Source organism: Corynebacterium sp. UBA4397 (genome assembly GCF_002390965.1).
GTDB classification, from domain to species: Bacteria; Actinomycetota; Actinomycetes; order Mycobacteriales; family Mycobacteriaceae; genus Corynebacterium; species Corynebacterium flavescens.
Genome location: NZ_DGRD01000008.1, coordinates 1 through 57,671 on the forward strand (window position 1 = coordinate 1; position 57,671 = coordinate 57,671).

52 protein-coding genes, 1 tRNA gene, 1 pseudogene and 1 riboswitch (1 of these 55 running past the window's edge) are annotated in these 57,671 nt (G+C 59.4%); of the genes and pseudogenes, 33 read left to right on the forward strand and 21 right to left on the reverse strand.

Going from position 1 to position 57,671, the window contains the following annotated elements; genetic code table 11:
- Positions 1-323: 323 nt before the first annotated feature.
- From B2696_RS01975 to B2696_RS02055, 17 genes are all read left to right on the forward strand, one after another.
- Entirely contained in the window at positions 324-1,367 is a 1,044-nt protein-coding gene (locus tag B2696_RS01975) for a tetratricopeptide repeat protein (protein ID WP_286953689.1), read from the forward strand.
- Position 1,368: 1 nt separating this feature from the next.
- Entirely contained in the window at positions 1,369-2,352 is a 984-nt protein-coding gene (locus B2696_RS01980; RefSeq protein WP_286953690.1) for an HAD hydrolase-like protein, read from the forward strand.
- Positions 2,343-2,504, forward strand: coding sequence for a hypothetical protein (locus B2696_RS01985; RefSeq protein ID WP_286953691.1), 162 nt, complete (start codon positions 2,343-2,345; stop codon positions 2,502-2,504). Before B2696_RS01980 ends, B2696_RS01985 begins: the two co-directional genes overlap by 10 nt.
- Positions 2,505-2,510: 6 nt before the next feature.
- Positions 2,511-3,320: a TlyA family RNA methyltransferase gene (locus B2696_RS01990; protein WP_286953692.1), complete on the forward strand. Its 810-nt coding sequence runs from the start codon at positions 2,511-2,513 to the stop codon at positions 3,318-3,320.
- The gene (locus B2696_RS01995; RefSeq protein WP_075729759.1) at positions 3,317-4,198 is read left to right on the forward strand and encodes an NAD kinase; all 882 of its coding nucleotides are present in this window, start codon (positions 3,317-3,319) and stop codon (positions 4,196-4,198) included. Before B2696_RS01990 ends, B2696_RS01995 begins: the two co-directional genes overlap by 4 nt.
- Positions 4,199-4,269: 71 nt before the next feature.
- Positions 4,270-5,937: a DNA repair protein RecN gene (recN, locus tag B2696_RS02000; protein ID WP_075729760.1), complete on the forward strand. Its 1,668-nt coding sequence runs from the start codon at positions 4,270-4,272 to the stop codon at positions 5,935-5,937.
- Between the two features lie 61 nt (positions 5,938-5,998).
- A complete protein-coding gene (gene steA, locus B2696_RS02005) occupies positions 5,999-7,183 on the forward strand; it encodes a putative cytokinetic ring protein SteA (RefSeq protein WP_286953693.1) in 1,185 nt (394 codons plus the stop codon).
- Positions 7,184-8,116: a copper transporter gene (locus B2696_RS02010; protein WP_286953694.1), complete on the forward strand. Its 933-nt coding sequence runs from the start codon at positions 7,184-7,186 to the stop codon at positions 8,114-8,116.
- Between the two features lies 1 nt (position 8,117).
- Positions 8,118-8,756 carry an NUDIX domain-containing protein gene (locus tag B2696_RS02015; RefSeq protein WP_286953695.1) on the forward strand — a complete coding sequence of 213 codons (639 nt, stop codon included), beginning with the start codon at positions 8,118-8,120 and terminating at the stop codon, positions 8,754-8,756.
- Positions 8,757-8,806: 50 nt separating this feature from the next.
- Positions 8,807-9,688: a site-specific tyrosine recombinase XerD gene (gene xerD / locus B2696_RS02020; protein WP_075731099.1), complete on the forward strand. Its 882-nt coding sequence runs from the start codon at positions 8,807-8,809 to the stop codon at positions 9,686-9,688.
- 212 nt (positions 9,689-9,900) lie between these two features.
- On the forward strand, positions 9,901-10,773 hold the full coding sequence (locus tag B2696_RS02025; RefSeq protein ID WP_075731101.1) for a ParA family protein: 873 nt from the start codon (positions 9,901-9,903) through the stop codon (positions 10,771-10,773).
- Positions 10,774-10,782: 9 nt separating this feature from the next.
- Positions 10,783-11,589, forward strand: coding sequence for a segregation and condensation protein A (locus B2696_RS02030; protein ID WP_286953696.1), 807 nt, complete (start codon positions 10,783-10,785; stop codon positions 11,587-11,589).
- 40 nt (positions 11,590-11,629) lie between these two features.
- Entirely contained in the window at positions 11,630-12,184 is a 555-nt protein-coding gene (gene scpB / locus B2696_RS02035) for an SMC-Scp complex subunit ScpB (protein ID WP_075729765.1), read from the forward strand.
- 114 nt (positions 12,185-12,298) lie between these two features.
- Positions 12,299-13,225 (forward strand): pseudouridine synthase, encoded by a 927-nt coding sequence (locus B2696_RS02040; protein ID WP_075729766.1) that lies wholly within the window; start codon positions 12,299-12,301, stop codon positions 13,223-13,225.
- A complete protein-coding gene (gene cmk, locus B2696_RS02045; RefSeq protein ID WP_075729767.1) occupies positions 13,225-13,926 on the forward strand; it encodes a (d)CMP kinase in 702 nt (233 codons plus the stop codon). Before B2696_RS02040 ends, cmk begins: the two co-directional genes overlap by 1 nt.
- Positions 13,913-15,583, forward strand: a complete 1,671-nt coding sequence (der, locus tag B2696_RS02050; RefSeq protein ID WP_286953697.1) for a ribosome biogenesis GTPase Der — start codon at positions 13,913-13,915, stop codon at positions 15,581-15,583. The genes cmk and der overlap by 14 nt, the downstream gene beginning before the upstream one ends.
- A 185-nt stretch (positions 15,584-15,768) precedes the next feature.
- Complete coding sequence (locus B2696_RS02055) at positions 15,769-17,154, forward strand: anaerobic C4-dicarboxylate transporter (RefSeq protein ID WP_276622150.1); 1,386 nt, start codon at positions 15,769-15,771, stop codon at positions 17,152-17,154.
- A 33-nt stretch (positions 17,155-17,187) separates the two neighbouring features.
- On the opposite strand, the gene B2696_RS02060 is transcribed toward B2696_RS02055, so the two are convergent.
- Positions 17,188-17,991 (reverse strand): class I SAM-dependent methyltransferase, encoded by an 804-nt coding sequence (locus tag B2696_RS02060; RefSeq protein ID WP_286953698.1) that lies wholly within the window; start codon positions 17,989-17,991, stop codon positions 17,188-17,190.
- 37 nt (positions 17,992-18,028) lie between these two features.
- Between B2696_RS02060 and B2696_RS02065 the strand changes: the two genes are divergently transcribed.
- From B2696_RS02065 to B2696_RS02075, 3 genes are read left to right on the forward strand one after another with little or no spacing between them, the layout of a single operon-like run.
- Positions 18,029-19,462 (forward strand): ABC transporter transmembrane domain-containing protein, encoded by a 1,434-nt coding sequence (locus B2696_RS02065; protein WP_286953699.1) that lies wholly within the window; start codon positions 18,029-18,031, stop codon positions 19,460-19,462.
- Positions 19,463-21,226 carry an ABC transporter ATP-binding protein gene (locus tag B2696_RS02070; RefSeq protein WP_286953700.1) on the forward strand — a complete coding sequence of 588 codons (1,764 nt, stop codon included), beginning with the start codon at positions 19,463-19,465 and terminating at the stop codon, positions 21,224-21,226.
- 23 nt (positions 21,227-21,249) lie between these two features.
- Positions 21,250-22,212, forward strand: a complete 963-nt coding sequence (locus B2696_RS02075; RefSeq protein ID WP_141255883.1) for an alpha/beta hydrolase family esterase — start codon at positions 21,250-21,252, stop codon at positions 22,210-22,212.
- Here B2696_RS02075 and B2696_RS02080 read toward each other — a convergent pair.
- Positions 22,209-23,531, reverse strand: coding sequence for a site-specific DNA-methyltransferase (locus B2696_RS02080; RefSeq protein ID WP_286953703.1), 1,323 nt, complete (start codon positions 23,529-23,531; stop codon positions 22,209-22,211). The genes B2696_RS02075 and B2696_RS02080 overlap by 4 nt on opposite strands.
- A gap of 177 nt (positions 23,532-23,708) precedes the next feature.
- Between B2696_RS02080 and B2696_RS02085 the strand changes: the two genes are divergently transcribed.
- Entirely contained in the window at positions 23,709-23,888 is a 180-nt protein-coding gene (locus B2696_RS02085; RefSeq protein WP_286953704.1) for an antitoxin, read from the forward strand.
- 222 nt (positions 23,889-24,110) lie between these two features.
- Here the strand turns inward: B2696_RS02085 and B2696_RS02090 are convergent.
- From B2696_RS02090 to B2696_RS02100, 3 genes are all read right to left on the reverse strand, one after another.
- Positions 24,111-24,184: transfer RNA gene (locus B2696_RS02090), tRNA-Pro, on the reverse strand.
- 101 nt (positions 24,185-24,285) lie between these two features.
- The gene (locus B2696_RS02095; protein ID WP_075729774.1) at positions 24,286-24,690 is read right to left on the reverse strand and encodes a YchJ family protein; all 405 of its coding nucleotides are present in this window, start codon (positions 24,688-24,690) and stop codon (positions 24,286-24,288) included.
- Positions 24,687-25,841: an alpha/beta fold hydrolase gene (locus B2696_RS02100; RefSeq protein WP_286953705.1), complete on the reverse strand. Its 1,155-nt coding sequence runs from the start codon at positions 25,839-25,841 to the stop codon at positions 24,687-24,689. The genes B2696_RS02095 and B2696_RS02100 overlap by 4 nt, the downstream gene beginning before the upstream one ends.
- Before the next feature lie 88 nt (positions 25,842-25,929).
- On the opposite strand from B2696_RS02100, the gene secA2 reads away from it, so the two are divergent.
- From secA2 to B2696_RS02125, 5 genes are all read left to right on the forward strand, one after another.
- Positions 25,930-28,221 (forward strand): accessory Sec system translocase SecA2, encoded by a 2,292-nt coding sequence (gene secA2 / locus B2696_RS02105; RefSeq protein ID WP_286953706.1) that lies wholly within the window; start codon positions 25,930-25,932, stop codon positions 28,219-28,221.
- 100 nt (positions 28,222-28,321) lie between these two features.
- The gene (gene odhI / locus B2696_RS02110) at positions 28,322-28,759 is read left to right on the forward strand and encodes an oxoglutarate dehydrogenase inhibitor Odhl (RefSeq protein WP_075729777.1); all 438 of its coding nucleotides are present in this window, start codon (positions 28,322-28,324) and stop codon (positions 28,757-28,759) included.
- A 192-nt stretch (positions 28,760-28,951) separates the two neighbouring features.
- Positions 28,952-29,629 carry a MerR family transcriptional regulator gene (locus B2696_RS02115; protein ID WP_084559258.1) on the forward strand — a complete coding sequence of 226 codons (678 nt, stop codon included), beginning with the start codon at positions 28,952-28,954 and terminating at the stop codon, positions 29,627-29,629.
- Positions 29,630-29,670: 41 nt separating this feature from the next.
- Positions 29,671-30,309, forward strand: coding sequence for a bifunctional nuclease family protein (locus B2696_RS02120; protein ID WP_286953707.1), 639 nt, complete (start codon positions 29,671-29,673; stop codon positions 30,307-30,309).
- A 105-nt stretch (positions 30,310-30,414) separates the two neighbouring features.
- The gene (locus B2696_RS02125; RefSeq protein ID WP_075729780.1) at positions 30,415-30,972 is read left to right on the forward strand and encodes a MerR family transcriptional regulator; all 558 of its coding nucleotides are present in this window, start codon (positions 30,415-30,417) and stop codon (positions 30,970-30,972) included.
- A gap of 80 nt (positions 30,973-31,052) precedes the next feature.
- On the opposite strand, the gene B2696_RS02130 is transcribed toward B2696_RS02125, so the two are convergent.
- From B2696_RS02130 to gndA, 4 genes are all read right to left on the reverse strand, one after another.
- Positions 31,053-31,871 carry a vWA domain-containing protein gene (locus B2696_RS02130; protein ID WP_286953708.1) on the reverse strand — a complete coding sequence of 273 codons (819 nt, stop codon included), beginning with the start codon at positions 31,869-31,871 and terminating at the stop codon, positions 31,053-31,055.
- 156 nt (positions 31,872-32,027) lie between these two features.
- The gene (locus B2696_RS02135; RefSeq protein WP_376778852.1) at positions 32,028-32,894 is read right to left on the reverse strand and encodes a 3-methyladenine DNA glycosylase; all 867 of its coding nucleotides are present in this window, start codon (positions 32,892-32,894) and stop codon (positions 32,028-32,030) included.
- Between the two features lie 62 nt (positions 32,895-32,956).
- Positions 32,957-34,396, reverse strand: coding sequence for a DEAD/DEAH box helicase (locus B2696_RS02140; protein WP_286953709.1), 1,440 nt, complete (start codon positions 34,394-34,396; stop codon positions 32,957-32,959).
- A 75-nt stretch (positions 34,397-34,471) separates the two neighbouring features.
- Positions 34,472-35,926: an NADP-dependent phosphogluconate dehydrogenase gene (gene gndA, locus B2696_RS02145; protein ID WP_075729783.1), complete on the reverse strand. Its 1,455-nt coding sequence runs from the start codon at positions 35,924-35,926 to the stop codon at positions 34,472-34,474.
- Positions 35,927-35,969: 43 nt separating this feature from the next.
- On the opposite strand from gndA, the gene B2696_RS02150 reads away from it, so the two are divergent.
- The gene (locus B2696_RS02150; protein ID WP_276622121.1) at positions 35,970-36,416 is read left to right on the forward strand and encodes a PaaI family thioesterase; all 447 of its coding nucleotides are present in this window, start codon (positions 35,970-35,972) and stop codon (positions 36,414-36,416) included.
- Positions 36,417-36,419: 3 nt separating this feature from the next.
- Here B2696_RS02150 and corA read toward each other — a convergent pair whose 3' ends face one another.
- Positions 36,420-37,490 carry a magnesium/cobalt transporter CorA gene (gene corA, locus B2696_RS02155; protein ID WP_075729785.1) on the reverse strand — a complete coding sequence of 357 codons (1,071 nt, stop codon included), beginning with the start codon at positions 37,488-37,490 and terminating at the stop codon, positions 36,420-36,422.
- A gap of 92 nt (positions 37,491-37,582) precedes the next feature.
- Here corA and B2696_RS02160 point away from each other — a divergent pair, with 92 nt between their 5' ends.
- Positions 37,583-38,185 (forward strand): class I SAM-dependent DNA methyltransferase, encoded by a 603-nt coding sequence (locus B2696_RS02160; protein ID WP_286953711.1) that lies wholly within the window; start codon positions 37,583-37,585, stop codon positions 38,183-38,185.
- Here B2696_RS02160 and B2696_RS02165 read toward each other — a convergent pair.
- The 3 genes and pseudogenes from B2696_RS02165 to B2696_RS02180 all read right to left on the reverse strand — a co-directional run bounded on the left by B2696_RS02165 (position 38,182) and on the right by B2696_RS02180 (position 42,954).
- Positions 38,182-40,417, reverse strand: a pseudogene (locus B2696_RS02165) (bifunctional hydroxymethylpyrimidine kinase/phosphomethylpyrimidine kinase). The gene B2696_RS02160 and the pseudogene B2696_RS02165 sit on opposite strands and share 4 nt — an antisense overlap.
- A gap of 38 nt (positions 40,418-40,455) precedes the next feature.
- Positions 40,456-41,271 (reverse strand): hydroxyethylthiazole kinase, encoded by an 816-nt coding sequence (thiM, locus tag B2696_RS02175; RefSeq protein ID WP_286953715.1) that lies wholly within the window; start codon positions 41,269-41,271, stop codon positions 40,456-40,458.
- A riboswitch (TPP riboswitch) is annotated at positions 41,259-41,354 on the reverse strand. Its footprint overlaps the gene before it by 13 nt.
- 253 nt (positions 41,355-41,607) lie before the next feature.
- The gene (locus B2696_RS02180) at positions 41,608-42,954 is read right to left on the reverse strand and encodes an NAD(P)/FAD-dependent oxidoreductase (RefSeq protein WP_276622108.1); all 1,347 of its coding nucleotides are present in this window, start codon (positions 42,952-42,954) and stop codon (positions 41,608-41,610) included.
- A 232-nt stretch (positions 42,955-43,186) separates the two neighbouring features.
- Between B2696_RS02180 and B2696_RS02185 the strand changes: the two genes are divergently transcribed.
- Entirely contained in the window at positions 43,187-44,506 is a 1,320-nt protein-coding gene (locus B2696_RS02185; protein ID WP_286953716.1) for a class I SAM-dependent methyltransferase, read from the forward strand.
- Positions 44,507-44,551: 45 nt separating this feature from the next.
- Here B2696_RS02185 and B2696_RS02190 read toward each other — a convergent pair whose 3' ends face one another.
- A complete protein-coding gene (locus B2696_RS02190; protein ID WP_286953718.1) occupies positions 44,552-47,473 on the reverse strand; it encodes an FAD-binding and (Fe-S)-binding domain-containing protein in 2,922 nt (973 codons plus the stop codon).
- A 421-nt stretch (positions 47,474-47,894) separates the two neighbouring features.
- On the opposite strand from B2696_RS02190, the gene B2696_RS02195 reads away from it, so the two are divergent.
- A complete protein-coding gene (locus B2696_RS02195) occupies positions 47,895-48,905 on the forward strand; it encodes a bile acid:sodium symporter family protein (protein ID WP_312714643.1) in 1,011 nt (336 codons plus the stop codon).
- A 102-nt stretch (positions 48,906-49,007) separates the two neighbouring features.
- Entirely contained in the window at positions 49,008-49,556 is a 549-nt protein-coding gene (locus B2696_RS02200; protein WP_286953720.1) for a toxin-antitoxin system toxin subunit, read from the forward strand.
- 187 nt (positions 49,557-49,743) lie between these two features.
- Here the strand turns inward: B2696_RS02200 and B2696_RS02205 are convergent, their stop codons facing one another.
- From B2696_RS02205 to B2696_RS02220, 4 genes are all read right to left on the reverse strand, one after another.
- Positions 49,744-51,120, reverse strand: coding sequence for an MFS transporter (locus tag B2696_RS02205; protein WP_286953722.1), 1,377 nt, complete (start codon positions 51,118-51,120; stop codon positions 49,744-49,746).
- An 823-nt stretch (positions 51,121-51,943) separates the two neighbouring features.
- A complete protein-coding gene (locus tag B2696_RS02210) occupies positions 51,944-52,105 on the reverse strand; it encodes a hypothetical protein (protein WP_170216818.1) in 162 nt (53 codons plus the stop codon).
- Positions 52,106-52,198: 93 nt separating this feature from the next.
- Positions 52,199-52,900: a YceI family protein gene (locus tag B2696_RS02215; RefSeq protein ID WP_075729795.1), complete on the reverse strand. Its 702-nt coding sequence runs from the start codon at positions 52,898-52,900 to the stop codon at positions 52,199-52,201.
- Between the two features lie 6 nt (positions 52,901-52,906).
- A complete protein-coding gene (locus B2696_RS02220; RefSeq protein ID WP_075731110.1) occupies positions 52,907-53,245 on the reverse strand; it encodes a hypothetical protein in 339 nt (112 codons plus the stop codon).
- 127 nt (positions 53,246-53,372) lie between these two features.
- Between B2696_RS02220 and B2696_RS02225 the strand changes: the two genes are divergently transcribed.
- A complete protein-coding gene (locus tag B2696_RS02225) occupies positions 53,373-53,747 on the forward strand; it encodes an RNA polymerase-binding protein RbpA (protein WP_276622096.1) in 375 nt (124 codons plus the stop codon).
- Between the two features lie 106 nt (positions 53,748-53,853).
- Here B2696_RS02225 and B2696_RS02230 read toward each other — a convergent pair whose 3' ends face one another.
- The 3 genes from B2696_RS02230 to B2696_RS02240 are packed head-to-tail and all read right to left on the reverse strand — an operon-like array spanning position 53,854 to position 56,936.
- Entirely contained in the window at positions 53,854-54,750 is an 897-nt protein-coding gene (locus B2696_RS02230) for a polyprenol monophosphomannose synthase (protein WP_276622094.1), read from the reverse strand.
- Positions 54,747-56,282, reverse strand: a complete 1,536-nt coding sequence (gene lnt, locus B2696_RS02235) for an apolipoprotein N-acyltransferase (RefSeq protein ID WP_286953723.1) — start codon at positions 56,280-56,282, stop codon at positions 54,747-54,749. Before lnt ends, B2696_RS02230 begins: the two co-directional genes overlap by 4 nt.
- Positions 56,283-56,936 (reverse strand): FxsA family protein, encoded by a 654-nt coding sequence (locus tag B2696_RS02240; protein ID WP_286953724.1) that lies wholly within the window; start codon positions 56,934-56,936, stop codon positions 56,283-56,285. It abuts the gene before it with no gap.
- Positions 56,937-57,030: 94 nt separating this feature from the next.
- On the opposite strand from B2696_RS02240, the gene B2696_RS02245 reads away from it, so the two are divergent.
- A protein-coding gene (locus tag B2696_RS02245; RefSeq protein ID WP_286953726.1) for a cobalamin biosynthesis protein crosses the window boundary here: on the forward strand, positions 57,031-57,671 show its 5' portion. The gene runs 196 nt beyond the window's last position; the window shows 641 of its 837 coding nt (coding positions 1-641); it begins with the start codon at positions 57,031-57,033; its stop codon lies beyond the right edge, outside the window.

The following is a 57,671-nucleotide window of genomic DNA, read 5'->3' on the forward strand; positions in this document are numbered from 1 at the left end:
GCATGTGCGCAGCCGGAGACTGTATGCGCCCTAGGGCATGGTCGGGGATACCCATCCCGGGTTGACGGGGTGTTGACAGTGCATAGAGGCAGGTTGAGGCCCCTTAAACCGCCACTATTTACCGCCAACACAACCCCACACCCACAACACACACCGAAACACACCCGATAACACAGCTCACGCCAATCGGTGCGACGAGATTTCCACGAGTAGGCTCGCTTGAGCAGAGGTTGCTGGTCTATGGGGGTTTCAGGGTTTCCCTGTTTTACCTGTAGACTTAGCCGGTACAACGCAACAGTTCAACTGAGAAAGATTAAGGCTTAATGTCTGAACGCAATAATGACTCTCGCCGCGAAGGCGGGCGTCAAGGCGGCGAAGGCCGCGGCTCCCACGGGCACTCCGGTCACGGCCGTGACTTCGAAGGCAAGCGTGGACCACGTGGTGGTCGCGATGAGCGCGGCTCTCGCGATGACCGTCGAGGCGGAGAACGCGGAGACTCTCGTCCAGACCGTCGCGGGGGGCGCGATGATGACCGGAGAGGCGGAGGCCGCGGAGGGCGCGGTGATGATCGGCGCGGGGGGCGTCGTGATGACCGGCGTGACAATCGTCGCGGTGACAAGCGTGATGACCGCAGGCAGGAAGAGGAGAAGGCACGCTCGCATTCTCCGCAGCGTTCGGGTTACCGCGAGGAGCGGATTAACCGGCGCATTGCCGATCCGGACCTGCCTGATGATATTGACATCGAGGATCTCGATCCCTCGGTTTTGCAGGACCTGAGGTCGCTGTCGAAGGATAATGGGGAGGCCGTCGCCAAGCATATGATCATGGCCGCCACGTGGATGGATGATGACCCTAAGCTGGCGTTGCGCCATGCTCGCGCTGCTAAAGACCGTGCAGGGCGTGTGTCTATTGCCCGCGAGGTCAATGGCATTGCTGCTTATCGTGCAGGTGAATGGAAGGAAGCCTTGTCTGAGTTGCGTGCGGCACGCCGTATTTCCGGCGGTCCGGGCATGCTTGCCGTCATGGCGGATTGCGAGCGCGGGCTTGGGCGTCCTGAGAAGGCCGTCGAGCTTGGCCGCAGCGAGGATGCATCACTTCTTGACCGTGAGTCCGCCATTGAGCTGGCCATCGTCGTTGCAGGCGCCCGCCTGGACATGGGCCAGGCTGAATCGGCAGTGATTACTATCCAGCGCGCGCAGCCGAGCCGTGATGATCGTGGTATGAGTGCGTGTCGCCTCAGTTATGCCTACGCCAATGCTCTGGCTGAGGCCGGCCGCGTCGACGAGGCTAAAGAGTGGTTTGAGCACACCGTCGCTATTGATGAAGGAGATTGGACTGACGCCTCAGAGCGTTTGGCGGAACTTTAAGATGAGTATTCTCTCCCAACATGATTCATTGCTGCTCGATCTCGACGGGACTGTCTGGGAAGGCGGGCGTCCGCTTCAGCGCGTCGTCGACGTCATTAGTTCCTGCGGCGTGCCTGCCATATATGTGACGAATAATGCCTCGCGCAGTCCAGCTGCTGTTGCGGATATGCTGGAGAAAATCGGCATTGGAACCGATGTGGAGCACATCGTTACTTCCGCGCAGGCGGTTCTCACTCTGGCTGCGCAACAGCTTCCTGCGGGTGCGAAGGTTCTCGTTGTTGGAGCAGAGTCTTTTCGGGCGCTGGCGCGTGACGCGGGGTTTAACGTAGTAGCAAGCGCGGATGACAAGCCTGTGGCCGTGTTCCAAGGGATGTCTCCGGAAATCGGGTGGAAACAGCTATCCGAGGCTGCTTTAGCTATCAATGCGGGCGCACGCTACTTTGCCTCCAATATGGACACTTCTCTTCCCACCAAGCGTGGGCTCGCGGTGGGCAATGGCTCGATGGTCGCTGCTGTAGTCTCGGCTACCGGAGTGGACCCGGTTTCGGCCGGAAAACCTGAGCCCGCAATGTTCAAGCTGGCGGCCGCTAAGGTTGGCTCCAAGAAGCCCTTGGCTGTTGGAGATCGCCTCGATACCGATATAGCTGGCGGAAACGCCGCCGCCATGAATACTTTTCACGTCCTTACGGGTGTTTCAGGAGAGCTCGATCTGATTGAGGCCCCGGCACCCCTGCGTCCGAATTTCATCGGTGCTGGATTCCACGAACTTTCCTTGCCCTGCTCCGTGGCTAAACCGGGTGCCCAGGGCGGTTTCACCGCGCGTTTCGATGGTCTCGACATTTTATTGCAGGGTGGCGAGGACAATTCCACCTCGATTCAAGCGCTGCGCACGGTACTCGAGGTGGCGTGGGCCATGCCGAAGCCTCCTCGTTACGTCCAGCCGCGCAGCGAATTCGCCGAGAAGGCCGTAACCCAATGGCGATAAAGCCTCATGATCCCCGCAAAGTCGGGGATCCGGAGACGGTTGGCGCGGAGATCGAGGCCATCTTGGCCGAGCCCGCCGCGGACCTTAATGAAGAACTAGAACAGCTGTCGCGAGCGCACGGCGTGCTGCGTGAAGCCCTGCAGGAGAATTAGTAGTTTATGGCCCCCCAACGTCGCCGCCTTGACGCGGAACTCGTGCGCCGCAAGATCGCTCGCTCGCGGGAGCAAGCAGTAGAGATGATCAAGGGCGGAAGGGTGACCGTCGGCGGCTTCCAAGCCCTCAAGCCGGCGACCATCGTCGAGCCAGAGGTTTCCATCAAGGTCGAAAGCAACCCTGAGGATGAGTGGGCATCGCGCGGTGCTCATAAGCTGCTCGGGGCGCTGGATTCCTTCGGTGTCTCGCCCCAAGGGCTGCGTGTACTCGATGCGGGAGCCTCCACTGGCGGTTTCAGCGATGTCTGCCTCAAGCGAGGGGCCTCGGAGGTCATCGCAGTTGACGTGGGTTATGGCCAGCTGCTGTGGCGCCTCCAAAACGATGAGAGGGTCACGGTCTTAGATCGTACGAATATTCGCAACCTCACCGTCGACATGTGTGGGGGCTACTGCGACGCCATGGTAGGAGATCTCTCCTTTATTTCTTTAAAGCTGGTGCTGCCCGCCATCATCGAGTGTCTCAAGCCGGGTGCATGGTTGCTGCCCATGGTCAAGCCGCAGTTCGAGGTGGGGAAGGATCGTCTCGGCAGCGGCGGAGTGGTCCGTTCCCCGCAGCTTCGCGCGGAGGTAACGGCTGAGATCGCAGCATTCGCTCAGACCCTCGGCACGGGTGTGAAGTCCGTGGTGGCCTCACCGTTGCCCGGTCCGAGTGGCAACGTAGAGTATTTCCTATGGCTCGAAAAGGGAGCCCCGCCTGTAGATGCTGAAACGCTGCAGGCTTTGGTGGAAAAGGCAGTAGAGGAAGGTCCGCGATGATGCGCGAGATTTTATTGGTTCCGCACTCTGGGCGAGCAGATAACCTGGATGCGGCCAAGCGCGCGGCAGAGCTTCTGCTGGCTGCTGGGATCACAGTGCGCGTGTGTGCAAAGGCGGATGTTCTTCCTGAGCTCACTCACGTGGAGCACTCGCCGGATGCAGCCGCAGGATGTGAACTTGTCCTAGTGCTAGGCGGGGATGGCACTTTCCTGAGGGCGGCGGACCTCGCCCGCGCGGTAGATGTCCCTGTGCTAGGCATTAATCTCGGTCACGTCGGCTTCCTTGCCGAGTGGGACGCTGAATCCCTCGATAGGGCGCTGGTCAGGGTCATTGACCGTAACTATGGCGTGGAAGATCGCCTCACCATCGATGTATCCGTATTTGATGCAGACGGTAACCTACTCAAGCGTGGCTGGGCTCTCAATGAAGCTTCGATTGAAAACCTCGACCGTTCCGGGGTCTTGGATGCAATTTTGGAGATTGATGGCAGGCCGGTATCAGCATTCGGCTGCGACGGAGTGCTTATTTCTACGCCAACGGGCTCCACAGCCTACGCCTTCTCTGCCGGAGGCCCAGTGCTGTGGCCTTCGCTAGACGCCATCTTGGTCGTGCCCAACAATGCGCATGCGCTCTTTACAAAGCCGCTGGTAGTCTCCCCGGATTCCCAGGTTGCGGTAGAATCCGCTTCTGATACCAGCGCCGCCATGGTGGTCATGGATGGCTTCCGCCGCATCAACATGCCCCCGGGGGCGAGGGTGGAGGCTGTGCGTGGAGCACACCCGGTGCGCTGGGTGCGCCTTGATGATCAGCCCTTCACTGACCGCCTCGTCCGGAAATTGCGTTTGCCCATCGAAGGCTGGAGGGGCCGGCAGAGTTAGGCTCGGCTTTTGGATCTGCAAATCGCCCCGTCACACAATTTGACCATCACACAAGGAGGAGTGGGCAGCACGTGCTATTGGAGATTACGATCGAAGATCTCGGTGTCATTTCTCGCTCCACCGCCGAACTCACCTCTGGGCTTACCGTGCTCACCGGAGAGACGGGTGCGGGAAAAACCATGGTGGTTACCGGGCTGCGCTTGTTGGCGGGCTCTCGAGCCGATGCCTCCCGGGTCAGGGATGGAGCCAAGAAGGCTGCTGTTGAGGGAAGATTTAGCAGCGGGGTCCCAGCAGTCAAAGAACTAGTGGAGTCCGTCGGTGGAGAAGCCGACGAGAATGGCGAGTACTTGGTCTCCCGCACGGTTTCGGCTGCGGGCCGATCGAAGGCCTACCTGGGCGGCAGGGCGGTACCGGCTGCAAAACTCTCCGAGTTTGCCGCCGCGATGATTACCGTACATGGCCAAAATGATCAGTTGCGTTTGCTCGCTCCGGAGCAGCAGCTAGAGGCGGTTGATCGCTTTGATCCCGCGACGGCCCAGGTGCGCGAGGCTTATACTGAAGCCTTCTTGAGGTGGCGCCGCTTAGCCAAGGACTACCAGTCCCGCACCCAGTCTCGCCGAGAGATGGCGCAGGAAGCAGATCGCCTCAAGTTCGCGTTGCATGAGATAGAGGAGGTTGCACCACGACCGGGGGAGGACAGCGAACTCGTCTCCCAGATCCGCAGGCTGCAGGACGTAGATGCTCTGCGAGAATCCGCCAGCAGCGCTCTCGCGGCTATCGACGGCGCGGAGGAATTCTCCGGCGCCAGCGAGTCGGGCGCCTCCACAGTGCTGGGCAGGGCGGAGGCTGCGCTTTCTGGATCGAGCGATGAGCTGCTGCGGCAATTAGGCGAGCACCTAGGCGACATCAACGCGCAGCTTTCAGATATTTCCTCCGAGCTCGGCGGCTACCTTGAGAACTTGCCCGCTGACCCGAATCTGCTGGAGGTCTCACTCCAGCGGCAGCAGGACTTGAAATCCTTAACGCGCAAGTACGCGGGCGATATCGACGGCGTCATTGCGTGGAGGGACCAGGCGGCACGCCAGCTCGAGAGTCTCGATACCTCAACTGAAGCCCTGGGTGAGCTCAAAGCACAGGTCGCGGAGGCTGAGTCCGAGATGATTAAGGCTGCGAAGAAACTGAGTAAGGCGCGCACTGCGGCGGCTGAGGCACTCGGGGAAAGGGTCACCGCAGAACTGCATGGCCTGGCCATGCAGAACTCCACTCTGACCGTGGCGTTGCGGCGCTCCAAGTACTCTCGCTCGGGGGCGGATGAGGCGGAGTTTCTACTCAACGATAAGCCCCTGGCTTCCGCTGCCTCTGGTGGTGAGCTCTCTCGCGTCATGCTGGCACTTGAGGTCGTGATGAGCGGTGAGGGAGAGGAAACCCTGGTCTTCGATGAGATTGATGCCGGTGTGGGTGGACGTGCTGCGGTGGAAATCGGACGTCGTCTAGCGCGCCTTGCAGTCCATAACCAGGTCATCGTGGTCACCCACCTGCCACAGGTGGCGGCGTATGCGGATAGTCATCTGCACGTGGCCAAAGAGGATGCGACCTCGGAGCTCTCTCCCCTCAGCCGGGCTGAGCGGGTAGAGGAGCTGGCGCGCATGTTGGCGGGTCTCGATGATACTGAGACTGGCCGCGCCCACGCCGCTGAGCTTTTTGAGCGCGCCCAGTCTGAGGTTGAGAAGCTGAAGTAGCAGTCTGCCTCCTCCGCGCGCCTTCCACAGTTTGCCGCGTGTGGAGTTCACAATAGAGGCCATGAGTCTGTTTTCCCGAAACTCCGATCTCTCCGGCACGCAGGGTACGCTGCGTGATTGCACGCCGGGCGGAAAGGGCCTGAAGAAGTTCTCCGCTGGTGACTTCGCCGTCATTAACGCCGCAAATATCTCCCGCCAGGAGGCGCAGACGCTGGTCGATCTGCAGCCGGCAGCTGTCATTAACGTGGCGGAGTTTAGCACCGGATCCATTCCCAATTATGGGCCCCACATGCTCCTCGATGCGGACGTACTTCTCGTGGAAAACGTCGGCGAGGACTTCGTAAGCAGCTTTAAAGACGGCAAGAAGGCCCGTCTCAGCGACGAGGGTGGCGTGTTTCTCGGGGAGAAAGAAATTGCATCCGGCGCCGTGGTCGATAGGGAGGCGGCGGAGTCGCGTTTCACCTCCGCGCAGCGTGAGCTCATGGACCACATGGAGGCCTACTTTGGCAATGCCACAGAGTTCATTCAGTCGGAGGGGCCGCTGCTTATCGACGGCCTCGGGGTACCGGAATCCGGCGTCGAGATGGCCGGGCGCAAGGTGGTACTGGTGTCTCCGAGCCCAGATCACCGCCACAAGATAGCTCTGCTGCGCAACTTCATCCGCGAGTACGAGCCCATCATCATCGCGGTAGACGAGGCCGCGGATACTCTCATGGAGGTAGGCTATAAGCCTGACTTCATCGTGGGTGATCCCGCGAAGGTGAGTGCGGAGACGCTGCGCTGCGGAGCAAGAGTCATTCTCCCCGCGGATCCGGACGGAACCGCCGAAGGCCTAGAGCGGATCCAAGACCTTGGAATCGGCGCCATGACCTTCCCCGCCGCCACGGATTCCGCCACCGACCTTGCTTTGTTGCTCGCCGATTATCATGGGGCTTTGATGATCGTCCAGGCGGGCGCAGCAGTGGACTTGGATGATATCTTCGCGAACAAGGAAGGCGCCACCCCAGCGGCGATGCTCTCGCGGCTTAAGGCGGGAACGCGCCTGGTGGATGCAGACACCGTAATCAACCTCTATTCGGCACCGGCTAGCGGAAAGATCGCCTGGCTGTGGGCGCTGCTGAGCATCCTGGTTGCCATCGCAGTCATCATTGTCATTGTCGGTCTAGGTGGCAGCGAAGGCTTTGCCCAAAACCTCATTGATACCTGGAATAACTTGGCGCTGACGGTGCAAGGGTGGTTCAAGTAAATGGCTAAGAGCAAGTCTGTCGCAGCCTTTGTTGTTGCTGGCCTAGGGCTTGGAACTGCTTTGGGGGTTGCGCTCGGGGTATTCGCCATCTCGCCCACCGTTAGCGCCGGTGGAGCCGGCGGAGAATCCTCCATCCGGGAGGAACACCGTAGGGCACTGCAAGAAAACCAGATTTACCAGAATCAAAACGGTGCGAGCGACTCCGTTATCAATGAGCTTTCCCCCAAGATCGTGGACGGATCGCTAGCGCAGCGTCCCGTACTGGTTCTTAGTACAGCCGAAGCCGTCGACGGAGATGTCGACGCGGTCAAGAACCTGTTGCGTGCTGCTGATGCGCAGGAGGCGGGCTCTATCCGCCTGACGGAGGACTTCTTCCGTCAAGAGAACTCGGATAAAATCCTTTCTTTGGTTTCTTCGACCCTGCCCGCAGGCGCCCAGCTGAGCACGGATTCGCGCGATGCGGGAACCCACGCCGGCGAGGCATTGGGGGCGGGACTGTTTATGGATCCCAAAACCACCGAGCCGCTGGCAACATCCAAGGAGCGCGCCACCTTGCTGCAGGCTCTGCGCGAGGCGGGATACATTGATTACGAGGACGAAACCATCCTCCCAGCGCAGGCAATAGTCATCGTCACAGGCAGGGGATCGGACGGCTATTATACCGATACCCTAGCCAAGCTAGCTACGCAGTTAGAGAATACCGCCGGTTCCACGGTGGTGGCCGGGCGCGTGGAGCAGGCCGGCGAGGAACGGGTCATCGGAAAGCTCCGCGCTGGGGGGACCAAGGTCTCCACGGTGGACTCCATTGATCGCGCCTCCTCCCGCCTGGCTACGGTACTTGCGGTGAAGGAACAACTAGATGGATCTTCCGGAGCCTATGGCTCCGCGCCTTCTGCAAACTCAGCTACCCCTGCGTTCCCGAAGGACGCCTAATATGTCTCATAATTTCGAGGTGGTAGATTCCACGCTTTTGGTCGACGCCCCCGTCATCGCGCTGCGCCGCGACGAGGTGCTCATGCCGGGAGGGCGCGTGGCGTCCCGCGAAGTCGTGGAAAATCTGGGCGCCGTGGCTGTTGTGGCGGTCGATGAAAATGAGCGCGTGGCGATGGTCTATCAGTACCGCCGCCCATTGGGTACGCGCCTGTGGGAGCTGCCCGCGGGGCTCCTCGATATCAAAGGCGAGGACGAGCTCACCGGTGCTAAACGCGAGCTGCAGGAAGAGGCCGGACTGCAGGCTAAGCGCTGGGAGGTGCTCTCAGATATCGCTACCTCGCCCGGTTTTAGCGAAGAAGCGGTGAGGATCTTCCTCGCCCGCGATCTAAGTATAGTGGACAAGCTCCATGACACCGGTGACGAAGAACAGGATATGACCTTCGCCTGGGTTGACCTCGACGAGGCAGTCAACCGCGTGCTGGCGGGGGAAATAGTCAATTCCATTGCCTGTGTGGGCATTCTAGCCACTTATGCAGTACTGCGCGGCGGTCGCGCAACCCGTAGCACTGATGTGCCCTTTCCTTTGCGTCCAACCTCGATGGCAAAGCGGCGTCCCGGGCCTGACCTTAAAAAGAAGTGACGCGGCACGACAGCGGCGGGGGCGACTCCCGCGCGAGCGCAGCGGGGCACATCGCCACGACGTGGCTTAACCACCTTGTCGTGGAAAAGGGGGCCTCGCCCAATACGGTGAGCAATTACCGGCGTGACGTGCGCCGCTACCTGGACTGGCTGGCCGATGCAGGGATAGAAGATTTGTCAGCAGTGGGGCGCGAGCACGTCGAGGCTTATCTGGCGCACTTGCGCTCCCATTTGGCCGCATCGTCGGCCAGCCGGGCGCTTATCGTCGCCCGCGGTCTCCATAAGTTTGCCCTTGCCGAGGGCGTCATCGTGCGTGACGTGGCCGCGGACGTCGCGCCACCCAGCCCTGCCCAGCACCTGCCTGAGACCTTGAGCATCGCCGAAGTTGCCGCGCTTATCGAAGCCACGCCTAGCGGCGACGCCGCCACCGCGGTGGATGTGCGCGATAGGGCTCTGCTGGAAGTGCTGTATGGCACGGGCGCGCGGATTTCTGAGGCCACGGATCTCACGGTCGACGATGTTAGCGATAACGATGGAATCCTTCGGCTAACAGGCAAGGGGAACAAGGAACGCATCGTTCCCATCGGCTCCAAGGCCCAAGCGGCGATTTCTCACTACCTCGTGCGCGCGCGGCCCGTTCTAAGCCGTGGCAAGACGCCTGCCCTGTTTCTCAATACCCGTGGCGGGCCGCTTTCTCGCCAAAGTGCATGGGTAGTACTCAAGCGCGCCGCCCAGCGCGCGGGCTTGGGTAAGTCTATTTCGCCGCACACACTTCGTCACTCCTTTGCCACTCATCTTCTGGAGGGCGGTGCGGATGTGCGTACTGTCCAGGAGCTCCTGGGACACTCCTCAGTGACCACGACTCAGATTTATACGCATGTTTCCGCCGATTCACTGCGTGAGGTCTGGCATACCGCACATCCGCGGGCCTAGAGTGCAGGTTGGGTTGTTCACGGAGAAGTGTTTAGGTAAAGGACTATGCCTTGATCCCCGAATAGGATCGATCTGCAGGTAGGGTAGAGGGTAGTCTAAAATAACAACGTTGTAAGCTGGGTTTATTGAGGCTTTTAACTAGCGCTGTTTAGGGCTATCTAGGGGCGGCTAGGCGCAGCGAAGAACCAATGGTCAAGGAAGCAGGTATGACTGTGAATGATGAGGGACTTTTTTCGGCCGCAGACACGCAGGTAGGGCTAACTGGTCGCCCCATCCGCGAACTGCCGGAACCTGCCCCGCTGGCGCAGCATGGCCCCGCCACCATCATCTCCATGTGTAACCAAAAAGGCGGCGTTGGCAAAACCACCTCCACCATCAACATGGGTGCTTGCTTGGCGGAGATGGGGCGCAAAGTCCTCCTCGTTGACCTCGATCCGCAAGGTGCGCTCTCGGCCGGACTGGGCCTCGCGCATGATGAAATCGAGGACACTATCTATGACGTCATGCTCGATAGTCAGACCTCTATCCATTCGGCGATCAAGCACACCTCTGTGCCTGACTTGGATCTCGTTCCGGCCAATATCGATCTTTCGGCCGCAGAGATCCAGCTCGTCAACGAGGTAGGCCGTGAGCATACGCTGGCGCGCGCTCTGCGTCCGGTTCGTCGAGACTATGACTTCATCATCATTGATTGCCAGCCCTCCCTTGGACTGTTGACCGTCAATGCCTTGGCCTGCTCGCAAGGAGTCATCATCCCAATGGAGTGCGAGTTCTTTTCGCTCCGTGGACTCGCTCTGCTCACGGACACGGTGGAGAAGGTCTCGGAGCGCATCAACTTCGACTTGGAGATCATGGGCATCCTCGTCACGATGTTTGATCGCCGCACCAAGCACGCGCGCGAGGTCATGTCCCGCGTCGTAGAGTACTTCGGGGATCGAGTGTTCGACACCGTTATCACCCGCACGGTGCGTTTCCCAGAGACCTCCGTGGCCGGCGAACCCATCACCACATGGGCGCCGCATTCGCAGGCAGCGCAGCAGTACCGTAACCTCGCTAAAGAAGTCATCGAGCGTGCCGGTGCCTAAGGTACCGCGGTGTCAGAGGTAGTCCAGCCGGAGATCACGGGCTTTCGCATTGCGCTGCGCAACTTCGAAGGCCCCTTCGATCTGCTGCTCCAGCTTATTCAATCGAGGCGCCTCGATATCACTGATGTTGCCCTGTCGGAAGTGACCGATGAGTTCGTGTCCTATACCCGCCAGTTGGGGACTGCCGCGAATTTGGACGAGGTCACGGAGTTTTTGCTCGTCGCCGCAACCCTGCTCGATCTCAAGGCGGCACGCCTTCTGCCGCGTGGCGAGGTCGATGACTTGGGGGATCTCGAGCTCCTAGAATCTCGTGATCTGCTTTTCGCGCGCTTGCTCCAGTACCGAGCCTACAAGCAGGTTGCGGATCTCTTCGCGCAGTGGCAACGGGAAGCGCGCCACGCCTATCCGCGGGCGGTGGGAATAGAGAAAGAGTTCGCGGATCTTCTCCCGCCGGTTAGTCTCGGACACACGCCGGGCTCCTTCGCTGAGCTTGCCGCGGCGGCATTTCGGCCGCGGCCCCCGGAGGAAGTGGGAGTAGGTCACATTCACCAGGTAGAAGTATCGGTTCCCGAGCAGGCGGGAAAGCTGCTGAGCGCCCTGCGCATTCTCGGAAGGGGAGTGTGGCAGGACTTCTCCGAGCTCAATGCGGACTGCACGCGTTCGATGGAAGTGGTGGGGCGCTTCCTAGCACTCCTCGAGCTCTACAAGGCCAAGGCCGTGGAAGCCAGGCAGGCCGAGTCCCTAGGCCCACTGGAACTGAGCTGGACCGGCTTAGTGGTTGATCCGGCGGTGGTAGCCGCCGCCAATTGGGATTAGACGGGGGCGCTTGCCCGAACGCGAGGTAGAGTATCTAGCTATGGAATTGCCGCTCATCTCTCAGCAACGCTCGCGCTTGGAGTCTGTTCTCCTTGTCATCGATTCCCCTGCCTCTGTCGAAGAACTTGCTCGCGCGCTGGATATATCGACTGGGGAAGTCAGTGACTTGCTTCGCTCGACTCGGCGTGAGTTGGAGGAACGCGGCTCCGGAATTGACCTGCGCGAAACCGCCGAGGGTTGGCGCTTTTATACCCGCAAGGACAATGCAGATGCCGTCGAAGCATTCCTGCTCGATGGCACGCAGACTAAGCTTTCCCGCGCCGCTTTAGAGTCCTTGGCCATTGTGGCTTACCGGCAGCCGGTGACCCGCGCGCAGGTAGCCGCCGTCCGCGGAGTCAACGTCGATGGGGTCATGCGCACCCTTACTTTGCGCGGGCTTATTCGCGAGCTCCCGCAAGAAGAGCATTCTGGCTCCGCCCACCGTTATGAGACAACTGAGCTCTTTCTGGAGCTCTTGGGAATCGATTCCCTCGACCGGCTGCCAGAACTAGCGCCTCTGCTTCCTGACATCGACGCCATCGAGGAAGAGTTCTAAGCCGGAGGCTGCGGCGAGTACTCAGCCGGGGGGCTTCAGTGATGCAGGAAAATCACGCTGAAGTGCTATCATTTCCCGAGTAACTGCATATTTTCAAGTGAAAAGGACACTCTTGTGACCCCACCCGCTCGCCGCGACGGCACACCGGAAAAGAAGAAGCGTGATAGTGACATGCTTCTTTCTAATGCCAAGCCGGCACGTCATCAACATGTCAAACAAAATAAGCGCTCCGCCGGAAGCGCAACCGCAGACTCCGTAGCCCGGGACTTGGGTGCGGACTGGCTGGTAGAGGACAAAGGCGCCTCCGCTAAGGGCGAACGCCTGCAGAAGGTGCTGGCCAAGGCAGGAGTAGCCTCCCGCCGCCACGCTGAGATCCTCATCGATGCTGGCCGCGTCGAAGTCAATGGCCAGATAGTGGTCAAGCAAGGTGTGCGCGTCGATCCGAACAAGGACGTCATTCGCGTTGACGGCGTTCGCATCAACGTAAACGAAAACCACCAGTACTTCATCCTCAACAAGCCACGGGGGATGCAATCCACCATGGATGATGAGATGGGCCGCCCCTGTGTGGGCGACGTTGTCGCTGACAAGGTGGCCGCCGGCCAGCGACTCTTTCACGTCGGGCGCCTTGACGCGGATACCGAAGGCTTGTTGCTGCTCACCAACGATGGGGAGCTGGCGAACCGCCTGATGCACCCTAAGTACGAGATCAAAAAGACCTATCTGGCCACCGTCTTGGGAGAGGCCAACAAGAAGTTGGTCCGCGAGCTCAAGGAAGGCATCGAGCTCGAGGATGGCCCCGCGAAAGCGGACTTCGTCCAGATCATCGATAAGAACCAAGGCTTTTCTCTGGTGAGGATCGAACTGCACGAGGGCCGAAAGCACATCGTGCGCCGGATGCTCAAGGAGGCTGGCTACCCTGTGCAGCGCCTCGTGCGTACCAAGCTGCATACCGTCCAGCTGGGGGATATGAAGCCCGGTGGCATGCGTGCGCTTAACTCCAACGAGCTGACCAGCCTGTACAAGGAGGTGGGGATGTAATGTATTCCAACATGCCCAATGGCGGGCTCATCCTTGCCGTCGACGGGCCTTCTGGAACCGGAAAGTCCACCACTTGCCGTGCTCTGGCGAAGCAACTGGATGCCAAGTATGTCGACACCGGCGCCATGTACAGGGTGGCTACACTAGCCGTCTTGCGTGCAGGCGTGGACCCGAGCGACGTCGCCCGCGTCATCGAAGCCACAGCGGATCTCCCCCTTGAGGTCTCCGAGGATCCGGATTCCACGTCGGTCTTGCTTGCTGGCGAAGACGTCTCGCGGGTCATCCGCGAAGACGAGGTCACCCGTAACGTCTCGGCCGTCTCCGCCATCCCGGAGGTCCGTGAGAACCTAGTCAACCTGCAGCGCAAGCTGGCCCATGAAGCCCACCGTGCCGTGGTAGAAGGGCGCGACATTGGTACTGTCGTGCTCCCTCAAGCCCCCGCCAAGGCTTATATGACCGCCTCCGCCGAGGTGCGTGCGCAGCGTCGCTACGATCAAAACGTGGCCGCCGGTATTCCTGCTGACTTTGACACCGTCTTGCGCGATGTCATCCGGCGCGACGAGGCTGATTCCACGCGCGAAACCTCACCGCTGCGCCCTGCAGAAGACGCAGTCATCGTAGATACCTCCTCCATGAGCCCCGCCGAGGTTCTCAACGCCCTCATCGATATTGTTAAGGAGTCCGTACATGTCCAATCATGACGCACACGGCGCTGAACAGCCCACACCGGAGACCTCCCGTCCACATGCGGAGGAAAAAGAGACCGAGTTTCACTACCCAGTAGGAAAGCTCGATGAGGAAGTAGTAGAGACCTCCAGCGGTCGCTGGGCGGCTTCTGATTTCGATGCCACTGAATTTGACTTCGACGAATCGGATTTCGACGAGTCCGAATTCGGAGAGCCCGAGTTCGGCGATGATTTTGATGAAGACTACGCCGATGAAGACGGCAACGAGCCCCCAGAGGCTCTAACTGAGGAAGAGTGGGAGCGCCTCTCTGAAACCCTTGGCTTCGAAGGTGACAACCATACCGAGGAGCACCTTGCCACGGTGGCTATTGTTGGCCGCCCGAACGTGGGCAAGTCCTCCCTGGTTAACCGTTTCCTGGGCCGACGCGAGGCCGTTGTCGAGGACCATCCAGGAGTCACCCGTGACCGCATCTCATATGTGGGCGAGTGGAACGGTCAGCGCTTCTTGGTTCAAGACACCGGTGGCTGGGATCCCAACGTCAAGGGCATTCACCGCGCCATTGCGCGTCAGGCTGAGGTCGCCATGGAGACCGCGGACGTCATCGTCATGGTGGTTGATACCAAGGTCGGAATCACGGAGACGGATGCGGTCATGGCTCGTCGCCTTCACAAGTCCTCGGTTCCGGTCATCCTCGTGGCCAATAAGTTTGACTCGGATAGCCAGTATGCGGATGTTGCCGAGTTCTACGCGCTCGGCCTGGGGGATCCATGGCCGGTTTCGGCACAGCACGGTCGCGGTGGCGCGGACGTGCTCGATGAGGTGCTGCGGAGCTTCCCAGAAGAGCCGCGCTCGCCGTCTATTACGTCCGGCCCGCGCCGCGTGGCCTTGGTGGGCAAGCCCAATGTGGGCAAGTCTTCGCTACTGAATAAGTTCACCGGCGAGGAACGATCCGTGGTGGACAACGTTGCGGGCACCACTGTGGACCCAGTCGATTCGCTCGTGCAGCTGGATAAGCAGCTGTGGAGGTTCGTTGATACCGCGGGCTTGCGCAAGAAGGTCAACAATGCGCAAGGCCACGAGTACTACGCATCTCTGCGCACGCGCGGAGTTATTGACGCGGCTGAGGTGTGCATCATGCTTATCGACGCCTCTCAGGAAATCTCCGAGCAGGACCAGCGGGTGCTCAACATGGTGCTCGAGGCTGGCAAGGCTCTCGTCATCGCCTTTAACAAGTGGGACCTCATGGATGAGGACCGCCGCTATTACTTGGACCGCGAGATCGACGAACAGCTTACCCACCTGCCATGGGTCTCTCGCGTCAATATCTCGGCCGAGACTGGTCGCGCCCTCCAGCGCCTGGAACCCGCAATGATCGAGGCTCTAGAGAGCTGGGATCAGCGTGTTTCTACTGGCCAGTTGAATAACTGGATGCGCGAGGCGATTGCTGCGAATCCTCCGCCGATGAAGAATAACCGTCTGCCGCGCGTTCTTTTTGCCACGCAGGCTTCCACCCAGCCACCGACAATCGTCTTGTTCACCACAGGATTCCTCGATGCGGGCTATCGGCGCTACCTTGAGCGCAAATTCCGCGAGCGCTTTGGCTTCCATGGTTCACCCGTACGCATTGCCGTGCGCGTGCGCGAGCGCCGCAATAAGAAGGGGCGGCGCTAAGGCAGTAGCGTTAAGCACATGCGCTAACAGTACGTGCGTTATGCAGGCATAATAGCAAAACCCGGGTCTTAATTCGCTGGTTCAAACCTGTGATTATTAACACGGGTTTTCGCTCGTGTGCAATGCTTTTGGATAGCTAATCTTGAGAAGTCAGCCATAGTGCTATCAATCTAGAAAGGCTTCTCATGTTAGCCTCGCTCCTCGATCCAACCTCCGGCGTTGCGATCGTCTTGCAGATCATCATTATCCTCGGAGCCCTGCTCTTGGGCACGAGGTACGGCGGGCTTGGCCTTGGTCTTATCTCCGGCATCGGCCTGCTCATCATGGTATTCGTCTTTGGGCTGCCGCCCGGCAAACCACCCGTCGACGTCATGCTCACCATCATCGCGGTCATCGGCTGTGCGGCTACGCTCCAACAGGCCCGCGGACTTGACGTGATGATGCAGTTCGCGGAAAGAATACTGCGTGCACACCCGGAGAGGATCACTATCCTCGCCCCACTGACCACCTGGTTCCTTACCGTGCTTTGTGGAACTGGCCACGTGGTCTACACCATGTTTCCCATCATCGAGGATATTGCCTTGAAGAAGGGCATTCGCCCCGAGCGCCCCATGGCGGTGGCCTCGACCTCCGCGCAGATGGGTATTACTGCCTCGCCGGTCTCGGTGGCTACGGTCTCCCTCGCCTCCATCATCGCCGAGGACGCAGGGGTCACCCACGTCTCCTATTCGATTCCGCAGATTCTCATGGTGGCCATTCCGGCCTCCCTTTCAGGCGTCATCTTGGCCGCATTGTGGTCTTTGCGTCGTGGCAAAGACTTGGACAAGGATCCTGCTTTCCAGGAACGGATGAAGGACCCAGAGTTTGCCTCCCACATTGCGGAGTCGGGCGAGTCTTTGCTGGGTAAGGTCTTTCCGCCCGCTGCCAAGCGAGCGGTAGTAGTATTCCTCACCGCGATTGCAGTCGTGGTCATTCTCGGAGCCTTTGACGCCTTGCGCCCATCCTTCCCGGACGCGGATGGAGAGATGAAGCGCCTGTCCATGAACTTGGTCATCCAGATGGTCATGCTGGTAGCCGGCGCCGTGATCCTCATCTTCTGCCAGGTAGATAATAAGAAGATTGCTTCCACCCCGGTGTTCAAGGCCGGCATGACCGCAGTATTCTCCGTGTTCGGTGTGGCGTGGATGGCTGATACCTTCTTCGAGGCGCACATCGACGCCCTCGAGTCCAGCCTGGGAGGCATTGTGCAGGCGGCGCCTTGGGCCTACGCAATCGTCCTACTCATCGTGTCCAAACTGGTTAACTCTCAGGCTGCTGCGCTCGTTGCCATTGCCCCCATTGGCTTGTCTCTCGGCATTGACCCAGCGGTCATCGTCGGCTTCTACGGTGCGGCCTACGGCTACTTCATTCTGCCGACTTATCCCTCGGACCTGGCTTGTATCGGCTTCGACCGGACAGGAACCACGCGGATTGGCAAGTTCGTTATCAACCACTCCTTCATCATCCCGGGAGCGATCTCGGTATTCACCTCTTGCGTTGTGGGTTCCATCTTGGCGCAGGTATTGCTTTAAGTTCTTCCGCCGGCCGCGCACCAGTGCGCTGCCTTATTCTTCCCGTACCAAGACGAAAGCATCCGTCCGGTACGGGATGTGCAGTTTTTCTTCCTCACTAAAACCCATGTGCTCGTAGAGGTACCAATTGAGGTTATTCGTCATGCGTTCGCGGATGCGCGCAGAGTTGCGCAGCCAATAAGAGCGGGTATGCATGAGTGCATGCAGCTGGGCTGGGCTTAAGAGGTGGTCCCATTTTAGACGCAGGGTGTTATCTATGCGCCAGGGCTTGGACACCTCTGGCAAGAAGCCGGGGCGCTGAATATCGCCGGAGTGCATGATGCGGGCCAAGCGCAAGATCCAGGGATCATCCTCTACCGCCAAAGTATTCCAAGCTAAAAGGATCACACCGCCGGGGCGGAGAATTCGGTCGAATTCGGTGCTGGCGGCAGCGACATCGACCCAATGCCACGTCTGCGCGCAGGCCACGGCGTCGAGGGAATCTGGGGCCAGCGCGGTTGCTTCTGCGGTGGCCCTCCACAGCGGGTAGTTAAGGCGCTGGCGGAATACACGCGCCATGTCTCCAGAAGGCTCGCAAGCAAAGACCCGCTCATTACGCAGCGTGGCCGTGAACTTTCCCGTTCCGGCACCTACATCGAGCACAGTTCTAGCACCGATGATGAGTTCTGCGACTTCCTGCGGATAGCCGGGGCGAACGTCATCGTAGGTATCCGCGCCAGCGCGAAATGCTTGCGCAGAGCGCTGGCGCAGGCTGGGATCGCCAAAGCTCGGGCCCTCTTTCTCCGAGGGTTTTCGGTAGCTGGGGAAGTGGGCAGTATTGGGCACGTGAGTCGACATACGCGTTATAACTTAGCGTGAAATACAATGGTCTACCATGCCGACACTTCCTGCACCCGACGATCCCCGCTGGCTTCTCAAAACCGTGTTCTCGCGTCGGTCGTGGACCATTCCAGCGGCTGTCCTCATGTCGATCTCTTTTCTCTGCAACGGAGTAACGCCAGTGATCGTGGGGCGCGCCATCGATGATGCTATTGCGCGTGGAGAGGTCAGTTCTCTAGTAAAATGGCTGCTAATTTTGGTGGCCGTATTCGCCGTCAATGCCTTGGCAGCCTGGTGGGGACGCGGTTTCTTCAGCAGGGCCATGCTGGTCATCGGACATGACCTGCGCATGGAGGTCACTGATCGCATCCAAGACCCCCGCGGCATGGCGGGACAGCGCCGGACAGCGGGGGAGCTATTGTCCATCGCCTCCTCGGATACGCAACGCGTTGCAGATGCCGTTTTGATGACAGTGTTTCCCGTCGCGGAAGTGTGTGCGATTGTCTATGTCGCTGTCATGACTGCTCGTATCAATATCTGGCTGGGCATAGCGATTTTCCTCGGGGGACCGCTGGTGGTGTGGATTTCACTGCGGGCGGCAAAACCCTTGCGTAAACGCTCCACTCGCAGGCAGGCTGCCCTGGCACGGGCCTCTGCCATGGCCACTGATGTGGTCCAAGGCCTGCGCATCCTGAAGGGCTTGGGAGCCATCGATACGGTCCGTGGTCGCTACCAGAGCGTTTCTGATGAGGCCTATGAGAAAACGGTGGAGGCCAACGGCGCGCGTGCCCGCCTCAACGCCACCACCGATGCCACCGGTTCCATCTACGTCATTGCCGTGGCCCTAGCCGCTGGCGCGCTAGCCCTAAGCTCGCGCATGAGCGTGGGTGAACTCATCACTGTTGTTGGCTTGACACAGTTCGTCATCACGCCGATGACCATGATGGGCAAGAACATCGCCTCGCGGTGGGCGGCGGCGCAGGCCAGCGCGAGGCGGATCACGGATGTGCTTCTTAGCCCTCCCGTTAGCCATGGGCAGCCTTCCGAACCGGCATTAGATTCAGGAATCACGGTCATCAAGGACCACGTTCCGGAAAATCTCATCTATCTCCCGCGCGAGCGCTTCATCGTCTCCCCGCACTCGGCCGACCTTTTTGAAGGCAGCATCCAAGACAATATTCACCCCGAGTATGACGTGGCCCAGCGCGCACTGTATGCGGCAGCGGCGGAAGATATTCCAGGAGGTTTGGAGCGCCAGGTAGGGGAGAACGGAGGAAGCCTGTCAGGTGGCCAGCGCCAACGCGTGGCTCTGGCACGGGCAGTAGCCGCGGACCCGGAAGTGCTTATCCTGCAGGATCCGACCACCGCCGTCGATTCCGTCACGGAGCAGACCATTGCTGCGCGTGTTAGTGCGGCCCGGGCAGACAAGTCCACCATTGTCTACACCTCGGCTCCGGCCTGGTGTGCTGTTGCGAAAGGAGCCATGTAGATGCGTTTTCCCACCGCCCAATGGTCACAGGTGTGGCGCGTAGTAGGCCAGCAGCTCTCCCACCTGCCCGGCGCGCGTCGGCGCTTTTTCCTAGCCTTAGCGCTGCTCACACTCGGTGCTGCGGCCAATATTATGATTCCTCTGCAGCTGGGAAAGATAGTTGATGAGGTTATCGCGGCGGGCGAGCCCGCTCAGGGCCTGTTTGCAGCTCTAGGTTCAATTGCAGGAGGACTCATCGCAGCAGCGGTGGCGGCCGCAGCTTTTTCCGCCGCCGGATTCTACGTGCTCTCACGCATGACGGAGCGAATTATCGCCAACCTGCGCGAGGAGATGGTCGGCACGGCGTTGAGTCTACCTGCCCATCGCGTTGAGGAAGCAGGTTCGGGTGACTTGGTCTCACGCTCCACGGATGACGTGGCAGAGCTTTCCTCTGCGGTTACAGAGACTGTTCCGGTACTCGCTAGTTCGGCTTTCGCCATCGTGACTACTGCCGTGGCGCTGGTCGCCATGGACTGGCGTTTCCTCCTCGTCGTTGCCTGCGCGGTGCCGGTCTACGCATTGGCGGCACGCAACTACCTCAAGGCAGCCCCGCAGCGCTATGCCAACGAGCGTGCTGCCATGGCGGATCGAGCCCGGCGCGTGTTGGAGGCCATCCGTGGACGCCATACGGTGCGTGCCTATCGTATGGAGCCGCTGATGCACGAGCGCATCCGTGAGGCTTCAAGCACCGTCGTCAAGCATGGTTATCATGCCCGCCGCACGATGATGGTGCTGCAGCTGTGGCTGACCACGGTGGAACTATTGATGCTTTCTACCGGCCTCATCATTGGCTACCTAGTTGTGCAATCCGGTGCCCTGAGCGTGGGCGCGGTAACTGCTGCGATGCTCATGCTCATACGGCTGCGTGGGCCGCTCATGGGGCTGATGCGGGTGCTCGATACCATTCAGTCAGGCTATGCCTCCCTCGCGCGCATTGTGGGCGTCGTGGCGGATCCCCCGCTTCCCACTCCTGCCTCTGGTGCTCCCGCTCCGGGTGGCAGGGCCCGCATGGATGATGTTTCCTTCCGATACGACGACAAGGGCTGGGCGGTCAAAGACCTCAGCCTGGACATCAATCCTGGTCAGACAGTGGCGCTTGTCGGCGCTTCCGGTGCGGGGAAGACCACCGTGGCGGCGTTGTTGGCGGGAATGCGGGTGCCAGATTCGGGAGAGGTCACGGTTGATGGTGTGCGCGTTTCGGCGCTTTCCGACGCCGAGCGCATCGCCCGCCTGGCCATGATCTCCCAAAATGTTTACGTGTTTTCCGGGACACTCAGGGAGGACTTGGCCCTAGCGCGCCCCGGCGCGAGCGACGAGGAGATGATAGATGCCCTGCAACGCGTGGGGGCCGGCTGGTTCGAGGAACTGGCCGATGGACTCGACACAGTTGTCGGGGCACGCGGTCTGCAACTCGAGCCCGTGGAGGCGCAGCAGTTGGCTCTGGCGCGTATCCTCCTGCTTGATCCGAAGATCGTGGTCATGGACGAGGCCACGGCTGAGGCCGGTTCGGTGGGCGCTGGCGCATTGGAGGGCGCGGCCCAGGCCGTTACCAGTGGACGCTCCGCGCTGGTGGTTGCGCACCGCCTCGATCAGGCAGCGCGTGCGGATCGGGTGCTGGTCATGGAGGATGGTCAGGTGGTAGAAGAAGGAACCCATTCGCAGCTGTTAGATTATGGTGGCCGCTATTGTGAATTGTGGGCGGCGTGGCAGAAGGGACGTGAGTGAGCAGGACGATGGTGAGCTTAAATATGAAGAAAGCCACGCGGGCATGGGGCGGCGTTATCTCCTTGTGCCTGCTTGCCGCCGGCATTGCCTCCTGCGCCAAGGCAGAGGCGCCGACGGAAGCCGCGTCCGCCGGGCAGTGGAATAAGGCCTCCGCGCTGGGTATCCCTACCTCCGCTCCTTTGGTTGGTCCCGGACCCGGGGAATCGAAGACCATCAATCTTCCTTCGGGACGCAACTACATTCTGCACGTGCCGAAAGACTATAGCGAAGACCAGCAGTGGCCCGTTGTCATGGTCTTTCATGGTCTAGGGGATACCGCAGCCAATACTCAGGCCTATAGCCTGCTCGATAGCGCTGAGGCGCTCGTGGCTTATCCCCAAGGGATAGAAAAGGCCTGGAGTCCTGCCCCCTACGCCAAGACCACTGGTGAGGAGGACAGGGCATTCGTAGCAGACATTCTCGATACAATCCGCGCTACCTACAGGGTGGATGATGCGCGGGTCTTTGCCACCGGCCTGTCCAACGGTGGAGGCTTCGCGGCATACTTGGGCTGCACAATGCCGGAAGTATTCCGTGCTGTGGGCACCGTTTCTGCCGCCTATTACGATGCTATTCACCAAGGCTGCTCTGATGAGCCAGTCGCACGCTTTGATATCCACGGTACGAATGATCCGGTGGTGGACTACCACGGCGGAACTCGTCACGACACACACTATAACTCCGTCGACGAGGTCATGCAGCAAGACGCCAAGCGTAATCGCTGCACCGGCGGGGTGCGCACCAGCCGCCTAGTTAACAATGCACTAGAGCTCAACTGGACTAACTGCGAGGAGCCGCTCCAACACATTCGTATCGCCGGCGGCGGGCACGTGTGGCCGGGTGGCGAATATGACAAAGACCAGGAAGTCGGCAAAGGTTTTGCCACCGACCGAGTCCTCGATTTCTTCGGCATTCCCGGCCGGCCCAGTGGAACGCAGCAAACCTAGCCTGCGGGAGCTATCGGCGCCTGGCCCCACGTGTCGAAACTAGCGCCAGGTAGTGCGGCCACCCGCGCTATACAGATCTGCGCGAGGTCCTCCAATCCGGCGCGGGCCGCAGTGCTCGTGGGATGAGTGGGCTGGGGGATTTGTACTAAATGGAAACTGCGGGTTCCGCCATCTTCTGCGTTGAGCTCGACTACCGCTTGTGCGGTGGTGCCCGAGCCTGCAAAGAAGTCGAGGACAACCGCGTCAGAACCTGCACCGATGGCGATGAGATGCTTGATAAGGCGCACCGGTTTGGGGAAGTCGAAGACGCCTGCCAAGCCTAAAGCCTCCTCCGCGTCACGCCTACCAGTGCGCGTGACGCCGAAGCGCTCCCCATCGAGGATGGAGCGCGGCCGCGCACCTTTCTTTTCATAGTTCTTGGTGTAGACAAAACCCCGGCGGAAGACCAAGTCTGCGTGATTGTGGGCAACCTTGTCTCGTCCCCACCGCCACCGCGCTACCTTTTCCCCTTCGCCGGGTTGATCCGGCCAGTACTCCCGGCCATCCGGCCCTCTGATGGGAAAGTCAAGGGTGGGCAAGTATCCCAGCGTCTTGGAATCGAGGCGAACTAGTGAATAGTTGCCCCGCTCATCGCTGTGGTTGTATTTGGTGGTAGGCCGCGCACCGAAGTCCACGTTAAAGCCCGGATTATCCGGCGAGGCTGCGTAGCACAAGACATATTCGTGCTCGACTACGGCGTACTTGGAATCATTCTTGCCCGTACCGGCCTTCTTCCAGATGAACTGGCCTGCGAAGGCTTCCTCCCCGAATACCTCATCGAGAACCTTGCGCAGGTTAGCGCACTCAAACTCACCGATGGAGACGAAGAGAAATCCGCTGCTACGCAGCAGACTTCGTGCCAAGATCAAGCGGGGCAGCATCAGGGAGAGCCACTCGGAGTGCCACTGGGCATAGCTCTTCGAGTTCATGTGACGCCGGGATCGGAAATTATCCCGGAAGATAAAATCCTTGCCCGTGTTATATGGCGGGTCGATATAAATGATGTCTGCGCGAAAGCCCTCACCGTGCAGGTGCTTGAGGGCATCGAGGTTATCGCCGATGAAGATACGGTTACTCCCTGCAGCTGTGAAGTCCTGTGAGGCGCCACCGCTAGTGCGCGGATGGTGGGAAAGGCACTGAAATTCAACGACACTGGGCGCTGTCGCCGCCGCCCGCGCAGCATCTTTTCCTGGCCACACCAAGCCGAAAAAAGCGGGGGCCTCGGAAGGGGCGGTCGTGCACGAAGGGTGCGACTCCTTCGCATTAGTGGTTGCTTTCATCGTCGTTGCTCCCCTTTCGCTTGCACACCACGCTAACATTATGGCATTGTGGCTAAAAACCGGCTAATAAAACGTTCTTAACAGGAAAGATCCACTATTAGCTGGGTAAGGTTGAGCCTGGAGCAGCCTAGGCTGGCTCTTCAGAAGCTAATTTTCAATCTATGACGGAGGAATACCGTGGGAATTTTCGATAAAGCCAAGGAAGCGCTGAACTCTGATAAGGGCGAGGAGATCTCCGACAAGGTTCTCGATAAGGCATCGGAACTTGCCAAGGGCACACTGGGCGAGAAGTACAGCGACAAGATCGACGGCGCTCGCGATAGCATCGACGAGAAGATCGGCAAGAACGAAGCTTAAGCTCCGCCAAAAACGGTATAGGGACAGCCTTTGTTTAGGGGGAGGTTCTTTCGAAACGCGGTGGATCCGCCGTTCACGGTAAATAGTGGCCCAGTTTTTCAATCTCGCGGCCACTGTTTGCAGTGAAAACCACCATGGGAGGCATGAGCCTTATCCCCGCCCCGTAGACCCACTGGATTAAGAAAAGGTCAAGGCGAAATCTTGCCTTGACCTTTTAGTCTGTCGGACTAACAGGATTTGAACCTGCGACCCCTACACCCCCAGTGTAGTGCGCTACCAAACTGCGCCATAGTCCGCCGTCTGTCCTTTAAGAACGCGACTGCACTAGATTACAACACTGTCATTGGATACTCCCAATCACGTGCCTGAAGTGCGCAAACGTGAGAGTTGTGACTCTTCAGGAGCTCTCAGTCTCGGCGTAGTAGATCCAATTCCCGTTTATGCGGTGGAAGCTCGAACGCTCGCGCTGGGAGCCGGTGGCGGCGCCTTTGTAGAAGGCCTCAAACTCAACGATGCCCGTGCTGTCGAGCAAACCGCCACCAACGGTATCGAGGATGTCGAGGCGATAGAAGCGCAGATCACTGGCGTCTAGGTGCAGCGCTGTGGGACGAGTGTCGGCGTCCCAAGTGCGCAGTAGATAGTCCTCATCGCCGGTGACGAAGGCACTAAAGCGCGAGCGCATCAGCGCCTCAGCTGTGGGAGCAGGAGCGCCGGCATGGTACTTCCCGCAGCACAGTCCAAAGTTCAAGCCACTGCCACAAGGGCAGCGCTTGATCCCATCGAGCGGAGAGAGTGCAGTCATTTCAGGGTGTCCACGATGTGGGCGTCGTGGATGAAGGATTCGACCGCGGAGGTCTTAGAAGCAACAAGCAGGGCGCGGCGTTGCTCGGGGCTGAGCGTGCCTTTGAGCTCGATGCGCCTTTCGAAGACGGTGTCGTGGATGTGGGTAATCTCCACCACGACATCGTCAAGCGGCAATCCCTTCGCGGCCTCCTTGATGGCCTGGGTGGTGGCAGCGGCAAGTGCTGACATGAAGAGGCCTTCTGCCGTTATTCCTTGGCCCTTGCCGCCATCTTCCTTGCGGCGATCCACCTTGACGTCGCGGTCATTGCTGCGAACGACGACGCCGAGCTTGGTTCCTACGGCTAGGTTCGCGCGGGCTTGAGAGGCGCTGACCTCCGGGGGCGTGTAGTCAGGCACGATGAATTGTTCAGCCCAGGCGCCAATGAGGTCCGCGGCACGGGCGGCGGCACCCTGCTTGGTCAGCAGGTGATCGGCCTTGTCTAAGGCCACGAGTGACTTGGGGTAGCGGGTCTTGAGGAAGATATTCTGCGCGTTGTCGATTCCGACAGTGGTATCGACCGGGGAGTGCAGTACCATCAGCGGCTTGCGGAGCTTGTGTAGATACTCTTCCGGGTTGGTCTCAGCGAGATCCTCGAGGAAGTGCCGGGAGATGGTCAGGGAACGGCCTCCGAGAACGACCTCGACCTCGCCGTGGGTATCGACCTCGCCGATCTTGTCGGCGTAGTGCAACACCGAGTGGGCCGGATCGAAAGGGGCGCCCAAGGTCGCCACGGCGCGCAGGGAGGGCAGGCAGCTGGCCGCGGCCAACGCCGCGGCGCCACCCAGGGAGTGGCCCATAAGCAGCTGCGGGGCCTGATAATTCTCCTCGAGCCACTGTGCGGCGGCGCAGATGTCGCGTACGTTTTGGCTGAAACTGGTCTCCGCAAAGTTGCCCGCAGATTGGCCGAGTCCGGGGAAGTCGAAGCGCAAGGTGGCGATGCCGAAGTTCGTGAGTTGCTTGGAGGTACGAGCGGCGCCGGGGGTGTGGCGTGAGCCTGCGAAACAATGAGCAAAGAGTGCAAATGCCTTGGGAGGTGCGTCGGGGAAATCGATGGTGCCGGCCATCTCCGTCCCGGTGCTGGACGGGAGCTTAAGGTTCACGGATTGCATGCGACTAAGGATAGCCAGCCTAGTGCCCCATAGCTACAACACGGTCAACTACAGTCAGAAGCGTTACATCACGAGGAGGAATGAGACCATGGGCGCATTCAATTGGTTTTGGAAGGCGATGGGGGCGCAATCCGAGCGCAATGATAAGAAGTCCAAGGCCATAGTGGAGGATTCCGCCGCGGCTCACTCCCGGCTGCGTGATCTTAGCGACGAGGAGGTGGCGCAGCTCGCCCGCGGGGCTGTGTGTGGCGGCGAGGTTAAGGATAAGCCCGCTCTCTTGGCCTGCCTAGCCGTGGCTGCTGAGCGCAAGCTCGGGCTAGTTCCATTCAACGTGCAATCCCAAGCGGTGCTTCGCCTCTTAAGCGGGGACGTTATTCAGATGGCCACGGGAGAAGGCAAGACCTTGGTCGGGGCGATGGCCGCGACGGGCTTCGCACTCACGGGCCAGCGCGTTCACCTCGTCACCGTCAATAACTATCTCGCGGTGCGCGACGCGGAATGGATGCGCCCACTGGTGGAGTTCTTCGACCTGTCTGTGTCATCGGTCACCGAGAAGTTGGCACCGGGCGCCCGCCGCGAGGCCTACTTGGCTGATATTGTGTACGCCCCAGTCAACGAGCTCGGTTTCGATGTTTTGCGTGATAACCAGATAAGTGATCGCTCGCAGACTGTGCAGGCCCCGGCCCAGGTGGCCTTGGTCGACGAGGCAGATTCCGTGTTGGTGGATGAAGCACTCGTTCCCTTGGTCTTGGCCGGCAGCCGCCCGGGAACCGATCCCACGGGGCAGATCACAGCGGTCGTCGCGCGGCTTAAGGAAGATAGCGACTTCCGCGTGGCCGAGGATGGGCGCACCGTGTCCCTGACGGAGGATGGCGCGGGCAAGGTCGAGCGCGAGCTGGGAATAGATTCCCTCTACTCGGAAGAAAACATTGGCGCCATCTTGGTGAAGGTCAATCTCGCGCTGCACGCGCGAGCCCTGCTCATTCGTGACGTCCACTACATCGTGGTCGACGGTGGCCTGCAGCTTATCGACGCCTCCCGCGGCCGCGTCGCAGACCTACAGCGCTGGCCAGACGGCCTGCAGGCGGCCGTCGAGTCCAAGGAGGGCCTCGAGGTCTCCGACGGGGGTCGCATCCTCGATACGCTCACCTTGCAAGAACTCATGCGGCGCTACCCGCGGGTGTGTGGGATGACTGGCACGGCGGTCGAGGCAACGGACCAGCTGAGGCAGTTCTATGGGCTCCATGTCTCCGTCATCGATCGCAACAAGGAATTGCGTCGCTTCGACGAGGCGGATCGTATCTACGCCACCTTGGCGGAGAAGTATGCCGCCCTCGTTGAGGAGATCGCCGCGATTCACGCCACGGGACAGCCCGTCCTCGTGGGCACTCACGACGTCGCTGAGTCGGAGGAACTAGCTGAGGCGCTGCGCGCTCGGGGCATGGATCCAAGCGTTCTCAACGCGAAGAACGATGCTGAGGAGGCGCGCATTGTAGCCGAGGCAGGAGACATCGGGCGCGTCACCGTCTCCACCCAGATGGCTGGTCGCGGAACGGACATCAAACTAGGTGGGGCCGACGAGGCGGACCACGACCGTGTGGCCGAGCTGGGAGGCCTGGCCGTTATCGGCACGGCGCGTTATCGAACCTCCCGATTAGATAATCAGCTGCGGGGCCGAGCCGGACGCCAGGGTGATCCCGGCCTTTCTCTGTTCTTTGTCTCCTTGGAGGACGACGTAGTGCGCCAAGGTGGGGAGGGCGAGGAACTACGGGTTCAACCCGGTGCAGATGGGCGCATCGAGTCCAAACGGGCCCAAGAATTCGTGGCACACTGCCAACGGGTTACCGAGGGGCAGTTGCTAGAGATTCACGCTCAAACCTGGAAGTACAATCAGCTGCTCGCGGATCAGCGCATCATCATCGACGAGCGCAGAGCCCAACTCCTCGATAGCGATGCCGCGTGGCAGGAACTGGAAAAACGCGCGCCGCAGCGGGCAGCCGAGTTGGCGGACGTGCCGCTAGAGACGAAGATCACCGCCGCACGTGAGATCATGCTCTTCCACCTCGACCTGGCGTGGGCCGATCACCTCGAGCTCATGGATGATGTCAGGGAGTCGATCCACCTGCGTGCCATCGCCCGGGAGACCCCCATTGATGAGTACCACCGGATTGCTGTCAGGGAGTTCAAAGAGCTTGCCCAGCGCGCTGTCGACGACTCAGTGGAGACCTTCCAAAAAGTGAGGATTGACACTGACGGCGCCCACCTGGACGAGGAGGGACTCGCGCGACCGTCCGCTACCTGGACGTATATGGTTTCGGATAACCCCCTGGCGGGGGCGGGCAATTCGGTGCTGAGCAGCATCGGTAATATCTTTCGGTGAAACAAATTAGCAAGCGATGACCATAGCCCAGGCTTAATCGCTATTATTGGTATAAGTCATTAAACGATCGGAATAGTTTCCGAAAAATTCGGAGGTAACAATGAGCGAGAAGACCGGAACCCCGGAACCACAGGTTGAAACCACTTCTGTGTTCCGCGCAGATCTCTTGAAGGAGATGGAAAACGGCGCGGCGGCAGATAGCACTGCCACCTCCGCAACGGGCATCGAGAACCTAGGGGAGGGGCAAGCATTGCTCGTCGTCAAGCGGGGCCCCAATGCGGGAGCCCGCTTCCTTCTTGATCAGCCGACCACCACCGCGGGACGCCACCCAGAGGCTGACATCTTCTTGGATGATGTCACCGTCTCACGCCGTCACGCAGAGTTCCGCATCAATGATGGCAAGTTTGAGGTCGTTGACGTGGGATCCCTCAACGGCACCTACGTTAACCGCGAGCCGCGCAACTCGCAGGTCCTTGAGGTCGGGGACGAGATCCAGATTGGCAAGTTCCGGCTAGTATTCATCGCCAACGAGAAGTAGTAACCTGTGAGTCACAGACCCTAGGGTGATGAGGGGCACGCCACGGGCGTGCGCCTTCCCAAGCATAATGACCCCAACTATCAGAAGAGCTACAAGAGACACATAGTGAGCGCAGCAGCCCGAAACGCAGCACCGAACCCAGCTTCCGCCCTTCGCCGGAAGTCCGAGGCTAAGGCCACGAAGGCCAAGACCATGTCCATTGGCGTGGTCTTGGAGAGTCTGCATGCGCAATTTCCTGAGGTGACCGTCTCCAAGATTCGTTTCTTGGAATCTGAAGGGCTCATCAGCCCCCAGCGCACAGTCTCTGGCTATCGCCGTTTTACTCAGGAGGACGTGGATCGGCTGCGTTACATCCTGACCACCCAACGGGATAACTACACACCACTTAAGGTCATCCGTGAACAGCTCGAGGCCCTAGATTCCGGGCAGGTCACGGCTATTGTCTCCGCTGGCAAGACCGAACCGCTGGTGACGCCGGAGCAGTTTAAAGCGCCTACCATCACCCGGTTGACGGACACGGATGTGGCGAACCAGGCTGGGTGCAGCGAGCAAGACGTGGCGGAGTTGTACAAGATTGGTCTGATTTCTCCGGATTCCTCGGGCTTCTTCAACACCGATGATGTGGCCGTGGCCTCCGCCGCGATTGCTCTACGGGCCTTTGGGTTCGATACCAGGCAGCTGAAGTCCTTGCGCAATAATGCGCGCCGGCAGGCAGATCTGATCTCTCAGGTAGCCTCTCCGGTGGCCAATTCTAAGGCCGATACCGCTCGCCAGCAGGCCGAGGAGCTTTCGCAGCAGATGACCGCTCTGGTGGTTTCGCTCCACGCCACTTTGGTCAAGACTGACCTACGTAATGAATACAACTCCTAAGCCTTAACACTCGGCCTTTCTTTTGTGGGAAAGTGGACGTTATGAATGACGTAGTTCTCGAGTTCGCAGGTATCCATGACATGGAACCTGAAAATGACCTCTGTGCGGTCTTTCGCTGGGTGGAGGGGGAGAAGATCCTTCCCATCTGGCTCTCCCCGGTGGATGGGGCTCGCGCGCTTTCCCACACGGGTGGATTTAGCAGCAGCCGCCCAGACACGTATGATCTGCTCATTGATGTCCTTGAGGAGCACGGCGGTATAGATAGCATCCGCATCAGTAGTCACTTCGAGGGAACCTTCATGGTGGACGTATCCACCACCGACGGTGCGAACTATGATTGCCGCCCGAGTGATGCCATTGTCCTTTCGGAACACTTCGGTATTGCATTTAGCATCGATGAGGATATCCTCGCGCAGACAGCCGTGTATGTCAGCGCAGATGACTTGCAGGAGTATTTTGGATTAACTTTTGTTGACTCTCCCGGCGAGGAGAGGGAGGTGAGTGCTCAGGGCAGTGGTCTTGAGACCTCTGCATCCGGAAACCCGCAGGCAGATGCCGACTTCGAAGAGATGATGCGTTCCCTTGGTGTCTCGGAAGAGGATTTCTTAAGCGGACACGATGATGAAGAAAATAATGACACGCGTGTTATTAATGATGACAATGATGACGACGAGGTCTAAAGTTTAACTTGAGAGTTAGGCTGAAGGCTCTTGACGTTCTATGAGCCCTTCGCCTTTAATTGAGCTTTAGGGCTTTGAAATAATCATTGGAGAAAACACGTGAGTATGAATGATGAGCACCAGGATGCCGGCGCCTACGTCCAAGAGTCCTTGTTTGATGTGGGCCCCGACGAAGAGGTAGGCTACCGCGTCCCTATCGCGTGCCAGGTTGCTGGCATTACCTACCGCCAGCTCGATTACTGGGCGCGCACCAATCTGGTAAATCCCTCCATTCGTACTGCACGCGGCTCCGGATCCCAGCGTTTGTACTCTTTCAAGGACGTCCTCGTCCTGAAGATTGTCAAGCGTCTGCTTGATACAGGAATTTCCCTGCAGAATATTCGCCTTGCCGTCGAGGGCCTGCGGGATCGCGGCGTCAACGACCTAGCACAGCTCACGTTGGTCTCGGACGGCACTACCGTCTACGAGTGCCGCTCCAACGACGAGGTGATTGACCTCCTCGCCGGCGGGCAAGGGGTATTCGGCATCGCCGTGCCCGGAATCCTCAAAGAGCTTTCTGGAACCATTGCTGCTTTCCCCGCAGAGCGCGTCAACGATCTTGATGGCGAAATAGTCATTGGAGTAGACGAGCTCGCTGCACGCCGCCACCGCAAAACTTCCTAGCTCAAGAGGCAAGTCCCCCAGGGCTCCAAACATTCTCACTCACGTGATGCTTGGAGCTCTGGGGGACTTTGGTGTTTTCTCTAGACTCCAGTGGCCTGCGCGAGGGCCTTATTCAATGCTGCGCTATCGTTGGCGTCCGTAACCTCAGCGTGAGAGTCTGCGAGCTCACCAAGCAATGCGTCCTTCTCCCCGCCGATGGTGACGACTGAGAGCTTCACACTATCTCCCTTTCTCGAAGCCAGCGCATCTCGGAAGGAAGCATCATCCATGTCTTGTTGCGTACCCGTGGTGACTACGAGGACGCGAGTGTCTTGCCCGGACTCGGCAGAGCGCTGTGAGGCGGAATCTAGCGCTGCCAGCACTGCGCTGCGAGTCTGGGGCACGCCGCCGGTGCCAAACCTATCAAGAGTTCCAGCGACCGCGTTGCCATCACCAAAGCCCAAGTTATCGCGGTAGCCCACTGTTGCACCTGGAGAAAGCGGCGAAGAATAGTTCCACAATGCCACCGATTTTCCATCAGTGCCTAGAGTTTGCGCAGTGCCGGACAACGCAGCCGAGACCGACTCGAAGCCGGGAGCCATGGCCTCGGAGGTATCGATCAGCACGAGGGTATCGAGCGCCGTTGCTTTAGAATCCTGTGGGGCCTGTGGCGTGGGCGCGGCGGAAGATAATTGAGAAGACTCGGTGCTCGAGGGCGCAACAGAGGTCGCGGGTGCGGTGGTTTGGGCCGCTGTGTTCTGACTCGAGTCTGCAGCGGCGGAAGAATCCCCCTCCTGGCCACCGCGTGAGCTCAGTAACCACACTGAGCCGGCCACAAGCAGCAAGGCGATGATTGCGATGACGGAGATGAGCCATGTGGATATGGCAAAGGATTTTCTAGCGCTGGCGTGCCGTCCCATAGAGAAACGAGTCCTTCCTGCCGCGGGGCTGATGCCGCAGCATACAATGGTTGCTACTTGTCTAAGGCCATTGCTTTAGAGCCTGCTTAGAATACCTGCGCGCGGCGGTGAGCTGCGTACTCGTTTCCTAAGCTCACTCACTTGGCAAAGCGAACTTTAGTAATCCAGTGTAGCCGCGTAGGCACGGTCGATTTGGGAGACAAGCCGGGATCTTAAAGGTTTCGCCGCTGCAGATAGGGCGCGCTGCCGGTGCACATACTCGGCCTTGCCCTCAGGGGTCTCGATAGCCACTACACCGAGGCCAAGATCGCGGCAGTCATAAGGTGAGGCCTCCATATCGAGAATGCGGGCCTGCACAGCAATATCGAAGCAATCGAGGAAGAGTTCTCCGGGGATAAGAGGGCCGAGCTTCCATGCCCACTTATAGAGATCCATAGTGGCATGCACGCATCCACACTGATCATCTGCTGGTTGGCGTTCCCGCGACAAGACTGTGAGGTTGAGGGGGCGGGCCGGCTCGGTGAAGAAGCGATAGGCATCAAAATGCGTGCATTTAATGCGGTGGCTTTCTACTACCGTATCTGTTCCCTGTGCGCCTAAACGCAAGGGCAGGCTGTGTCGCGGCTGCTCGGAACGGTAAACCATGGCCCATTCGTGGAGCCCGAAGCAGTCGAAGGAGGTGGGGTTTTCTGCACTCTTGCAAAGAAAGTCGCGCATGAAGGTAACTGATTCACCGCGACGGGCCCAGAATTCCGCGAGGTCGAGACTTATACCCTGATCTGTGCGGTGATAGTCACGCCACTGAGCATGCGGTGCGGGTTCGCCACCGTCTACAGCGAGAGTGAAGCCGAAACCAGGGTGCCAGCGCCGCAGATGAGAGGGACGGACAGGGTAGTACTCAAAAAGAAAGTCGAAGACGGGATGATAGCCACCTGCGTGGCGGTATCGAGAAAGACGATCATCCGCCCGTTCTTGGTGGCGCTGCATTGCGGCGCGCCATTGTGCCGGCTCGAGTACTTCCACGAGCGTCCCTTCACCTACTTCTTGACAAACAACGGGGCTAAAGCCCACGACATAGCGCGGCTTTAGCGCTGTCCGGAGCGCCCGCCGCTGCGACGATTGCCACCGCCATGACGAGACGCCGAGCCTTGGCCACGTCCGCGGCCACCGGCGTTATCACCAGAGCCGCGCCGCGAGCCACTACGCCCGCCGCCACGCCGGCTGTTTCCGCCGCGGCCTCCGCGCCCACCGTGGTTGCCACCAGTGGACTCGAAGCTACCGTCTTTGCGGCCCTTGGGCTTTGAGGGCTGCTGTGCCGGTTGACCCGGAGGGGGCAAAGGGGTGCCCGAAGGCTTACGAGCGCCAGTTATCTGGGCGAGCTCCGGAGCGCTGGCAGGATTCTCCCGCGTGGTGAGATCGAGGGTTGTGGCCTCGACGCCGGCTTTCTTGATGAGCTTGTTGACTTCGCTGCGCTGCTCATCGAGCACCAGAGTGATGACCTTGCCAGAGGCGCCACCACGGGCAGTACGCCCGGCGCGGTGGAGATAAGCCTTGTGCTCGGCTGGCGGATCGACGTGGACAACGAGGGATACATCGTTGATGTCGATTCCGCGCGCGGCGATGTCCGTTGCTACGAGGACGGGAATCTCTCCGCTGCTAAAACCTTCGATGGCACGGGTACGCGCGCCTTGGCCCTTATCGCCGTGGAGTGGATAGGCGTTGATTCCCACTCGGCGTAGCTTCTTGGCCTGGCGGTCAACGCCGTGCTTGGTGCGCATGAACATGATGGTCTTGCCAGCGCGCGCGCCCAAACGCAGCACGACTTCGTTGCGGCCATCGCGGTCCCCAACCAGAGCTAGGAAGTGCTCCATGGTGTCCACCGCAGCCTCAACCGGGGCAGTGGAGTGGGTGACGGGGGAGTGCATGAACTGGTTGACCAGCTTATTGACGTCTCCGTCAAGGGTGGCTGAAAACAGTAGGCGTTGGCCGTGCTGGGGCGTTAGAGCCAAAAGCTTGCGTACCTGGGGAAGAAAGCCCATGTCCGCCATCTGATCGGCCTCGTCCAACGCGGTAATCTCAACATCGGCGAAAGAAAGCTTGCCCTGATTGATGAGATCCTGTGCGCGGCCTGGGGTGGCCACGAGAATATCTACCGGGCGTGCCAGTGAACGAATGTGGTGGTTGATGTTGACGCCACCTACGACAGAAAGCACGCGCAGGCCCATGGCATTGGCCGGCTCATCGAGGCGCTGCTGGGTTTGGGTTGCCAGTTCGCGGGTGGGGGCCAGAATCAACGCGCGGGGGCGTCCCGGCTTGGAGGCACCAGAAGCGGCCAAGCGGGCGATGATGGGCAGACCAAAGGTGAAAGTCTTTCCTGAGCCTGTGGGCCCGCGGCCGAGCACGTCCTTGCCGGCTAAGGCGTCAGGGATCGCCGCTTCCTGGATGGGGAAGGGCGACTCAATTCCCTGACGGGAGAGGGCATTAGTGATGGGGCGGGGGAGACCGAGTTCGGCAAAAGTAGTCATTGCGCTCAAGTCTATAGCGAGCGCACTACGATCCCGGCATCGCCCGCCCTGGGACTAGCCCTATTTGCGTTGCTCCTAGTTCTCGGTGCGGGTCAGGGAGCGATCTCCAGACCATTCCAGGTGGTAGACGCCCGGCTTGTCGACGCGGTGGAAAGTGTGCGCACCAAAGTAGTCACGCTGTGCCTGGATGAGGGCAGCAGGAAGACGCTTGGCCCGCAGGCTGTCGTAATAAGACAGCGACGAGGAAAATACAGGTGCGGGAAGACCCAAGCGTGTGGCGGCTACGACGACGCGGCGCCAAGGATCTATGAGGCCAGCGAGTTCATTCTTGAAGTAGGGATCAAGAATGAGGGCGGGCAGATCGGCGTTGTTGTCATAGGCCTCGCGGATCCGGTCGAGGAACTTGGCCCGGATGATACATCCGCCGCGCCAGATGGTGGCCAGATCACGAGGATCGACATTCCAATCGAACTGATCGGAGCCAGCCTTGATCTCATCAAAGCCCTGGGAGTAGGCGATAAGCTTGGAGGCGTAGAGCGCGCGGCGTACATCCTCGATGAACGCGGCCCTATCCACGTCGAGCGCAGGCAAGTCACCCGAGGGCAGCTCACCTTCCTGGGCGGCCTGACGCTGCTGCGCCGAGGAAGATAGAGCGCGGGCGAATACTGCCTCGGCGATGGCGGTGACGGGCACGCCAAGCTCTAGGCCGTTGATGGCGGTCCAGCGGCCGGTGCCCTTTTGTCCGGCCGCATCCACGATGACGTCCACCAAGGGGCGCCCGGTATCCGGATCGGTCTGGGCAAGAACCTCGGCGGTGATTTCGATGAGATAAGAATCGAGGTCGCCGGAGTTCCACTCCTTGAAGGTCTCCGCAATCTCTGCCGGTTCCATGCCAGCGCCATAGCGCAGGAGCTGGTAGGCCTCCCCGATGACCTGCATATCGGCATACTCGATTCCGTTGTGCACCATCTTGACAAAGTGTCCGGCACCGTCTGGGCCGATATGGGTCACGCAGGGCACGCCGTCGACCTTGGCGGCGATGGACTCGAGGATGGGGCCCAAAGTCTCCCAGCTCTCGGCGGGACCGCCAGGCATGATGGAAGGACCATTGAGGGCGCCTTCCTCACCGCCGGAGATACCGGCGCCGACGAAGTGACGGCCCTTGGCGGCCACTTCCTTCTCCCGGCGGATGGTGTCGGTGTAGAGGGCGTTGCCGCCATCGATGATGATGTCGCCTTCATCCATTGCTTCGACGAGCTGGTTGATGACAGCGTCAGTCGCCGCACCGGCCTTGACCATGATGATGGCCTTGCGCGGGCGCTCGAGGGAAGCGACGAAGTCCTCAACGGTCTCGGAAGGAATGAAATTGCCTTCGGAGCCGTGCTCTGAGATGAGTGCGCGGGTCTTTTCCGGGCTGCGGTTGTAGACGGCAACGGTGTTGCCGTTGCGGGCGAAGTTGCGAGCGAGGTTCGAACCCATGACGGCCAAACCCACTACGCCTATCTGAGCGAGATCATTCTTTTTGGTCATGCTGGATAGTCTACGTCACGCGAACCCAGTATCCTGTCCAAGCATGGAACACTTAACCGCCATGCAAAAACTCATCGCCACTGCGGGACAGCGCCCGCTCAAGGCGGAAGAGCTCGAACTCTTCAACGGCAACAACATGGGCTTAGGAGCCCTACTGGGTATTCGCCTGACCCATATCGCTGCACGTGAAGTGCGTTCCGAGCTGGAAGTAACCCCTGAGCACCACCAGCCCTGGGGCGTGGCCAACGGCGGGCTTTATTGCTCGATTGCGGAGTCCACGGCATCCATCGCCAGCATCGTCGCAGCCCAGGCTCCCGCCGTCGGAGTGAATAACTCCACTGACTTCATCAAACCCGTCAGCGCCGGAATCATCGAGGCTGTGGCCACTCCCATTCAGATTGGGCAGACTACGCACCTCTGGAACGTCGAAATGCGCCAAGACGGCGAACTGGTCGCGCGCACCACCCTGCGCACGATGATTAGGGGCTAGAGGCTAGAGCCAGTGGTTGCGGCGGAACCACCAGAACATAACCGCAACCACGAAGACCATCAGCCCCAAGGACATGTAGTAGCCCCAGGCCACGTGCAGCTCCGGCATGATATCGAAGTTCATGCCGTAGATGCCGGCCACGAGGGTGGGAGCAGCCCACATGCCGACCACGGCAGAAATCGTGCGCATGTCGGTGTTTTGTTGCATGGTTACCTTGGCCACGGAGGCGTCGATAAGCGAGCTAAGGCGCTCGTCGAAGGAAGCCACCTGATCCTTGACCACGAGCTCGTGGTCGTTGACGTCACGCAGATAGGAACGGATCGTCTTCGAGATGAGATCCTTGTGATCCGAGATCATCGCTTTCAGCGCCGTGGAGAGCGGATCGATGGCGTGCTTCATCTCTAGAATCTCGCGCTTGAACATGTAGATGCGGTCGATGTTGAACTTGGTCTGGGGAGTAAAGACCTCCTCTTCAATCTCATCGACCTCGATCCCGATAAGGCGCACGATCTCGGAGTAGCGGTCCACCATCATGTCCAGGATTTTCCACGCCATCGCCACCGGGCCCAGCTCAACGAGATCCTGCTCATCTTGAACCGTGTAGGCCAAGTTGGGCAGCTTCGCGGAGTGACGGACGGTGATGATGAAGTTGGAGCCGATGATCATCTGGATCTCACCGGTGGAAATGATCTGGCGTTTATCCGCCACTTCGTCGTGGTCGCGGTAGTTGACGGAGCGGGCCACCACGAAGAGCTGATCGTCATAACGCTCGAGCTTGGGGCGCTGGTGCGCCTGCACTGCGTCCTCAACGATGAGTTCGTGGATATTGAACTCCGAGGCGACCTTGGTCATCTGAGACTCGAGCGGCTCGTGCAGGCCAACCCAGACGAAGCCGCGACCGTATTCTTCGACGGTCTTCATGGCAGAATGCGCAGTGAATTCTCCGGGCAGCGCCTCACCATCGACGAATACCCGGCAATGCTCGATCGCCCTCTCCACGGGGACCTTGATGAGGGAGTCCTTCGGAGGCTCACTTTTCTTGCGTGGCCGAAATGGAGACGGTACTGCGGGCATCCTGAGAGCCTCCTTCACTTTAATCAATGGCAGGCGAGAGCCTATCTAGCGCGGACTAAAGCCTACACCGATACAAGGCCTATACTGATTCCATGCCTACTTGGAAAGACCTTACCTCAGCCAATCCTGCACATTCGGAGAACTTCGCTCGGAAGTGGAAGATCCTGGAAGCCCAAGGAAAAGACATTAACGGCGAGGCGCGCTTGGTCGATGCCATGGTAGAACGCCACTCCAGGGTCCTCGATGCAGGGTGCGGATCCGGCCGGCTGGGCGGCGAGCTTGTTCGCCGCGGGCACACCGTGGTCGGCGTCGATGTTGATCCCATTCTCATCGCCCACGCTGAGGAAGATCATCCGGAAGGCACATGGGTAGTCGGGGATCTCTCCACCGATGAAGTCCCCGAAGGCGACTTCGACCTCGCCGTAGCGGCCGGAAACGTCATGGCGTTCATCGCCGTTGAAGGCAGAGAGCAGGCACTGCGGAATATCTTTAATTCGCTGCACCCTGGCGGACGCTTCGTCGCAGGCTTCGGAGAAGGCCGCGGATGGCTATTCGAAGACTTCATCGAATTGGCGCAAAGTGTTGGCTTCAACCTCGACTTCCGCTTCTCTTCCTGGGATCTGCGCCGCTTTAGTGAAAACTCCACTTTCCTCGTCGCGGTGTTTTCTCGGCCGGGCGCAGACCTCCTGGATTAGCCTCGACGATCGGCCTGATCGAAGAAGTCCACCTCGTGGAAAGCGGCCGAAAGATAAGCACGGCAGGCACGCTCGCGAGTGATTTCGTCCACGGCCGCTAGAGCCTTCTCAGCAATTGCGATAGCGGCGCGCACTCCGTTAATGAAGTCCTGTCCTGCATAAAGTGAGAGCCAGTCGTGGTAGGGGTGCTCTGGGTGGTTGTGACCCGCCAGTTCAAGCCCTACTTCGGCATAAAGCCAGTAACAGGGGAGGACAGCTGCCACGCCGATGACGTAGTCCTCGCCATGGGTCGCGGCGATGAGGAAGTCCGTGTATGCATTGGTAATAGGAGATGGCGCGGTACTTATTTGCCCACCTAACCAGTCGCGATGAAGCGCCGACTCGACCTCGATGCATTCGGCCGCGCCGCCCGCCCAATGCAGCTGTGCCTGCGCGTCCGGTGCCATGGAAGCTAAGCGTGCCAGCGCCTTTGAGTAGCGCGAGAGATACTGGGCATCTTGATCCAGATAGAAAGAAAAGTGTTCCGGACTCAAGGAACCTTCTCCGAGCGAGCGGATGAAAGGCAACGCCGTTATCTGCTCCCAGGCGTCACCCGTGAGATCCCACAGACGTTGCGTATGCGGCCCAGCGGCCGCCACGTGGGGACGCGGCGCCGGCAGTGTTGACTCGAGCGAGGTGAAGTGGCGCAGGGGCTCAGACGAGGCAGCTACACTCAGGCGACGGGCACGGTGGCCGTGATCTACCGGGCCATGACCCTTGCCCACAAGGAGCTCTTCAGCGTAGGAGATGGCCTCGTACAGCCACTGCGTCGACCACTCCAAGGCGGCAGGCAGGCTGTGCCCGGCGCCGAGTTTGGTGGCGAGGGCAGAAGAGAGCGAGCAGCCCGTGCCGTGAGTATTCTCGGTATCTACTCGCGGACAGGCCACGCGGTATACGGCCCCCGTGGGCTCTACAACCGCATTGTCTGCCGCACCGGAACTAAGGTGGCCTCCCTTGACAACGACGGTCGTGCCAGCATCTTCCGCCCAGTGCTGGGCGGTGGCGATAGCCTCTTCGAGGGTGGTGGCCTCAGGCGTGCCGGTAAGCACGGCCAGCTCCTTGAGATTAGGGGTGATGACGGTGGCCTGCCGACATAGCTTACGCACTGCCTCCTCCGCCGCCTCATCCAGTAGGCGATCGCCGCTCGTTGCCACCATGACCGGATCTAGCACCACCGGAATGCTCCGGCGCGTGCGATGAGAAGCAGCTTCAGAATCACCGTCAGCATCACTGTCAGAATTAATCTCAGTAAGAAACTCAGAGACCACGGCGACGATGTCTTGGCTTGAGAGCATGCCGATCTTTATGGCATCAATCTCCACATCGTCCGCCACACAAGCAAGCTGCTCTTTTAAGAAATCCAACGGCGGGACATGTACGCTGCGCACACCTTGGGTATTCTGTGCGACCAAGGCAGTGATGACGCTCATGCCGTAGCCACCTGCAGCGGTGATGGACTTGAGATCCGCCTGGATCCCGGCACCGCCGGTGGGATCTGTTCCGGCGATGGATAGTACGCGTGGAATGACTGCGGATTCCCGGTCTGGATTTTTAGCCATGAAACTTCTCCTTGAGAGTGTGGGCGGCGGCTTCAGGGTCTTGCGCCGCCATGATTGCGCTGATTACGCAGACCCCGGAGAAAACCGAGCCTGCTAGGAAAGAAACACTGTCGGCATTGATTCCGCCGATCGCCACGGCTGGGATGTCGCGCTCACTCGCGCGAGTGGCAAGGCGTCTGGCCTCTTTCACTCCGAGGCCAGACGGCGCATCGAGTTTTGTAGCGGTGTTAAACACCGGGCCGATACCGACGACATCCGGCAAAAGATGTGGGGAGGTCGTTGCAAGCCCGTCGAGGGCATCAAGATCGGCATCACTTCCTACAGAAAGGCCAATCAATTGCTCGGGTCCAAGGGCCGCGCGGGCCTGTGCAAGCGGCATATCATTTTGCCCTATGTGCAGGTGACAGCCCAGTTTAGCCGCAACCTCAACCCGGTCATCGATAAAGAGCGGGACATCACCCAGAATCGCTAGCAGCTCCCGGGCGGTTTCCTCGACCTGGGCGTCGCTGCCCTCCTTGTCGCGCAGTTGGACCACCCCAACGCCGCCAGTTAGTGCGCGCTGGACGACGCCGACAACCTCCTCACGGCCTCCGCCCAAGTAGGGATCGGTGACGAGATAGAGGGACCAATCAATGCCTCTTGTTGCGCCGGCTCTTGATGAATCAGACACTGTTATACCTGCGCGATTTCTTCTATTCGGCCGCTCGAGGCGATGGCTTGACCGTCAAGCTCATAGAGCGCGTCTATCCACGCCACGGCAAAGGAACCGGGCGCATGGCATGTGCTGGCAGCTACCTGACCGGCTGCACCCATATGCGCATGGGCGGCTAGGACTGCCTCAAAAGGGTCCTGCCAAGCAGCAAGATAAGCAGCTACGAGAGCACCGAGGGAGCAGCCAGTACCGATGACTAGCTGCAGCATCGGATCCCCGCTGTGCAGATAAACAGCCCGCTCGCTACCACCCTGGACGCGAACGATGAGATCGCGCTCACCGGAAACTGCCACGACCGCACCAGTGCGGCGCGCGAGGGCCAGGGCAGCAGGCAAGGCTGCATCGACGCCGTCCGTGGAATCGACGCCGCGGCCGCCAGCACCGGCGCCGGAAAGCGCGATGATTTCAGAGGCATTGCCCCGAATGGCAGCAGGCTTTTCCCCGAGAATCGACAGCATGAACTCGGTGCGGTAGGCCAAGGCACCTGCGCCGACTGGATCCAGTACCCACGGAGTTCCAGCAGAATTAGCGCCGGCGATGGCCGCTCGCATGCCCGCATAAGACTCTTGTGAAGGCGTCCCCGCGTTGATTAAGACTCCTTGTGCGACTTGCGCGAATGCACCGGCTTCCTCCGGGGTATCGCACATGGCGGGGCTGGCTCCAGCAGCTAATAAGACATTGGCCGTGACGTCCATGACCACGGAATTTGTCAAACATTGAATGAGTGGGGCATTACTGCGCACGGCTTCGCGTGCGCGTGAATAAGCGCTATCCACAACTTTCCCTTCGCTAGTTCTAACTAAGTGCAGGTTCTATGGGTCTAATCTCAGCTGCATCTGCAGCACCCCAGGTTGCACTTTCGACTCTAGCAAATCTGCACACCAAGGCCCCCCGAGAAGGTTGTCTGGCACGTCTCCACAAGGCGCCGTGCACATGGGGTGCTGTGCTGCATTTTTGGGGCATTTTGGTGCAGGAAAGGGCGGGGAAGTAAAGGGAAAGGGAAAGAAAGCAAAACGAACGAAGCCCCCGCTCTCCTGCGGCACATGCTGCAGGAGAGCGGGGGCTAGAGGCCTAATCAATAAGCTTTAAAAATCAAAAAGCCTTGAAAAGAATTACTTCTCGTTAGCCTTGTTGATGATGTTGCGAGCATCACGCTGCTGGAGGGTGAAGTTAAGGTGTCCGCGATCCCTAGAGACAAGGTTGCCCAGCCAGTTGACCACGGTGACGAAGCGGTTGCGGAAGCCAACCAGGTAGGAGGCGTGCAGACCCAACCACGCCAACCAAGCAGGAAGGCCGGTGATCTCGGTCTTGCCAATCTTCATCACGGCATTGAAGCGGGAAATGATGGCCATGGAACCGCGATCGAAGTAGTCGAAAGCTTCCTTCTCGTTGGCGGTGGACTCCTCGTCGACCTTGGCCTCAATGAGCTTGGCGGCGTGGGTGCCGCCCTGAATTGCCACCTGGGCAACACCAGGGAGGCGGTTGAGGCTAATCATGTCGCCGACGATATAAACGTTGGAGTATTCACCAACGGTGAGATCCTCATTAACGGACACGCGGCCGGCGCGGTCAGACTCAACGCCTGCCTGGTCAGCAACGAGCTTGCCCAGGGGCGAAGCCGACACGCCAGCGGACCAGATCTTCGTGGCACCGGCGATGGTGGTGATCTCCTCGGTCTTCATGTCCTTATAAGTCACAGCGTCAGCATCGACGTTGGTGACCATAGCGTTGAGGCGAACATCGACGCCGAGCTTCTCGAGCGAGCGCTGAGCCTTGCGCCCAAGACGCTTGCCAAAGGGAGGGAGCACCTGGGGTGCACCGTCGAGGAGGTAAATCTTTGCTGCGGAGGTGCCGTAGTTGGAATAAGCATCAGACAGCGAGCGGTTTGCCAGCTCGGCGATCTGACCAGTCAGCTCCACGCCGGTGGGGCCGGCGCCGACGATGACGAAGGTGAGCAGGCGCTCGCGCTCTGCAGGATCATCCGTGAGCTCTGCCTTTTCGAAGGCGGAGAGGATACGGGCGCGCAGCTCGAGTGCGTCATCCAAGGTCTTCATGCCGGGGGCAAACTCAGCAAAGTGATCGTTGCCGAAGTAAGACTGGCCAGAACCAGCGGCGATAATCAGCGAGTCATAAGCAAAGGTGCGCTCGAACTCATCAAGATTTGCGGTGACGGTCTGCTTCTCCAAATTGATGTCGGTGACCTCGCCGTTGACGAAGTGAGCGTTGTCTTGTCCGCGCAGGACCTGACGGGTGGAAGGAGCGATCTCTCCGGCAGAAATCAGGCCAGTGGCAACCTGGTAAAGCATGGGCTGGAAGAGGTGGTGGTTCTTCTTGTCGATGAGAGTGATCTCAACGTCTGCACCCTTGAGGTGCTTGACGGCATTGAGCCCGCCAAAACCGGCGCCGATGACGACTACGTGATGGCGACCGCCGGTGGGGCGGTATGGAGTTTCTGCCATGGTGAAGTGATGCCTTCCTAAAGCTATATTTTTGGTACCGCCATAGCATAGTCCTTTGATATAGGACATGCATACTTTATCCCCGTTTAACTGGATCTTCACCGGCATGCCTGTCCGTTTTGTCACTGCGGGGATACTAATATTGGGGTGATAGTTAGTTGCTGTCTCGTGCAGCTTTTGTTGTCATGCACACAGCAGGACGGCACACGTCTATTAAAGGAGCTGCGAGTTCTTGTCTGCTCACCCTTTTTCCCACCTCGAATCGATCGACGCGCAGGCGTGGCCCAACGTTGCTACCGTCCCCTCCGGCAGGTTCACCAAGGCGCGGGTGCGCCTCGCCGAAGCCGAGTTTGCCAAAGCTTGTTTTGCTGCGGGATTGGACCTTGATCCGCATAGCAACGCTCCAGCCGGGCCGGACCTCATCATCGAACATGATGCCCTGTTTTTCAGGCTCGCGGATTCTGGGTGGCTGGGCCTGGCGGAGTCCTACATGGCCGGGGAGTGGAAGACTCCGGACTCCACCCGGTTGGTCAAAGTTCTCCGCGCCTTGCTGGAGGTTCACTATGCGCCGCGCACACGCACTATCCCGGTAACTGATTCCTCCACGGGGGAATTGCCGCTGGACTTGGTTTCTTTCTCCGCAGGCGACGGGCTGAGCCAATCCGGGGGGATCTATGCCTCAGGAGTTCCAACAACGGTACGGGAGAGCGTTGAGAACTATCGGCACAGGATAGGCAGTCGCGAGCCGAAGACCCACTATGTTGACGTCACACAGTTTAGCGTGCCTGAAGCCGTTGACCGCGATGACTTGGGCGATGCCCAGAGGCGGGCGGCAGATTGGCTCTTGGATCTCTCTCGCACCCAGCCAGGCACTCACCTGCTTGTCTATCCTGCCGCAGGCTTGCAGGCGGCAATTCGTGCCACCTCACGCAGAGCAACGGTTGACGTGCTTACGAGCGACGTCGACCAGCGCGCGGCCCTGCAAGAGCTCCTCGTCTTAGAAGGGGCGCAAGACGCCGTCCATGTGGAGACCATAGACACCCCAGTCCCAGGCCCCGCCCAGTGGCGTGGACACTATGACGCGATAATCAGCGTCGAAAAGCTCGAAGCGCTGTCCCCGCGCCAGCGCAAAGCCTATGTGGCGGGCCTCGATCGCCTTTTGGGCTATGAGGGGCGCGCAGTGGTGCAATCCACTGTCGCCACCGCGGCGCTGACCGCGCCGGCTCGATCCGCCTTGCAGGTTCTACGCGCATATATCTGGCCGGGCCTCGACTTCGGAGAAACCGAGGACGTACACAAGCTCTTCGACAGGCACTCCGGCCTGCGCATCACCTCGCAGACGCACCTGGGATCGCACTACCTGGAGTCGCTGCGGCAGCAGCGCTCCTTCTTTGAGGGGCATAGGAGAGAGGCGGCGGCGGCCGGTTTCGACCGCGTGTTTCGGCGTCTATGGGCGCTGCAATTCGCGCTGCGTGAGGCGCTCTTTGAGCTGGGTATGCTCGATTCGGTGGTCTTCGGCGCCACCCGGCGCCACCGCGGTGGGCGGCGCTAGGTTGGACGTTTAAGTCGGTGCTCGATCCGAAGATCGAGACCGAAATTAAGGGGTGACCACGGGACGCGAAGCGCGCTCAAGGAGCACGGCGATGGAATCGTAGCTGCGCCCGGCGATCATCTCCAGGCCCATCTCGCAGGTGCGGTTATCTGAGACATAGGCGTCGAAGTACTCCGCCGACAGGGATGCGCGCTCCTCGCGGGTCGCGGATTCCACGAGCTCCGGGTGCAGCAGCGCGCGGTCACCGGCGGTGCCACAGCACATGGCACCGGCTGGGACTTTGGCCTCGCCGCAGAGATCTGCCAGAGCAACGAGGTCATCACTGATGCCCATGTGATGGGTGGAACACGTCGGGTGAACCGCAATCTTGCCCATGCCGTGGACGATGGGCAGGTGCTCTACAACCTCGTCGCGCAGCCATTCCACGACGTCGAGAATGCGCAGCTTCCTCCACTTTTCCTCGTCCTCACCCTCGAGGACGTGCGGCACGTTGTCGAGCAAGCCGTGGGTACAGCTGGCTGCATCGACGATGATGGGTAGCTCACCGTGGTCGGACCACTCCCACAGATCGCGGATGATCTTGCGAGCTTGGTAGGCAAAGCCCTCGGCGTAGCCCTTGGATGACCAGGGGGTGCCGCAGCAATCGCCCACGACGTCTTCCGGAATCCACACGGGTTGACCGGAGCGGCGTCCGAGCTCGACGACGGCCCGGGGGAGATCGACGGTGTCGGCCGCAGAGCCCGCAGGGCGTCCAAAGATACGGTTGATGCAAGCAGGGAAGTAGACCGCGCCCGCGCCCTCGCGAGGAGTCTGCGGTAGGCGGGAAGCCCCCTTGGGGAGCGGGCCTGGCACCGTGGGGAGAAGGTCGGGGCTAATCACGTTGCGCGCTAGGTTGGCGCCGATTTCCAGCGGCTTATTGCCTACTTTGTTCGCAGAGATGACGCCGGCGCGCGCAAGCTTTTCCACGACATTCCATTTTTCTGCTGTGGTCAGTGCGATCTTTTCGGCTGCCGGGGTGGCCTGCTGGTGGCGCAGCTGCTTCATCACCGAGCCGGTGTCGATGCTAATCGGGCAGGGGATAGAGCACGTACCGTCAGCGGCGCACATATCGACGGCGTCGTACTGATACTCTTCCTGCAGCTTGGCCAGTACTTCCGAGCCCTCGGGCTGGCGGGCCATTTCGCGGCGCAGCACGATACGCTGACGCGGGGTGACGGTGGCGTGCCGCGAGGGGCACACCGGCTCACAGAAGCCACACTCCACGCAGGGATTGATGGCATCTTCGACCTTAGGGAAGGACTTGAGGTTCTTGAGGTGAATGTCGCTGTCACGGCTGAGCTTGACGTTGGGCGCCAAAATCCCCTCCGGGTCGATCATGTCCTTGAGTTCCCACATCAGCTCCCAGGCCTTCTCACCCCATTCCTGTTTGAGGAAGGGCGCCATGTTGACTCCCGTGCCGTGCTCGGCCTTCATCGAACCGTGGTACTTGTCGATGACGAGTTCTGCCAGCTCGTCTAAGAATTCGGCGTAGGCTTCACGCTCGGACTCGACGTCGAATCGCGGGGTGAGGAAGAAGTGCAGGTTGCCAAAGGCGGCGTGGCCCATGACGGACTCCGGGTAGCTGTACTTGGCCTGCAGGTCGAGGAGATCCGCGGCCGCATTGCCAATGTCTGAAGGTGGGAAGCAGACGTCCTCGGTGAGGTAGGAGGTGCCGTTGGGGCGATCGGCGCCCAGCAAACCATAGAGACCATTGCGAAGCTCCCAGGCCCCGCGCATGCCCTCGTCCGAGGTCTCGAACTCCAAAGGGCGCAGCAGCGGCGCATCCTTGAGCACCTCTTTCAGGCGTTCGATGGCGGCCTCGAGGTCGGCTTCGTCGGTTCCGCCCATTTCCACCAGCAGCGCCGCCGTGTCGTCGTCCAGCGTGCTCCAGGACTGCGGGGCGTGGGAGTAGTGCTCGCTGGAGCGCCGCATGACGGAGGCAACGAGCAATTCGCAGGCCTCGGCTCCGGCCTCGACGATGGGGTGGACAAAGCTGGCGGCGTCACGCAGGTTGGGCAGTTCGACCCAAGTGGTTGCCTTGACGCGTGGCAAGGCCACAGTCTTGATAACGGATTCAGTGATGGCACCGAAGATGCCCTCCGAGCCGACTAAAAGGCGCTTGAGAATATGTACGGGCTCCTCCTCGTCCAAAAAGGCGTCGAGGCGCAGACCATTGGTATTGCGGATGGAGAACTTCTTGCGCAGGAACTCCACCAACTCGGTATCGGCGCGCAGGCGATCCCGGAACTCTAGCAACTGGGCGTGGAGCTCCGGCTCCTGGCCTCGAAAGGCCGCGTCACCCTGCGTAGTATCGACGACGGTCCCGGAAGGCAGCACGAAGACTAGCTCATCGACGCAGTGGTAGCTATCGCGCTCGAGCGAGCAGCGCATGCCGCCGGAGTTATCTGCGAGGACGCCGCCGATGGTGCACACGGAGGTTGATCCCGGATCCGGGCCGAGCATGAAACCGTCTCGGCCTAAGATGGCCTGGGCATCGCCGAGGATAACGCCAGGGCGCGACCAGAGCTTCTTCCCGCCTTCACGGACTTCCATGCCGCTAAAGTGTGTCTTGACATCGACGAGAATATCGTCCGACATGGCCTGTCCATTTAGGGAAGTACCCGCCGCACGGAAAGTCATGTGGCGGCCGTTTTCGCGGCAGTACTTCATCAGACGGGCGAGGTCATTGGCGCTGCGTGCCGCCACGACAATCTGCGGAATGGCGCGATAGGGACCAGCATCGGAAGAAAAGCGGACGAGATCCGTCAGTCTGCCGTGCACATTGTCTTTGCCGACGATTTCCTCCATATCTTTGATGAGATTGAGGGGGGAGCCATTGGTGAACTTTGAGGGCACCGCGTCGGCTTGGGCGGTTGAGCCCGCCGGGCGGGAGATCTTGGCCGGATTGGGGCTTAACAGCTTTTTCATGGCTCAAATCTAACGCCGCTTAACTGTCGATGGATAGTAAGTCAACCCTAATCAGTGTCTCAAGCAGGGGAGATTTGTCGGATATTACTGCATAGAGTCACAGAACTACGACACCCGTGTCCCAGTGCACGAAAAGAAGTTCCTAGGGCATGGGACGTGTGATAGTCTCTGCGAAACCCATTAACAACTCCAGAGTGATAGATACCGACAGAACCGGTAGACACGATAGGCACTGTGCCGCCGCGATCCGGCGAATCGGCGCCCAGACCTGGAGCGGCTCCTGCACGCTTTTTGACCCGCGAACCGGGCAACAAGGCCACTGCCGAATTCCACATATTCCTCAGTAAACCTAAGTCACGGGGGTGAGAGGCTCATGTCCTCTTCGCAAGAAACCAACACTGTCGCTGCCAGCACGCAAAGCATGCAAAGCGCAGAAGACACGGCAAGCAGCGCCAACGAACCGCAGGAGGGCAGATCTGAAAAGTTTGCGGTATTCATCTTCCCGCTCGTTATCGTACTCTGCGCGGTGGTGGCATTCCTGGCACCGGATACCTTTACTCCTTTGAGCAACTACACCAATCAATTGCTCATGGTCATCATGTTCTCGATGGGGCTGACCCTGACGCTGCCAGACATGGCCTTGGTGGCCAAGCGCCCTATCCCCATCGCCCTAGCCGTGGTCTGTCAGTACATTGTTATGCCGGTGAGTGCGCTGTTGATTTCAAAGGCCTTTGGTTTCAACGAGGCCGTGACCGTTGGACTCATCCTGCTCGGCTCCGTGCCCAGCGGAACTGCTTCCAACGTCATGACCTATCTTGCTAAAGGAGATGTCGCGCTATCGGTGGCGATGACCTCCGTTTCCACCCTTGTCTCGCCCCTCATGACCCCCTTCTTGATGTTGACTCTAGCGGGGCAGACCACAGCGGTCGATGGTGCTGGTATGGTCTGGTCGCTTGTCCAGACGGTGCTCGTACCGGTTATCTTGGGACTAGTGCTGCGTTCAGTGGCCACCAAGGCCGTTGATTTCGTGCTTCCGGTCTTGCCGTGGGTGGCTATCTTCGGCGTGGGTGCAGTGGTAATGGCGGTGGTCTCCAAGTCCCAGGAGGCACTCATGATCGTTGGTTTCGTCGTCTTCATCGGTGTGGCCATCCAGAACTTTGTGGGCTATGTCTGCGGTTATTATCTGGCCAAAATCACCCGGCAGCGTGAAGCCGTTGCACGCACGGCGGCTATTGAGATTGCCACGCAGAACTCCGGTCTGGCGTCCGCGTTGGCCTTGCAGTTCTTCACCCCAGAGGCTGCCTTGCCCGGAGTCGTTGCCGCGGTGTGGGCCAACATTACCGGCGCTATCTACGCCGCTATCTCGCGGCGCCGCCCCCTCGAGAAGACACCTGCACCCCAGCGTGTGAAGCAGCCAGTTTCAGCCGCTTAAGCAGGGGATATTGCGCCAAGAATGCTCTCCAGCCCAGAAGTAGGGTGGGGAGCATTCCTCGCGATTGCATAAATTCGCATAGTGGGTAGTAACGTCTGCGCAATGACCAAGCAGACTAAGGGCCTTGAAAGGGACCTAGAGTACGAGGAAGAAGCCTTCGAACCCACCGGCGACATCGTCGATACCGACGCTGGACGCCAGATTGTCATCGTTCGCGACTTCCCGCAGTCTCCGCGCGTTGTCTGGGATTACATCACTGACCTCCGCGACTTAGAACTCTGGTGCGGAAACCTGCTCAAAGTAGCTGACCGAGAGCACGTTTATGAGTTGCACTCCTGGGACAAGGAGGACTCTATTGAGATCACCGTTGTCGAGTGCACCGCACCCAGCTTCCTGCATATTCTCTCCGATTACGGCCAGGGCATTCAGCGTGAGATTCGCGTCTTTATATCTTCCGATGGACATGGCGGATCCTTCCTCGAGTTCCACCACAATGTCGAGTCCTGCTGCAATTTGGCCGGCACCATTGGCCCCGAGTGGGAGTTTAAGCTCGACCGTCTCATGATTGCCTTAAACGGTGGCAACGTCACCAACGTGTGTCTGGAGAACTACCTGCCGCATCAGCAGTCGCACTACAGCATTAGCAACTAGCCCTTCACTCCGAGAGAATTCTCGGCAGAGGTCTGCGTTAAGTCGGGCAAATCTCGCACTCTTAAAAGCGCTCGATCAAAGGTCCCCGGCGACTGCACCACCAATAGGTAGCGCAGCCGCCGGGGACCGACGTGATCTCTAGGGGAGGCGGGGAGCTGCAGCAGGCTAGGGGACTGCCAGCACGGGTTTAGACCTGGTTGAGGTCAACCTTGGACAGCTCTTTCATGCACAGGACGGCGATCAGCGTGATGACTGAAACGATGATCAGGTAGTAGCCAACCCACGCGATACCCGCGTTGGCCACCAGCCACGTAGCAATGAAGGGAGCGATGGCCGCGCCCAAGATGGAGGAGACATTGTAGGAAATGCCCGAACCGGTATAGCGGACGTTGGTGGGGAAGAGTTCAGGCAGGACCGCAGACATTGGGCCAAAGATGAGGCCCATGATGAACATGCCAATGACGAGGAAGGCCAGAACCGAGGCGGTGGTAGCGCTGTCGATGCTCAAGAAGAATGGGAAGGTAAAGCCAAAGGCGATCATGATGAAGGAAGTGGCTATGAGGACAGGCTTGCGTCCACGCCTATCAGCCAAGATGGAGGCACAGGGGATGCCGACCATGAAGGCGAAGATAGAGATCAACTGGATTTCAAGGAACTCGATGTAGTGAATACCCAGGCCCAGACCCTTGCTCGGATCCCCGATGCCATAGGACAGGATCCAGGTGGTAACCAGGTAAAACAGGGTGTAGCACGAAACCATGACGAAGGTGCCGACAATCATGGGCTTGGTAGCGGTCTTAAAGGCCTCAGCAACTGGGCGCTTGGCCTTCTTGCCGGTATCGACAGCGTGGCGGAAAATGGGAGTCTCTTCCAGCTGGAGACGGACGTAGAGGCCGACCAAGACCATGACAGCAGAACCCAGGAACGGCAGGCGCCAGCCCCACTCCATGAATGGACCGGTGACATCGCCGCGCGTGTAGTCCATTGTGGCAACCAAGGTCAGGAAGAAGCCGTTAGCAATCAAGAAGCCGAAGGGTGCACCGAATTGCGGCCACATGGCGGCATAAGCGCGCTTGCCCTTCTCAGCGGTCTCGGAGGCCAGCAGAGCGGCTCCGGACCATTCTCCGCCCAAGCCTAGGCCCTGGCAGAAGCGCATCAGAGCTAGCAGTGCGGGAGCCACAATGCCGATATTCGCGTAGGTGGGAAGACAGCCGATGACGAACGTTGCAATACCCATGGTCAACAGCGCGCCAACCAATGTTGCCTTGCGTCCAATGCGGTCACCGAAGTGGCCGAAGAGGATGGAGCCCACCGGACGTGCCACGAAGGCGAGGCCGAAGGTGGCAAAGGACTGAAGCAAAGCTAAGGTCGGGTCCTCGGTCTTTGGAAAGAAGAGGAAGGGGAAGACCGCGACGGCCGCGGTGGCATAGATGTAGAAGTCATAGAACTCGATCGTGGTGCCAATGGTCGAGGCAAAAGCTATGCGACGGCGGTCCCGTTTACTTAAATGTGCAGTTGAACCAGCCGCTGGCTGCTCGGACTGCTCCGTGGTGGCGATGGACATGTGGTGATCCTGTCAACTGAGAGAGATTATAACTACCTTATGGACGATAGGTGTCCATATAATGAAATGTCAAGTCCATTCAATGAGACAGTGACAAGTCGCATGGTGCTGGGTGCGAGTACATTGTGAGACATCGTGTGAAGGGTGTCCGCGGCGAAGAGCGCTCTACGCATTCCATGCATTTATGGTGTCGTATGGTGTCGGCTTCGGCGTTTGCTGTCCATCGCCGATCACTGGCGCCTGCCAGGCGGATTCATCAAAGCACGCGCTTGTCGATGCCGTCTGGTGCGGTAGCTACATCGGCGCTTGGAGGGGGTGCGGTTGGTAAAGTTTGACAGAACACAACCAGATGGGGAGGGCGACACAAGCCCTAAATGACATAATGTACATTATCGGACAATAATGGATAGCGATGAAGCGCTATGTGCGGGCTCTGTGCTGTTGTAGGTACTGTGCACCTTCTGGACCGACGGCTGTTTTCCCTGACGCTTGGCCGCTTAACCTGGACGATAAACGCGCCCTGAAGGTTACCGTTGCGCTTTTACTGCCGCGGATCGCACTGGGCTTCTTTAATGTGCGGCTGTGTGTCCGTGTGTCCGTGCGACCGTGCTATCTTAAGGCACCGCCCGTGTGCCGCGAGGCATGTGCTTGGCGGCGTTACGTTGGGAGTGTTCTCATGCTGGGGTGTAGCCCGGGCGTGCCCCGGCCGCTTGTCGGCCCTCGAACTATTGGAGACGCTCCCCGCCTAGGTGCGGTTATGGCCCCTATTAAAGTAACTGTGACTTTATAAGGGTGATATGGCTTAGCCGCTGAGACGTGATACTTAGCTGCGATAAGCCCGTAAAAGTTGCCACGCTGTAAGCCCCACCAACGCGACGGCAACGGACAAGACTATCCACATGGATTGGAAGCCGACGAAGATGATAAACCCGAGTAAGACCACGAGCCTAAACCACAGTGCCGGAATGATGTGTCGCGAGGACATTTTCACCACCTTGTTTCGATACTCGGCCACGGAGCCAACTGTGAGGGCTCAATGCTAGATGCTCAGTACTAGACCAAGTCTAAAGCAAACGGCCTATTGCTTGGCCAGTGCGATACGGATATTGACTTCGCCATTCTCCGCAATCTTGGCGGCGATCATGTCAGGGGTTTGGATGTCATAATCTAGGCGGTTGACGGGAATGGTGCCGCCCAGCAAGATGAGGTCCCCGTCGCGCACGACGTCGAAATCCTGCGTGACGGGACGCTTCGCATCCTTGATTTGCAGGTCACCAGTGAGCTTGACTTTGGCCACCGAGCCGTCATCCGGCACCGCGGAAAGATCCGCAGGCTGAGTGATGTTAAAGCTAGACTCCGGGTACTTCTCGGTGATGAAGAGCTTAGACTTCATGTTCTGGTCACGGACCTTCTTATCCGTACCCAGCTGAGTCATGTCCACGGTAATGGAACCGGACTCCAATACTCCCCCGTCGATGCTGGCCTGGCCTGTTACGGCAGTTGTAGAACCCGAGGTCCTCGTACGTTCAGCCGGAAGGACCTCGTCAAAAGTAAAGCCCACGGAGGAATGATTGCGGGGATCGCCCTTGACAACCTTCCAATCGCCGTTGAGATCAGTTGATGCTGCCTTCAGCCGGGAAGTATCGATAGGCTCGGTCTTGACGCCCTTGCCCATGAAAAGTGAATAAAAAACCGGCCCGAGCGCCACCGCGCTGGCCAGAGCGATAAGCACCACAAACACGCTGATGACGAGCTTGCGGTTACCAAGAACCTTGTTCATTGTTTCCTATCTTAATTCCTCTAGTTCGCGTGCTAATACTACAAGCTCGGCGCACAACTGTGTTAGTTCTTCACTTGCGGCACCCTCTTTGGAGGCCGTTGCAACGTCTTCTGCGGAGCAACGAAGCTCAAATAGGCCATCCCTTAGAGCATTTGCACGCTGTGGCGACAAGATGACCGCGTCTGCGGGAATCGAGGTGCCAGAAACGTTATTGCGCTGCTCATAGGCACGTTGCTTGCACGAGGCGCTGCAGAACTTGCGTGGTCGACCCCGCCCGTTAGGAGGCAGCTCTTTCCCACACCATTGACAAGATCCCCTGTGCTGGTCACGACGTACGGTACGGATCACCCCAAACACCTTAGCCCATTTAGGCGACCGTGGGAACAAACTTACCTACCAGTCCGTTATACTTATTGTTCTTTGGGCGTTAAATTAGCGCCCAGCACAGGGATTTTGAAAAGGATGATGTTGCATGGCAGATCGCGTACTCCGTGGCAGCCGAATGGGTGCCGTCAGCTACGAAACCGACCGCGACCACGATCTTGCGCCGCGGCAAATGGTTAAGTACCGGACCGAGGCGGGCGATGTCTTTGAGGTTCCTTTTGCGGATGATGCAGAAATTCCTGAGGAATGGATGTGCAAAAACGGACAGCTGGGCACCCTCATGGAGGGGGAAGGCGTAGAGTCCAAGCCCGCCAAGCCACCGCGTACCCACTGGGATATGCTGCGTGAGCGCCGTTCTATGGAAGAACTGGAGTCTTTGCTCCAGGAGCGCATGGATCACCTCAAGTCGCGTCGCCGTTCGGCAGCTCGCCTGCTCAAGGAGCAGCAAGAGGCTAATAAGTAAGTCTCTGTGACTGACTCTTATAGAGTCAGCACGCACAAGAAGAAGTGCCTAACTCACGCCGCTGGTGGCGGCCGAGTTAGGCACTTTTTGATGGGTAGTCAAGGAACTACTTAGTCTTGAAAGAGTCCCACTCGTGGCGAGCCATGCGCGATACCTCGCCAAGGAAGTCTTTCATATTGTTGCTCGCAACGGAGACGGCCTTCTTGCCCTCTTGCAGCTTGCCATCTTTGAGCTCATGGGAGGCCATGCGCGATACTTCGCTGGCAAGCTCCTTGGCTTGCTCGGCACGGTGAGCCAAGCCCCACTTCGAGACCTCGACGAGGGAGTCTTTGACAAACGAGCCGTCCAGCTTGGACTCACCAAATTCGCGTTCGGTGAAGGTGATGGGTACTTCGCGCACGTCGAAGCCCTCCTTGACCGCGCGGAACGCGAGATCTACCTGGAAGATGTAGCCGGCCTTGGAGAGCTCATCGAAGTCGATGGACTCGAGCAAGCTACGGCGGAATGCGCGGTATCCGGCGGTCATATCGGACAGGCCGGCACCAAGCGCGAAAGAGATGTAGAGGTTACCCAGACGCGAGAGGTACTCGCGCGAAGCCGGCCAGTTGACGGTCTCCCCGCCCGGCACATAACGCGAGCCAATAACCAGATCGGCGCCTTTGTCGATCTGCTCGAGGAGCAAGTGCAGCTGCTCAGGGGCGTGCGAACCATCAGCGTCCATTTCACACAGCACCTCATAGTCACGCTCAAGGCCCCACTTGAAGCCAGCGATATAGGCCCCGAGCAGCCCGCCCTTGCCCTCACGGTGCAGGACGTGAATATGATCGTTGCTCTCAGCGTACTTATCAGCCAGATCGCCGGTCCCATCGGGAGAATTATCATCGACGATCAAGATGTGGACGTCCGGGGTTGCCTCGAGGACTCGACCGGTAATGAGAGGGAGGTTCTCAATCTCGTTGTAGGTGGGAATGATCACCAAGGTGGAAGATGTAATAGTGCTCACGGCGTACTAAGCTCCTCAATCGTTTTCTTTGACTTGCGCGGCGCGCGCGGCAGCCGGTTGTAACGCAGCGCAATGACTGCGCAGACGATTCCAATGATAGCCATGAGCCATTGCAGGAGCGAACCAAAACGCACAGCAAAAGTCTCTCCCTCCCGCACGGGAAGGGTGGCTATGAGGTGATCGGGCTCAAAAATCTCGGTCTGTTGGCTCACAGAACCGTCCGGTTGAACTATAGCCGAGACACCTGAGGTGGCGGCCACCACCACTGCCCTATCCGTCTCCAGCGCGCGCAACCGGCTCATCGCCAGCTGCTGATAGGTCATATCGGAGTAGCCAAAGGTGGCATTGTTGGTGGGCGAGACTAGGATCCCCGCACCGTGGCGAACCGAGGAACGGAACGCCTCATCGAAGGAGACCTCGTAGCAGGTAGCAACGCCCACCGCGATTCCCGCCATGTCGACTACTCCCGGCCCGTCACCTGGTTTGAAGTCCCCTGCGTAGTCCACATAGGAAGAAAAATGCCGGAAGAAGTCCCTCATGGGCATGGTTTCCCCGAAAGGCTGCAGGTACTTCTTGTAGTGGTGCTCGCCAACGCGGGAATCGGGGTAGAACACCTGCATGGTGTTGCGCTCTCCCACAGCGTCTTCCGTGAGCGTGCCCACCAGAATTGGGGCCTTAATGGCGTTTGCAGCGGCGTCGACTAGCGTGCGGGCCTGCGCGTCCTGGAAAGGATTGACATCGGAAGAGTTCTCCGGCCACAGCACGAGATCGACTTGTGCCCCCTCGCGCGCGGCGCGTTGGGTTTCCATGACGTGGTTACTCAACACTGCGCGGCGCTGTCCCTCGAAATCCAGTCCAGTGCGCGGCACGTTACCCTGAATGGCCGCTACCGTTACCTCACGTTCTGTCTTGGCGGGATTATTGACGCCTCCCTCCGCCAGCAGCCCGGCGACCAGCGGAAGAACTACGGCCGCAAGGCCAGCTCCCCGCAGGCGCCAGCTGTTGGCTGCGAAGGTTCCCACAAGACCCATTGCGCAGGCCACCGTGGCAAAGGTAATGAGCGCCGGGCCTCCCCAAGGCGCGAGATAGGCCAAGGGGCCATCGATTTGGCCCCACGCCAGGCGTACCCAGGAAAACCCGCCAAAGGGCACCGAAGAGCGCAAGAGCTCCACCGCCACATAAAAGAAAGGGAAAACAAGGAAGCCCCAGCGCCACCTGGAGATCGCTACCCCTCCTATGCCTAAGAGCAGGGAATACAACGACAACCAGAACGCCAACGCGATGTAGGGAAACTGGCCGACGAGCTCGCCTATCCACGGTAGCGTGCATAGGTAGAGGACAAAGCCGTGCGCGAAGGCGAAGACGGCACCGTACCACGTAGGAATGGTACGCCCGCGCCAAGGCATGAAGCTGACGTATAAGAGGGCAATGCCGACTATTCCTGCCGGCCACCAGCCCAGGGGCTTGACTGAGACAAAGGTGATGCCGCCTGACGCTAAAGCTAGCGCCAAGCGGCCAAGGGATATAAGCACTTATTTACCGCCGCGGGGTGAATCAGACGGTCCCTCAGAATCGTCGGGGTGGTCTGTACGTTTGGTGCCTTCGGTGCCTCCAGGGGAGGTGAAATCCTCCGGTGATACCTGCTCGGACCAGCGGTGGATTTCCTCCTCCTCGATGACTTCTGCGCCGGAGCCCATGCCTCCCATGCTGGGGTGGGCGCTCCCTGCCGCGGCGGTGGGCGGTGTGCCAAAGCTGCCATAGCTGGCGTGGTTATTGTGCATCGGGGATGCCTCGTACATGCGCGCCCCGACATTCTCAATTTTTCGGTACAAAGACGCAGCGGCGATGGTACGGACAAACGCGCGGGTAGGCGGGAGAATCAGCAAGATGCCCAGTCCCGTCGATACGAATCCCGGCATGGAGAGCAAGAATCCACCCAACAGGGTTAGGCCCACGTTGCCCGCGGTCTTTCCCGCTTGGCTGCTGTCCATGTAGTAGACGCCGTCTTCGCCCTTGACTACCTGGTGGCTCATCAGGCGGCGGACCTCGAAGCCTGCGATGGACATTCCGAAGAACATGCACACGAATAGTGCAAGCAGTGCCCACCCCAGGCCGATCCACTTCGACGCGGCCCAGAAGGCAAGTGTTTCGAGGAAGATATAAACAAAGAAGACTAAAAACGGCATGTCCCTACCCTACCCAGAACGGCTGTGAATTTGATGCGAGGCGCGAAGAGTAAGGAAGCACAATTGGAGGATCGTGCACGGCTAGACTAGCCGCATGGCTTTACCCTTGATGTTCAACAGCCGCACCGGGCTGATAAACAATGATTACGCCGATTCCGTGCGATTTCACCCTGCGGGAGGCGCGATGACTGGGCACGATTGGCAGAACTTGGCAGAGATGGCGCAGCAATTGGGTGACGGCGCCATCCACCTGTTGCCCGGTTCCGCGGCGCAGGTACACGGCATTTCACACCCACCCGACGTGCCGAATTTCTTGCGGGATCATCCTATAGGTAGCGCGCCGACACCGCTATTGGCTTCCCCGTTGTCTTCGCCTGCCAGGGATGCGGCCCGCGCCCTAGCACAGCATACGAGCGCTGAGACAGATTCTCGCGCGCTACTTCCAGGCCTACTCGTGGGCATAGATGGCGGAGCTGGTGACGTAATGGCGCAGCGTCCCGCACTCGGGGCCATTTGGCGTGGACCAGGCTACGAGGTCATCGAGGACGCAGCGCCGACTGGCAATGTGGTGGCTATTGATGAGCTCGCAGCGCTTATCGAAGCCGCGATAGCTAGGGAAGCATCTGCACCTGAGACAGACAGTGCCAAGACGGTAGAACTCATCACTCCCGAAGCCGAGCACTTGCCTATCGGATGGCTGCCTGACAAAGATGATCCAGCTCGTGTCAGCCTCGG

Bases quoted from the DNA above. Each gene is read 5' to 3' on its own strand.
- B2696_RS01975 (WP_286953689.1), top strand. From the start codon at position 324: ATGTCTGAACGCAATAATGACTCTCGCCGCGAAGGCGGGCGTCAAGGC.
- B2696_RS01980 (WP_286953690.1), top strand. From the start codon at position 1,369: ATGAGTATTCTCTCCCAACATGATTCATTGCTGCTCGATCTCGACGGG.
- B2696_RS01985 (WP_286953691.1), top strand. From the start codon at position 2,343: ATGGCGATAAAGCCTCATGATCCCCGCAAAGTCGGGGATCCGGAGACG.
- B2696_RS01990 (WP_286953692.1), top strand. From the start codon at position 2,511: ATGGCCCCCCAACGTCGCCGCCTTGACGCGGAACTCGTGCGCCGCAAG.
- B2696_RS01995 (WP_075729759.1), top strand. From the start codon at position 3,317: ATGATGCGCGAGATTTTATTGGTTCCGCACTCTGGGCGAGCAGATAAC.
- steA (WP_286953693.1), top strand. From the start codon at position 5,999: ATGAGTCTGTTTTCCCGAAACTCCGATCTCTCCGGCACGCAGGGTACG.
- B2696_RS02010 (WP_286953694.1), top strand. From the start codon at position 7,184: ATGGCTAAGAGCAAGTCTGTCGCAGCCTTTGTTGTTGCTGGCCTAGGG.
- B2696_RS02015 (WP_286953695.1), top strand. From the start codon at position 8,118: ATGTCTCATAATTTCGAGGTGGTAGATTCCACGCTTTTGGTCGACGCC.
- scpB (WP_075729765.1), top strand. From the start codon at position 11,630: ATGGAATTGCCGCTCATCTCTCAGCAACGCTCGCGCTTGGAGTCTGTT.
- cmk (WP_075729767.1), top strand. From the start codon at position 13,225: ATGTATTCCAACATGCCCAATGGCGGGCTCATCCTTGCCGTCGACGGG.
- der (WP_286953697.1), top strand. From the start codon at position 13,913: ATGTCCAATCATGACGCACACGGCGCTGAACAGCCCACACCGGAGACC.
- B2696_RS02055 (WP_276622150.1), top strand. From the start codon at position 15,769: ATGTTAGCCTCGCTCCTCGATCCAACCTCCGGCGTTGCGATCGTCTTG.
- B2696_RS02060 (WP_286953698.1), bottom strand. From the start codon at position 17,991: ATGTCGACTCACGTGCCCAATACTGCCCACTTCCCCAGCTACCGAAAA.
- B2696_RS02065 (WP_286953699.1), top strand. From the start codon at position 18,029: ATGCCGACACTTCCTGCACCCGACGATCCCCGCTGGCTTCTCAAAACC.
- B2696_RS02070 (WP_286953700.1), top strand. From the start codon at position 19,463: ATGCGTTTTCCCACCGCCCAATGGTCACAGGTGTGGCGCGTAGTAGGC.
- B2696_RS02075 (WP_141255883.1), top strand. From the start codon at position 21,250: ATGAAGAAAGCCACGCGGGCATGGGGCGGCGTTATCTCCTTGTGCCTG.
- B2696_RS02080 (WP_286953703.1), bottom strand. From the start codon at position 23,531: ATGAAAGCAACCACTAATGCGAAGGAGTCGCACCCTTCGTGCACGACC.
- B2696_RS02095 (WP_075729774.1), bottom strand. From the start codon at position 24,690: ATGACTGCACTCTCTCCGCTCGATGGGATCAAGCGCTGCCCTTGTGGC.
- B2696_RS02100 (WP_286953705.1), bottom strand. From the start codon at position 25,841: ATGCAATCCGTGAACCTTAAGCTCCCGTCCAGCACCGGGACGGAGATG.
- secA2 (WP_286953706.1), top strand. From the start codon at position 25,930: ATGGGCGCATTCAATTGGTTTTGGAAGGCGATGGGGGCGCAATCCGAG.
- odhI (WP_075729777.1), top strand. From the start codon at position 28,322: ATGAGCGAGAAGACCGGAACCCCGGAACCACAGGTTGAAACCACTTCT.
- B2696_RS02115 (WP_084559258.1), top strand. From the start codon at position 28,952: ATGTCCATTGGCGTGGTCTTGGAGAGTCTGCATGCGCAATTTCCTGAG.
- B2696_RS02120 (WP_286953707.1), top strand. From the start codon at position 29,671: ATGAATGACGTAGTTCTCGAGTTCGCAGGTATCCATGACATGGAACCT.
- B2696_RS02125 (WP_075729780.1), top strand. From the start codon at position 30,415: ATGAATGATGAGCACCAGGATGCCGGCGCCTACGTCCAAGAGTCCTTG.
- B2696_RS02130 (WP_286953708.1), bottom strand. From the start codon at position 31,871: ATGGGACGGCACGCCAGCGCTAGAAAATCCTTTGCCATATCCACATGG.
- B2696_RS02140 (WP_286953709.1), bottom strand. From the start codon at position 34,396: ATGACTACTTTTGCCGAACTCGGTCTCCCCCGCCCCATCACTAATGCC.
- gndA (WP_075729783.1), bottom strand. From the start codon at position 35,926: ATGACCAAAAAGAATGATCTCGCTCAGATAGGCGTAGTGGGTTTGGCC.
- B2696_RS02150 (WP_276622121.1), top strand. From the start codon at position 35,970: ATGGAACACTTAACCGCCATGCAAAAACTCATCGCCACTGCGGGACAG.
- corA (WP_075729785.1), bottom strand. From the start codon at position 37,490: ATGCCCGCAGTACCGTCTCCATTTCGGCCACGCAAGAAAAGTGAGCCT.
- B2696_RS02160 (WP_286953711.1), top strand. From the start codon at position 37,583: ATGCCTACTTGGAAAGACCTTACCTCAGCCAATCCTGCACATTCGGAG.
- B2696_RS02180 (WP_276622108.1), bottom strand. From the start codon at position 42,954: ATGGCAGAAACTCCATACCGCCCCACCGGCGGTCGCCATCACGTAGTC.
- B2696_RS02190 (WP_286953718.1), bottom strand. From the start codon at position 47,473: ATGAAAAAGCTGTTAAGCCCCAATCCGGCCAAGATCTCCCGCCCGGCG.
- B2696_RS02195 (WP_312714643.1), top strand. From the start codon at position 47,895: ATGCAAAGCGCAGAAGACACGGCAAGCAGCGCCAACGAACCGCAGGAG.
- B2696_RS02200 (WP_286953720.1), top strand. From the start codon at position 49,008: ATGACCAAGCAGACTAAGGGCCTTGAAAGGGACCTAGAGTACGAGGAA.
- B2696_RS02205 (WP_286953722.1), bottom strand. From the start codon at position 51,120: ATGTCCATCGCCACCACGGAGCAGTCCGAGCAGCCAGCGGCTGGTTCA.
- B2696_RS02210 (WP_170216818.1), bottom strand. From the start codon at position 52,105: ATGTCCTCGCGACACATCATTCCGGCACTGTGGTTTAGGCTCGTGGTC.
- B2696_RS02215 (WP_075729795.1), bottom strand. From the start codon at position 52,900: ATGAACAAGGTTCTTGGTAACCGCAAGCTCGTCATCAGCGTGTTTGTG.
- B2696_RS02225 (WP_276622096.1), top strand. From the start codon at position 53,373: ATGGCAGATCGCGTACTCCGTGGCAGCCGAATGGGTGCCGTCAGCTAC.
- B2696_RS02240 (WP_286953724.1), bottom strand. From the start codon at position 56,936: ATGCCGTTTTTAGTCTTCTTTGTTTATATCTTCCTCGAAACACTTGCC.